This window comes from Janibacter sp. GXQ6167 (assembly GCF_041365945.1).
GTDB lineage: Bacteria > Actinomycetota > Actinomycetes > Actinomycetales > Dermatophilaceae > JBGFSK01.
In genome coordinates this window covers 57,672-115,342 of the sequence record NZ_JBGFSK010000006.1, presented here as the reverse complement: position 1 = coordinate 115,342, position 57,671 = coordinate 57,672, and the positions used below count along the sequence as shown (strand labels likewise).

Genomic DNA, 57,671 nt, shown 5'->3' with positions numbered 1-57,671 from the left:
GGGTGGGAGGGTGCGGGTTAGAGGCGGGTGACCTGGATGCGGGCCTTTTCGCCGTCCGTGAGCTCGGCCTCGCTGACCCCCTCGCCGAGGGCGAGGTCGTCCAGGGTGCTCGACGCGCCGAGTTGGGCGGCGAGCGTCTCTCCCATCACGAGCCCCTGGTGCGCCTGGATGGCCTCGATCACCCGCGCAGACCCGGTCACCGTGAGCGAGATCCGGTCCGAGACCTCCAGGCCGGCTTCGCGGCGGGCCTGCTGGACCGCACGGATGACGTCCCGGGCGAGGCCCTCAGCCGCGAGTTCTTCGGTGACCTCGGTGTCGAGGACGATGAAGCCGCCCACCGACGCCGGCAGCATCGCGGTGGCGCGGTGGCTCCCTTCGTCATCGCTCGCGACCGTCTCGAGGGTGTACTCCCCCTCGAGCAGCGCGAGCCCGCCGGAGATGACCGTGCCGTCCTCAGCGACCGACCAGTCGCCGGTCTTGCTGCCCTTGATCGCGTGCTGGACCTCGCGACCAAGGCGGGGGCCGGCCGCGCGGGCGTTGACGACGAGACGCTGACTCACGCCGAAGTCCTGCGCGGCGGGGTCGTCCAGGTCGAGCAACTCGACGGCCCGGACATTGACCTCGTCGGCGATGATCGGCGCGAAGGGGGCAAGCGCGGCGGCGTTCGGCACGACCACGGTGAGGTCACGCAGCGGGAGCCGGTTACGCAACTTGTTGGCCTTGCGCAGCGAGCTCGCGGTCGAGCACACGGTGCGAGCGGCGTCCATCGCGACGACCAGCTCGTGGTCGGCCGGGAAGTCCTCCGCCGACGGCCAATCGGTGAGGTGCACCGAGCGGCCCCCGGTGAGGCCCCGCCAGATCTCCTCGGTCGTGAGCGGCAGCAGGGGGGCCGCGACGCGGCAGAGCACCTCGAGGACCGTGTAGAGGGTGTCGAAGGCCTCCTGCGCGCGGGCCACCTGGTCCGCGTCATCGCTGCTCGCCCAGAAGCGCTCGCGCGAGCGCCGGATGTACCAGTTGGTGAGGACATCGGTGAAGGAGCGCGTCGTGTCGCACGCCCCGGCGATGTCGTAGGCGTCCATCTGGGCCGTCGTCTGCTCGACGAACTCGCGCGTTTTTGCCAGCAGGTACTGGTCCAGCGGATCGGTGGAGGCTGTCGACCACTTCGCCTCATAACCGCCAAGAGCATTGGCGTAGAGGGAGAAGAAGTACCAGGAGTTCCACAAGGGGATCAGGACCTGGCGGACCCCTTCGCGGATGCCCTGCTCGGTGACGATCAGGTTGCCGCCGCGCAGGATCGGGCTCGACATCAGGAACCAGCGCATCGCGTCGGCGCCGTCGCGGTCGAAGACCTCCGAGACGTCGGGGTAGTTGCGCAGCGACTTGCTCATCTTCTGGCCGTCGTTGCCAAGCACGATCCCGTGCGAGAGGCAGGTCTGGAAGGCCGGCCGGTCGAAGATCGCCCCGGCGAGGATGTGCATCGTGTAGAACCAGCCGCGGGTTTGCCCGATGTACTCGACGATGAAGTCACCCGGGAAGTGGTGCTCGAACCAGTCGGCGTTTTCGAAGGGGTAGTGGACCTGGGCGTAGCTCATCGACCCGGAGTCGAACCACACGTCGAGGACGTCTTCGACGCGGCGCATCGTGGAGCGACCGGTCGGGTCGTCCGGGTTCGGGCGGGTGAGGTCATCGACGAAGGGGCGGTGCAGGTCGGGCGCGCCGCTGGGGTCCGAGGGGTCGCGCGGGATCCGCCCGAAGTCCCGCTCCAACTCCTCGAAGGAGCCGTAGACGTCGATCCGGGGGTAGTTCGGGTCGTCGGAGCGCCACACCGGGACCGGAGAGCCCCAGAAGCGGTTGCGGGTGATCGACCAGTCGCGGGCATTTTCCAGCCACTTGCCGAACTGGCCGTCCTTGATATGCGCCGGCACCCAGGTGATCTCCTGGTTCAGCTCGAGCAGCCGCTCCTTGACGGCCGTCACCTCGACGAACCAGGACGACACCCCCTTGTAGATCAGGGGCTGCTTGCAGCGCCAGCAGTGCGGGTAGGAGTGGTCATAGTTTTCCCGGCGCAGCAGCACGGTGCCGGGCGCGACCGAACCCGCCTCGTCCAGCCCGCGAGTGGCGGCCTTCAAGTCGTCAATGATCGGCGCGTTGGCGTCGAAGACGAGCATGCCCTCGTAGTCGGTGACCGGCGCGGTGAAGCGACCGTCCTTGCCGACCGGCATGACCGCGACGATCCCCTCACGGTCGGTCACCACCTTGTCGTCCTCACCGAAGGCTCCGGCCGTGTGGACCAGCCCGGTGCCGTCGGTGGTCGTGACGAACTCGGCGGGGACCAGCCGGAAGGCCTTGTCGTGCCCGAGGTAGTAAGTGAAGGGGGGCGTGTAGGTCCGGCCGACGAGCTCGGATCCGCGGTAGCGGGCGACGATCTGGGAGTCCAGACCCTCGCCCCCTTCGTCGGTCAACTCCCGGGCGTAGTGCTCGAGGCGCTCGGCGCCGATCAGGTAACGCTCGGGGGTCCCCGTGAAGGACGATTCGACGACGACGTACTCGATGTCCTCGCCGACCATCACCGCGAGGTTCGAGGGCAGCGTCCACGGCGTGGTGGTCCACACGAGAGCGAGCGCGCCAGAGAGCGGGTCGTCATCGGTCGTCGTCTCCAGGCGATAGCCGACCGTCACGGCCGGGTCGCGCCGGATCTTGTAGGTCTCCTCGTCCATCCGCAGCTCGTGGTTGGAGAGGGGGGTCTCGTCCTGCCAGCAGTACGGCAGTACGCGGAAGCCTTCGTAGATCAGGCCCTTGTCGTAGAGCTGCTTAAAGGCCCAGATCACCGACTCCATGAAGTCGGGGTTCATCGTCTTGTAGTCGTGATCGAAGTCGACCCAGCGGGCCTGACGGGTCACGTAGTCGCGCCACTCGCCGGTGTACTTCATGACCGACTCACGGCAGGCGGCGTTGAACTTCTCGATGCCGAGCTCGTGGATCTCGTCGGTGGTCTTCAGGCCCAGCTGGCGCATCGCCTCGAGTTCGGCAGGCAGACCATGGGTGTCCCAGCCGAAGCGGCGCTCGACCCGCTTGCCGCGCATCGTCTGGTAGCGCGGGACGACGTCCTTGACGTACCCGGTCAGCAGGTGGCCGTAGTGCGGGAGGCCGTTGGCGAAGGGGGGGCCGTCGTAGAAGACGAACTCGTTGTCGCCGTCGACGCCCGCGGGACGCTGGTCAATCGAGGCCTGGAAGGTGTTGTCGGCCTCCCAGTAGGCGAGGACTTGCTCCTCGATCTGCGGGAAGGACGGGCTGGCGGGGACGCTCTCAGCGTCGTCGGCGTGGGAAGCCAGGGGGTACGTCACGGGTCAAGTCGTCCTTGTTCGAATCGCGTGCGGCGGGTCAACCGGATCGCTGATCGAGGACGACATCCCTGCCGCGGTACCACCCCGCTTGCCGCGCTCCCCCTTCGCGAGAAGGGGGCGTCACGACCGCTCGTCACGCTGTCGAAGGCTGTCTCGGGCCCACCCGCCCGGTTCTACTAAGGCCCCGCGTCCCCGTCTCTCGAAGGGGGTCGGTGTGCCGGTTCTTCCGGGGGCTCGCCGCTGATAACGGCTCAAACGCCTGACCGCAAGTGTAGGGCCAGTGGCCGCAGATGGAACAATCACCGGCATGGCTACCGAGCTCGACCGACAGCACGCCTGGCTCACCCACGAGGAGTTGGGCGAGGTGCGCGGCCGCGTCCCGATCCTGTACGTCGTCGCGGTCCCGGTCCGCGTGGACGCCAATGGCGCAGTGAACCGCGTCGGCTTGCTGCTGCGGGTCTCGGACACGGGGACCATGGAGCGCGAGCTCGTGGCCGGTCGCGTGCTCTATCACGAGCGGATCCGCGATGCGCTGCTGCGCCACCTCGAAAAGGACCTCGGCGCGGTCGCCCTCCCCCAGGTCCCGGCGAGCCCGACCCCCTTCACCGTGGCGGAGTTCTTCCCGACGCCCGGAGTGACCGCCTTCCACGACCCGCGCCAGCACGCGGTGGCGCTGTGCTTCATCGTGCCGGTCGCGGGCGACACTGCGCCGCAACAGGATTCGCTCGAGTTGGCCTGGCTTACCCCGCACGAGGCGGCCTCGACCGATGTCGCCGCGGAGATGGCCGGTGGGCACGGTGCCTTGCTCCGGCAGGCGCTCGCTCACCTCGGTCACGCGCTCTAGCGGCCTGCGAGGGGTGCACTGCACCGCACCCTTCGCACCCCTTCCCGCCAGGTGGCCTGCGGAAGGTGCACCTCACCGCACCCTTTACACCCCTTCCCGTCGAGTGGCCTGCAGAAGGCGCACCTCACCGCACCCCTGACACCCCACGTGCGAAGGGGGTCAGCCGGTGAACTCGTCCTTCTTGCGCTTCATGTCCGCGAGGTCCTTCGCGTAGGCCTCTTCGTACGTCGGCGCGGTGCCGCCGAGACGCGCGGGGAGGAAGCGCAGGTCTTCGCCGGTCATCGGGGGGTACGCCGCGATCGTCTGGTCGAGCAGGCGCTTCATGATCTCGCGCAGTTCTTCGGTGCGGGCCTGCGCGTCGTCATCCGGCCCGATCACCATCGGCTCACCGATCGTCACGTGGATCGGGATGCCGGAGCGCTTGAGGTTCTTCGGGACGTCCTTGGTCCAGAGGCGCTGGGCGCCCCAGACGATCGTCGGCAACAGCGGGACGCCAGCCTCCTGCGCCATCCGGACCGCGCCGGTCTTGAGCTCCTTGATCTCGAAGGAGCGCGACATCGTCGCCTCGGGGTAGACCCCGACGATCTCCCCGCGCTTCAACGAATCGACCGCCAGGCGGAAGGATTCGGCGCCGGCGTGCCGGTCGACCGGGATGTGCTTCAGCGCGCGCATGATCGGGCCGGTCTTGGAGTTGCTCCAGACCGACTTCTTGGCCATGAAGCGGACCCAGCGGTGCCGTCGGCGGCAGGCCATCGCGGCGAAGAGGAAGTCCGGGTACCCCGTGTGGTTGACGGCGAGCACGGCTCCGCCCCAGCGCGGGACGTGCTCGCGCCCGGTGAACGTAAACTTCAATCCCAATCCGAAGAAGGTGGGGCGGGCCACCGCGACGATCATGCGGTAGACCGGTTCGGGCTCGAAGCGCCGCTGCTTGGTCGACATGGCGGTAAGCCTACGGCCCAGCCGTCCACCGATTCGGTCGGATGCGCTGGCAGGTGGGAAGATCGGCGCCATGACGAACGCCAACACCACTCCCCCTTCGATCCCGGATCGTCCGTCCCTGGATGGGCTCGAGGAGAAGTGGGGCGCGGTATGGCAGGAGCAGGGCACCTACGCCTTCGACCGCGACGGTGACGCGGAGCAGATCTTCTCGATCGACACGCCCCCGCCGACCGCGAGCGGCAGCCTGCACATGGGCCACGTCTTCTCCTACACGCACACCGACTGCATGGCCCGCTACAAGCGGATGACCGGGTTCAACGTCTTCTACCCGATCGGGTGGGATGACAATGGCCTCCCGACCGAGAAGCGCGTCCAGAACTACTACGGCGTGCGCGGCGATTCTCACCTGCAGTACGACCCGGACTTCGTGCCCCCCTTCGAAGGCACGACCAAGACGATCAAGGCCGCCGACCAGGTCCCGGTCAGCCGACAGAACTTCATCGACCTCTGCGACACCCTCACGATCAAGGACGAAGAGGCCTTCGAGTCCCTCTTCCGCCGGCTCGGTTTCAGCCTCGACTGGTCGATCAGTTACCGCACGATCGATGACCACAGCCGGGCGACCGCGCAGCAGGCCTTCCTGCGCAATCTCGCGCGGGGCGAGGCCTACACCGCCGAAGCGCCGGGGCTGTGGGATGTGACCTTCCAGACCGCGGTCGCCCAGGCCGAACTCGAGGCGCGCGACTACCCGGGCGCCTACCACCGCGTGGCCTTCCATCGCGAAGGAGGCGAGCCGGTCTACATCGAGACCACCCGCCCCGAACTGCTCCCGGCCTGCGTGGCGCTGATCGCCCACCCGGACGACGAGCGCTACCAGGACCTCTTCGGCAGCACCGTCACCTCACCCCTCTTCGGCGTCGAAGTGCCGGTCGTCGCGCACGGCCTCGCCGAGCAGGACAAGGGCGCCGGCATCGCGATGTGCTGCACCTTCGGTGACCTGACCGATGTCATCTGGTGGCGTGAGCTGCAACTGCCGACCCGCTCGGTGATCACCCGCAACGGCCGGATCCAGGCCGAGACGCCGGAGTGGATTACGGACGAAGGGGGACGCGCGGTCTTCGCCGAGATGGCCACCAAGACCGTCCACTCGGCGCGCGAGGTGGTCGTGGCGGCGCTGCGCGAATCCGGCGACATGGACGGCGAGCCGGTCAAGACCTCCCGGAAGGCCAACTTCTACGAGCGCGGCGAGCGCCCGCTCGAGATCGTGACGAGCCGCCAGTGGTACATCCGCAATGGCGGGCGCGACGCCGACCTCAACGAGGCGCTGCAGGCGCGCGGCGACCAGATCGCCTTCCACCCCGACTTCATGCGTGCGCGCTACAAGAACTGGGTCGCGGGACTCAATGGCGACTGGCTGATCTCCCGCCAGCGCTTCTTCGGCGTGCCGATCCCCGTCTGGTATCGCCTCGACGCCGAGGGCCAGCCCGAGTACGACGCGCCCATCGTCCCGCGCGAGGACCAGCTGCCGGTCGACCCTGCCGCCGAGGCTCCCGAGGGCTTCGAGGAGTCCGAGCGGGACCAGCCCGGTGGGTTCACCGGCGACCCCGATGTCATGGACACCTGGGCGACCTCGTCGCTCACCCCGCAGATCGCGGGCGACTGGCGCGGCACCGGGGGTGACCCGGACGGCCTCTGGGCCAAGGTCTTCCCGATGGACATGCGCCCCCAGGCGCACGACATCATCCGCACCTGGCTCTTTGCGACCGTCGTGCGCTCCCACTTCGAAGAGGGCTCGGTCCCGTGGAAGAACGCGGCCATCTCGGGCTGGATCCTCGACCCGGACCGCAAGAAGATGAGCAAGTCCAAGGGCAATGTCGTCACCCCCGAAGACGTCGTCGTCACCCACTCGGCCGACGCCGTGCGCTACTGGGCGGCCTCCGGTCGTCTCGGCACCGACGCCGCCTACGACGAGGGCCAGATGAAGGTCGGTCGGCGCCTCGCGATCAAGCTGCTCAACGCGAGCAAGTTCGCCCTCGGCTTCGGCTCGGTCGACGCCGATGACCTGCGCTCCGAGGTGACCCACCCCCTCGACGCGGCGATGCTGGCCCAGTTGGGCCAGGTCATCGAGCGGGCCACGGCCGGTTTCGAGAGCTGGGACTACACGCGCAGCTTGGAGGTCACCGAGACCTTCTTTTGGACCTTCTGCGACGACTACATCGAACTCGTCAAGGACCGCGCCCACGGGGCCGACAATGACGCGGGCACCCGGTCTGCCCGTGCTGCCCTGCGCCTTGCCCTCGACGCGCTGCTCCGGCTGCTCGCCCCCTTCCTCCCCTACGCGACCGAAGAGGTCTGGTCGTGGTGGCAAGAGGGTTCGGTGCACCGCGCGACCTGGCCGGTGCTCGCCGAGGTCAGCGTCGAAGGGGGCGACCCGGCCGTGCTCGACGCCGTCGGCTCCGCGCTCGGACAGGTCCGTAAGGCCAAGTCCGACGCCAAGGTCGGGATGCGCAGCGAAATCACCGCAGCGACCTTGACCGCTCCGGCGGCGACGATCGAGCGGGTCAAGATCGGCGAAGGCGACCTGCGCGCTGCGGGCCGCCTGACCGGCTCCTTCGACTACACCGAAGGCGAAACGATCGCCCTCACCGACGTCGAGTTGATCCCCTTCGTCAAGCCCCCCAAGGCCTAAGGGTCCCGCCCTGGTGGCGTCCTACTTCGCGGCTGCTTCCAGCGTCGCCTGGGGCGCCACCAGATAGCGACCGCCTTCGTCGACGACATAGAAGGTACTGACCGGCAGATCGCCACCGGCAACCGTGACGAAATGCACCGCACCCTCCTGCTGCGACGGCGACTCCGTGACCTCAAGGGAATCCACGCCGGCCGAGCTCACCCCACGTGAGATCTCCCGGGCCAGCTGCAGACCCGCTGCCTCATTGTCCTTGAGCACCCACGGGCAGACATCAGGCTCGTCCTGCGCACTCACCGACGCTTGCAGGAACTGGGTGGTCGCTGCGGTCGCCGAGTCCGCACCGGACGCGCATCCCGTCGACGTGCACGCCGCAGGCATCAAAGGGAGCGCGGCACCACCGACGATGAGCGCTGCGATGGCGTTGCGAGCACGTGCCATATCTACCCCCGGAGGCTCCGGCAGGCCCCGCTCGATGCGGGACCTGATCATCGCCAGACTAGCGCTGGGCGGAGCGCTGCAGGGGCTCCGCCGACGGCTGGCGCCCGAAGGTCGGCAATTGTAGGCGGTGGGTTTCGTCGGCGCGGGCGCGACGGTGCCCCGTCGGCCGGATCACCAGCCATGGGTGCCGCCAGCCGCCAAGGGCCAGTTCGCGCCGGGCGAAGTCGTCGACCCCGAAGTCCGTCACGGTGCCCGCGTGCGGTTCGTACACCTCGAGGGAGCCACGCACCGGGCCGGGCAGGATCAAGGTGACGTGGCGAGGCAGCTGGGCATTGCCGACATAAAGGATCGCGGGCTCCCCTTCGACAACGACCTCGGTGAGCCGCCGGTGGATCCGCGCCAGCGCACCGGCGCCGCGCGGCCGTAGGGCATCGAACTCGTAGCTCGTGCCGGGCAGGGACCCATAGGTCTGCATCTCGGTCCGCAGACCCCACGGCGGCGTGCCGAGGGCGCGCGGCCACGGTGGGTTGACCCCGCCTCCGACGCGTCGGAAGCGATTGGTCCGCGAGCGGACGACCCCTTCGTAGGCGGCGAACCGCTCGGCCTCATCCCGGCCCTGCGCGCCGGGGACCGGTGAGCCTTCGCCGCTGACGATCCAGCGGGCGAAGGGGGGATCGACCAGCATGCGCGCGACCGCCGCGCACGCGGCGCCGCAGGTCCTCGGCGATTGCTGGCGCGGCGCGGGTTGCCCGGCGGTCAGCCGGAAGGGAGCGCTCACGGCCGACGATCAGGCCGAACGCTTGCGCTGCCGCTTCGGAGTCTCATCGTGGCGCACGATGGTGGGCAAGACATTGTTGGCCACGACCTCGCCAGTGATCACGACGCGCTCGATCTCGTCGTCGCTTGGGACATCGAACATCACCGGCATCAGGACCTCTTCGAGGATCGCGCGAAGGCCACGGGCGCCCGTCCCCCGTGAGAGCGCCTGCTCGGCGACGGCCTCGATGGCTTCCTCGGTGAACTCCAACTCGACGCCGTCCAAGTCAAACATCTTCTGGTACTGCTTCACGAGGGCATTGCGCGGCTCGGTCAGGATCTGCACGAGGGCGTCGCGATCGAGCGGCGAGACGGTCGTGATGACTGGCAAGCGCCCGATGAACTCCGGGATCAGCCCGAACTTCATCAGGTCCTCGGGCATGACCTCGACGATCGAGTCGGCGAGATCGGTCGGGCTGTGGAGCTCAGAACCGAAGCCCAGCCCCTTCTTGCCGCGCCGCGACTCGATGAGCTTTTCGAGACCGGCGAAGGCGCCGCCGACGATAAAGAGGACATTGGTCGTGTCGATCTGGATGAACTCTTGGTGCGGGTGCTTGCGGCCACCCTGGGGCGGGACCGAGGCGGTCGTGCCCTCGAGGATCTTCAGCAGCGCCTGCTGCACCCCTTCGCCGGAGACATCACGGGTGATCGAGGGATTCTCGGACTTGCGGGCGACCTTGTCGACCTCGTCGATGTAGATGATCCCCTGCTCGGCCTTCTTGACGTCGTAGTCGGCGGCCTGGATCAGCTTGAGCAGGATGTTTTCGACATCCTCGCCGACATAGCCGGCCTCGGTGAGCGCGGTCGCATCGGCGATCGCGAAGGGGACGTTGAGCATCCGGGCCAGGGTCTGGGCGAGATAGGTCTTGCCGCACCCCGTCGGGCCGATCAGCAGGATGTTGCTCTTGGCGATATCGACGTGGTCCTCATCGCGCTTGGCGGCGATCCCGTCGCTCGCCTGGATGCGCTTGTAGTGGTTGTACACCGCGACCGCGAGGGCCTTCTTGGCCTTCTCCTGGCCGATGATGTAAGTCTGCAGGAAGTCGAAGATCTCGCGCGGCTTCGGCAGGTCGGTCAGCCCGAGGTCGCTGCCCTCGGCGAGCTCCTCTTCGATGATCTCGTTGCACAAATCGATGCACTCATCGCAGATGTACACACCCGGCCCGGCGATCAGCTTCTTGACCTGCTTCTGCGACTTCCCGCAGAAGGAGCACTTCAGCAGGTCGCCGCTCTCGCCGACTCGTGCCACGTCATCTCCCCTTCATCGCCGTTCACCCCACCGTCGACGGTGGGCTCGTGGTCCGACGGTACCCGTCGGCACCGTCAACCTCGATCTATTGAACGACGGCCGACCGCGGCGCGTCGCGCTTGTCCGCTCACAGCGCAATCGGACAGGCGCTTACCGGCGACGGACCACCACGACGAGCACTCCGATGGCCACGAGGGCCAGCGCTGCGCCCCCGCCCAGAGCGGCCGTGCGCCAGGATCGAGCGGTTCCCGGCGCCACCGTCGCGGGGCCGGTCAGCGCGCCGTCGCCCTTGTCGGGCACCGTTCCGGGGCCCAACTGGGCTTGGACGTCGGCGAGGGCGTTCGACGGGTCCGCGCCGTCAATGCGGGAGGACCCGCTGCACACGCCGGTAATGAGGCGACCGTTGAACTGGGAAGCAAAGACGAGGTACCGGGCGCCATCCCCTTCGAAGGTCACACCGCACGCCGTGTCCTGTGCGGCCGAGTCGACCGTCACGACCGGCGCGTGCTCCCCCTTCCACTCCCGATGCACTTGGAAGGTGAAGGTGTTGGTGGTCCAGCCACGCTGCACGCTGATCACGGAGACCTCGGCAATGAGGTCGGCGTCCGGGAATCCCTGCCCCGGATCCACAGGGACACAACTGCACGCGCAGGCCTGGGGCGCCGCAGCCACCCCCGCGAGCAGCGTGATCAGTACCGTCATCAGCGCCAGGAGAATCCGTTTCATGGCGCTTTGACGCACGGATCAGGCCGACCGGTTCCGCAGAGGGGAGCGCTCCCCCTTCCCGCGAATCGATGGACGCCGCCGCCGCCAGTGACGCCCGGATACCTCGAGCCAGCAGGGATGAGACGCGCGCAGCCCCCCTCCGGATCATTCCGAAGGGGGCTGCGCGAAGGGGGTCGATGCCGAAGGGGGATCTCAGTCCTCCAGTGAGGCCTTCCGCGGAGTCAAGACCTGGTCGATCAGGCCGTACTCCTTGGCCTCGGCAGCCGAGAGGATCTTGTCGCGCTCGATGTCGCGGCGCACCTCCTCGACGGACTTGCCGGAGTGCTGGGCCCAGGTCTCCTCGAGCCACTCGCGCATCCGTAGGACCTCGTTGGCCTGGATCTCGATGTCACTGGCCTGCCCGTAGTCGCCACCGGCGAGGGCGGGCTGGTGGATCATGATCCGGCTGTTCGGCAGCGCGAACCGCTTCCCCGGAGCACCGGCCGCGAGGAGCACCGCCGCCGCGGAGGCGGCCTGCCCGATCACGAAGGTCTGGATGTCCGGGCGGATGTACTGCATGGTGTCGTAGATCGCGGTCATCGCCGTGAACGAGCCACCGGGGCTGTTGATGTACATCAGGATGTCGCGCTCGGGCTCTTGGGATTCCAGCACCAACAGCTGGGCGATGATGTCATCCGCGGAGGCGTCGTCCACCTGCACCCCGAGGAAGATGATCCGGTCCTCGAAGAGCTTGGTGTAGGGGTCCATCCGCTTCATCCCGTAGGAGGTGCGCTCCTCGAAGTTCGGCAGGATGTAGCGGCTTGACGGACCCGGTCGCATGGGGGCGTCGCCCGGCATGTGCAGGCGCGCCTGGGGGTCAAAGTGCATGGTTACTCAATCTCCTTGGCTGTATCCGACGCGCGAGGTCAGTCGGTGACCGGGTTGTCGCTGGAGCGGCCGCCGGCCTGCTCGGCGCTGGCGAAGACGTGGTCGACGAAGCCGTATTCCTTGGCCTCTTCGGCGCTGAACCAGCGGTCGCGGTCGGAGTCCTTCTCGATCTGCTCAACGCTCTGGCCGGTGTGCTCGGCGATCAGCTCGGCCATCTGCTTCTTCACGTAGAGCATCTGCTCGGCCTGGATCTTGATGTCCGAGGCGGTACCGCCGATGCCGCCCGACGGCTGGTGCATCATGACCCGCGCGTGGGGGGTCGCGTAGCGCTTGCCGGGGGTGCCAGCGGAGAGGAGGAACTGACCCATCGAGGCGGCGAGGCCCATGGCCACGGTCGCGACGTCGTTGGGGATCCACTTCATCGTGTCGTAGATCGCCATCCCCGCGGAGATCGATCCTCCGGGGCTGTTGATGTAGAGCCAGATGTCCTTATCGGGGTCCTCGGCTGCCAGGAGCAGCATCTGCGCGGCAATCGCGTTGGCGTTGTCGTCACGCACATCGGAGCCGAGGAAGATGATGCGCTCTCGAAGGAGGCGCTGGTAGATGTGGTCGTCGAGGCCCATCCCGGCCTGGGGGCCGGCGCCGACGATCTCGGTGCTGTTGCTCACGCTCACTCGCTCTCGCGGTCGGTGGTTGTGCTCTGCGCGGGGCCCGCCACGGGTCGCGCGAATGCCTTGTCAGTGACCCTAACGCGCAAGGGCGCTCGATCCATCCCGCCCTCGCAACCTGTTCGCCCACAGCGCAACGTCGGTGCCGATCGGGCGGTGGTCGGAAGGGGGATGCGTCTCCCCCTTCTCGCTACTCGGTGTCCTCGTCGGGCTCGTCCTCGGGCGGTTCGGTGACGAGCAGAGCGAGGCCGCGGTGGCCGCCGAGCTCGACGTGGAAACCGTGCAGCCGGTCGACCTCCCCGAAGGCGGAGCCGTCGCCCATGTCCATCAGCGTCGAGCCCGGGACCAAGTACTCGCTGATCACGGTCCCGGCGATCGGCTCGGCGGAGAAGTTCAAGACGGTGAGCTGCTTTTGTCCGGGCCACTGCACGTACTCGTGGACCATGACGAGCATCGCCGGGTGCGAGACCTCGGGGATGTCGATCTGACGGGTCGTCGCGATCCCGAAGTACCCGCGCAGGTGCAGGATCTCCTTTAGCCGGGTGACGAAGGAGCGGGGGTTCTCCAGCTGCTCCGGGAGCGAGCCGTAGAGCACCTGCCCGCGCGGCATCCCGCTGGTCGAGGCCGTCGCCTCCGGGGCGATCCCCATCAGGTCGTACGCGCCGCGGTGGATCCAGCGGGTATCGCCGGTCGTCAGCAGGTGCTCGATCTGCTCGCGGGGCAGGGTCGTCGCGCCGACGAGGTCCCACCCCGAGAGCGCAAAGACCCCGGGCTGCAGGGCGTTGAAGCCCGCGAGCAGCAAATGCGCCTGGGTGACCCGCTCGACATCCTCCTCGGTCATCGACGCGGGGTCGGTGATCCCCAAAGACGCCGCGATGATCGACGCCGTGGTCGAAGCGATCCCGTTGGTCGTAAAGACCGCGTTGTACGGAGCGTTGTCACCGGTCAGCACCTCGGTGAGCTCGGCTCGGATGGTCTCGGCGAGCTCGGCGCCGGTGATCTCCTCTCCGCGGAAGGGGTAGATCTGATCGGCGTGCTCGCTCGCGAAGTGGACGAGCTCGTAGGTCATCTCATCGTGGTTTTGCAGGGCGTGGACCAAGGACACCGCCTCGACCCCGATCTCCATCGCCTCACGCAAGGTGAGCCGCAGGAACTCCGTGTCACCGGTCGCCATCGCGTGGTGGTACGCCGGACGGTTGACGAAGTCGTAAGAGAGGTCGGCGCCGGCCTTGGAGGTGTCGAGGATGTCGTCGATCGAGAGGTTCAGCTCCTGGAAGGTGAAGCCCCCGACCTTGCGCACCATCGAGCCGATCAGCTGGTTCGCGGCCTCGCTGAGCGGGTGGCCCTCGGACCACGCCGGGGAGTCTTCGGCCGACTTCTCGACACCGAGGAAGCCGTTGGCGTCCAGTCGTAGGCCCCCGGAGCCGAGGTCTCCCAGCGAGTGCAGGGCGTCGCCGATCACGAGGCGCATCCCGGCGAAGGTGGGATCGAGCCAGTTGATCGAGGGCTGCCCCTCCTTGAAGTAGTGCAGGTACACCCAGCGGCGGCTGATCCCATCGGGACCGGTCACCGGAGAGGTCGCGCTCCAGTTGGTGTCCTTTACTCCCGGCACCTGGAAGATCACCCGTTGCAGCCGCCCAACGATGTAGCCCGCCTCGGCGAGGGACTGCTCGGCCTCTTCGTCGAGATTGACCGAGTCGCGCCCTTCGGGCACCTCGGGGAGGAGGTGCCAATCCTCCGGCGGGATCGCCACCATGTGGTAGATCCCCGGGTAGTCCTCCAGGCCCATCTCGGCGAGGCGGAAATCCGCCCCCTTCCCCGTGTGACCAGGGACGATGTCGTCGAGGATCGTCCCGTCGTGGGCCGCGGCGACGACGCACATATCGCGGAAGTCGTCCTCGGTGCCGAAGAGCGGATCGATGTGGGTCCCGATCCGATCGAAGTGACCGTCGATGCTCGGCGTCATATCCCAGCCCGAGATCCCGCCGGCGGTCTTGACCGGCCCGGTGTGGATCGCCTGGATCCCGATCCGCTGGAAGGTCCGCCAGAGGTCCTGGTCGGCGAGCGTCGCGAGGAAGGACTCCCCCGGCCGGGTGATCATCGAAATCGGGTAGGCGGTGAACCACACCGACGCCGTCTGCACGGCCGCGCGCGGATCCGGCGTCGCGTACGGGTTTTGCCACATGCTCCCCAACCCAGTGAACTGGCGGGAGATGTCCTTGGCATCCTGCAGCATCGATTGGCTGCGCAGCCACGCCACGTAGATCGGGTTCGTCCCGACCGGTTCGCTCGGGCGCATCACCGAGCGCGCCCCCTTCCCGCGCAGTCGAGCTCGCGGACGAAGGGCGCGGGGCCGGGCGGGGTAGAAGACCTGAGCGAAGTTGGGCTCGGAGGTCTCGTTGTCGAGCGCCTCCGGAGCGTGCGCTTGCTCCTCGTCGGACTGGGCGTCGGGGTCGGCGGGCAGCACGTGCTCCTCAGGGGGGGTCGCCATAACGACCTACCCTATGACCCCGCCGGGCCCGGCGAGCGACCGTCAGACCGGATCGAAGTCGCCCGCGTCGCCGACCGGTGTCCCGAGGTGCTGGCGGGCCCATTTCGGGACCACGAAGAGACCCTCGGCCTCCACCGTGACGCGCCCCTGGTCATCGCGTAGCTCGCCGCGAACCAAGGTCTTAAAGCCCAACTCCTCCTCGACCCAGGCGACGCAACTGAGATCGCCGAGCGGGGTGGGACGCCGGTAGGTGCAATTGAGATACGCGGTCATGCCCGGCCGGCCGATATGCGCGGGTAGCAGGCCAAGCACCTGGTCAAGGACCGTCGCGACGATGCCACCGTGGACATGCATCGGTGGCCCCTCGTAGGGGGCGCCCAGGCTGAAGAAACACTCGGCGCGGCCCCGCTCGGGATAGGTGATGTGCAAAGGGGGCGCGATCGGGTTACGCAGACCGATCGCCGGATTGCCGTGATCGCGCAGGCGTCCATCACTGGAGGTTTCCAGGCCGAGCGGGGTGTCCTGCGCCGTCGCGAGCAGCCGCTCGGTGAGCGCCCGAACCTCGGCGGCCACGGCCCGCAACTCCTCCGGCTCGACGCGCGTGCGCACACACGCGTCGATGAGCGGCCGGATGCTCTCGGCGAGCTCGCCGTAGACCTGCTCCTGCGCGGCCAGGGCCGACGGGTCCTCCACCGGGAAGGGGGAAACGATCAGCCCACCGGTCACGTTGCAGCCATCCTCATCGTTGAATCGTCATGGGGCGTAGCGCGATCGGTCGGCCGACGGGCCCACCGATGCCCGCCATTGTCACCACGCGCGCTCCCCCTTCGCGCCCGGGTGTGACCGTCATCACGGACGTGGAGTCACGTCGGTTAGGGGGTGGGGGCTGGCTCTCGCTCGGGGCGGGGGGTCAACGTCGTGACGGTCGCGAGGGCGATGAGCAGCATCCCGGCAACCAGGAGCAGGGCCCGCAGGATCCCGACGTGGTCACCGAGGAGCCCGAGCACCGGCGGGCCGGCGATGAAGGCCGAGTAGCCAATCGTCGCGACGACCGACATGCGGGCGGCGGCGCGACGCGGATCGTCCGCGGCGGCGCTCATCCCGACGGGGAAGCCGAGGCTCACCCCGAGCCCCCAGAGCACGGTGCCGAGGTACGCCAGCGGTACCGACCCGAAGACCACGAGCACCGAGCCGATCCCCGCGAGGACGAGCATCGGGACCAGGACCCGGGTGCGGCCCCAGCGGTCGAGCCACGCGGTGCCGAGGATTCGACCGGTCGTCATCGCCGTGAGGAAGAGGGCAAACGCCACCACCCCGGCCCACGCCGGCACCTCGTGACCGTCGACGAAGGCCACCGCGATCCAGTCGTTCGCCGTCCCCTCGGTGAAGGCCGCGACCAGGACAAAGAGGCCGATCGCGAGCGTTCGAGGCTCCATCCACGCCGAGCGAGCCGAGGGTGAAGGAGGCCCGTCGCCCGTGCCCTCACTTCCCGCCGCCGCGACCGGCCGGTGCGGCAAGAAGGAGCGACGCGCGCGCTCGGCCACGACCAGCACGATCAGCCCGACGACGCTCAGGTGGAGCAGGATCGGGACCTCCGCCCAGACAAGGACGGCACCGAGGAGCGCCGCGAGCACCGTCCCCCCAGAGAAGAGCGCGTGATAGAGCGGCATCGTCGCGCGGCCGCGGGCACGCTCGACGACCGTGCCTTCGAGATTCATCGCGACATCCCACAAGGAGATGCCGATCGAGGTGATGAAGAGGGCCACCGAGACGAGCCACCGATTCTCGGCGACATCGACCCCAAGGCCGATGCCGATGATTCCGGTCACCGCGAAGGCGGCACCGGTCATCACGGTCGCCGCGGCGCCGATCCGTTCGGCGATGCCGCCGGCGAGTGGAAGGGCGAGCAGCGAACCCACCGCGCCGGTCAGCAAGGTGATCCCGAGCTCGCCCGAGGTCAACCCCAGCTGCGCCTTAATATCCGGCAGGCGAGATGCCCAGGTCGCGAAGGCGATACCGGCGAGAGCGAAGGCGACGAGGACGGCCCGATGGGCCGCCCTCGTGCTGTCGTGCGAAGGAGTCAGGGTCAGTCCTGCGGGCCCTTATCGGCGTCCACGACGACCTCGCCCTCACCGTCGGTCGAGTCGTCAACGACCACGTCGTCCGCGCTCTCGTCGGTGACCTCGGCATCCTCGATCGGGGCCTCGTCGACCCCTTCGTCGTCGGCCTGCGGGACGAGCTCGTCCAGGTTCACGGCCTGGCCGTCGGTGTCGGTGATCGTCGCCTTGTCGAGCGCGGCCGCGAGGCCCTTGCGGCGAGCGACCTCACCGACAATCGCCGGGACCTGCCCCTGCTGGTCGACCATCTGGGCGAACTGGTTCGGGTCCATCCCGTACTGCTGGGCCTGCATGATGAGGTACTCGATGATCTCGGGCTGGCCAACCTCGACCTCTTCGGCCTCGGCGAGCGCGTCAAGGACGAACTGAGCCTTCATCGCCTTGCGGGTCTGCTCGTCGACCTCGGCGCGGTGCACATCGTCGTCGAGCTTGTTTTCCTGCTCGAGGTGCGAGTGAATCTCGGCCTCGACGAGGCTCTCGGGCAGGTCAACCTCGGTCTGGTCGAGGATCGCGTCGAGGACCTTGTCGCGGGCCTGGACGCCCTGCTCGAAGCGCTTGGCCTGCTCGACCTGCTTGGTGACATCGGCGCGCAGTTCCTCGGCGGTGTCGAACTCGCTCGCCAGCTGGGCGAACTCGTCGTCGACCTCGGGCAGCTCGCGGACCTTCACCGACTGGACGGTGATCGTGCAGTCCGCGTCCTGGCCGGCCTTGTCGCCGCCAGCGAGCGGGGCGGTGAAGGTCTTGGTCTCGCCCTGGGTCATGCCGACGAGCGCGTCGTCCATGCCCTCAAGCATGTTGCCCGAGCCGACCTCGTAGGAGATGCCCTCGACGGCGTCGATCTCCTCGCCGTCGATCGCGGCCTTCAAGTCGATCGAGACGAAGTCGCCGGACTCGACGGCGCGGTCCACACCGGTCAGGGTGCCGAAGCGCTCACGCAACTCGGTGAGCCGCTCCTCGACGTCCTCATCGGTGACGGCCACGGTGTCGACCTCGATCGCGAGGCCTTCGTAGTTCGGCAGGGTGATCTCGGGACGGGTCTCGACCTCAACGGTGAAGACGAGCTCCTGGCCGTCTTCGAGGGGGACCTCGGTGACCTCGACGTCGGGCTGGCCGAGCGGGCTCAGGTCCTCGGCCTCGACGGCCTTGGCGAAGAACTCGGGCAGGGCCTCGTTGACGGCCTCCTGGAGCACCGCGCCCTTGCCGACGCGCTGCTCGATGATCCGCGACGGGACCTTGCCGGCGCGGAAGCCGGGCACGCTGATCTGCCCGGCGATCTTCTTCAGGGCATCATCGACATACGGCTGCAGCTCATCACTCGGGACCTCGACAGTCATCTTGACCCGGGTCGGGTTGAGCTTTTCAACAGCACTCTTCACAGCAGGTACTCCACTTTGTCGGTTAGATAACGGTCTTTTGGCCTGCTCAGACCCACGCGACGCCAGTGCGAGGGTGGCGGGCAGCAAGTTCTTCGAAATAAGCGCGCGGACGCCCGGGGGCATCCACGACCGGTGCCCCACTCTAGCCGCCCGTGGCCTCCCGCCACGAAACGCGGGCTTTTCAAGGCGGCCAGTGCTCCCCTTCGGCTTCGTGGTCAACCGCCGACATACGCCGAAGGGGGCATCGCTCGATCGCGATGCCCCCTTCGGCTGTTGGTCGGGGTAGCCGGATTTGAACCGGCGGCCTTCCGCTCCCAAAGCGGACGCGCTACCAACCTGCGCCATACCCCGAACGGCCATGCGGCGATTCGTGCCGCAGCGACAACGGGCATTAGGCTAACCCGTGGTCCAGCACTGGCTGGCACCCGCCTCGCGGGCGTAGCTCAATGGTAGAGCCCCAGTCTTCCAAACTGGCTACGCGGGTTCGATTCCCGTCGCCCGCTCCACGCGAAGGAACCCCCGGCCAATCAGCCGGGGGTTCTCTTCATCTGGTGCGGATATCAGCGCGGGCGGGAGGCGCGGATCTCGGTGATCGAACGGCCCGCGAGCACGCCCTTGTCCTCAAAACCATCGCTCGGTCGCCACGACGGCCGCTCCCCCAGCACGACGTCATAGCCGCCGTGAGCAGCCAGCTGCTCGAGAGCATGCTCGGCGTAGATCGCGTGATCCGTCGCGATGAGCAACGTCCCGCCCGGCCGAAGGCGGTCGGCGATCAGGGTGAGGGTGTGTTGTTGGACGAACCGCCGCTTCGCGTGGCGGTTCTTCGGCCATGGGTCGGGGAAGAAGAGGTGAACCGCCTCGAGACTTCCCGCCGGAACCCACTGCTGCAGGTACTCGAGAGCATCTCCGCGGTGGACTCGCAGGTTGGTCAGGCCCGCCTCGTCGACGCGGGCCAGCATCCGCGCGACGCCCGGGACGTGGACCTCGGCAGCGAGGATGTTGTGTTCGGGGTGCTCGCTCGCGTACGCGATCGCCGCCGCCCCATGGCCGGAGCCAATCTCAAAGACCAGCGGCGCAACCCGGCCGAACGCGGCGTCCTGATCCAGCGGCCCATCCGGCACGCCGTAGCGGGGCATCAGGGTGTCCATCCGCTCCGCGGTGAGTGGCGACACCCGCCAGCGGGGGGTGAAGGTGCGCACCGACGAGACCGGGCGGCCCCCTTCGGTGAGTTCCGGGTCGACGATCGGGCTCCGGTAGCGGTGCGCGTTCGCGCCCTGGTTCGAGATCACGGCGCGCCAGCGTAGTCGCGCGGACCCCCTTCGCCCTATTCGCGCCAGAGCAGGATCGCGGCCCGATCATCCTCGGCGCCGGCGCGACCGTCGCTCACGAGATCGGCGACGAGACCCGAAAAACCAGCAGCCATCCGGGCCTCTGCGCGTCCGAGCATCCAGTCGATCCCGTCCTCGATCCGCATCCGTCGGGACTCGACCACCCCGTCGGTGCAAATCAGGATCGCGTCCCCGCGACCGAGCACGCCGCTGACCCGCTCATAGTGGGCGTGCTCGACAAAACCCAGCGCCGGGCCGCGGGCCCCATCGAGGGCGCTCCACCGCCCCCGCCCAGCGTCGTAGTACATCGCCGGGATGTGCCCGGCCGTCCCCACCTCGAAGGCACCGTCGACCAGATCGACCACGAGATGGACCGCCGTGGCAAAACCCTCGCGCCCGCCATAGCGCGCGAGGTAGGCGTTGGCGGCCGCGAGGACGGCGCCGGGCTCACCGCCACCCATGACCCCGGTCATCGCCCCCGAGAGGACGAGGGCGCGTGTCCCAGCCCGCTGCCCCTTGCCGCTCACATCGGTCAGGAGCAGTTGCAGGATGCGCTCGTCCTCATCGAGCACGGTGACGTTGAAGTCTCCGGAGAAGGCCTGGTCGTGGGCGGTCGCGATGGCCCGCTCGGCGCGCCAGCCCGGCGGAAGGGAGGGAATCTCGCCGAGGTGGGAGAGCTCATCGCGCAGATCGCTCAGCATCCGGTCGCCGCCGAGGCCGTGCACGCCGTGCCGGGAGCGGGAGACCGACACGGGGTACATCATCAGCATCGTCGCGACGACGACGGCGCCCTCGTGGTACGGAGAGTCGGCCCACTCGATCATCACGGCGACGGCGAGCCAAAAGACGGTCACCGTGTAGAGCACCCGCAGCCGCGGCAGGGTCAAAAAGACCGCACCGATCACGACCCAGGGGATGAGCCCGGCGATCGGGACCCACCGCGGCCAGAGCAGGTGCGCGATGGCGGTCGCCGAGACCAGGCCGCAGATCACATCCAGGCGCGCCTCACCGCCCTGCGTCGTCGTCGTGCGCGTCGCGACGTGACGAAGGGGCGGGACGAGGCGCTGCGTGCGCCGGGCCTGTTGGACCATTAATCCATCGGAGGCAGCACGCGGTCGGTCTCCCACGCGAGCACCATGTCGATGCGACGCTGGTGGCGCTCCTCGCCGGTGAACTCGGTCTCGAGGAAGACTCGGACCATCTCCTTGGCCTCTTCGGCCGTATTCATCCGCCCACCGATCGAGATGATCTGGGCATCGTTGTGCTCCCGGGCGAGCCGGGCCAGTTCGGTGTTGTAGCAGAGCGCCGCGCGGATGCCCCGGACCTTGTTAGCGGCCATCTGTTCCCCGTTGCCGGAGCCGCCGAGGACGATCCCGCGACTGCCGACGTCCTCGCGGACCGCGAGCGCGGTCCGCAGCACGAAGACCGGGTAATCATCGACCGGGTCGTAGGCGTGGGGCCCGTGGTCGGTCACTTCGTGGCCCAGTTCGCGCAAGTAGGCGATCAGGTCCTGGTGGAGTTCGAAGGCGGCGTGGTCACCGCCGATGTGGACGCGCATGGGATTGGTCTCCTTGATGACAGGCAAGTTGGTCGGTCGGGGGCCCGGGTGTGGCGCCGGTCCCCCTTCATCGGTCGTTATTTACAAGATCGGATCACGGGTTCGGGACCTCTTCAGCTCGAAGAACCCGTCCGTCCCCGCGACAAGGAGGCAACCATCCCAGAGTCGGCCAGCGGCCTCCCCCTTCGGAGCGGGTGAGACGACCGGGCCGAAGAAGGCGACCTCCCCGACGGCAATCACCGGGGTTCCCACATCATCGCCGACGAGCGCCAGGGCCCGGTCGTGGCTCTCGCGGACCGTCGCATCATAGGAGGAGTCCGACGCCGCGTCCGCGAGCTCCGGCGGCAGGTCCAGGGCGGCAAGGGCCGCGGGGATCGCGACGGCGGGATCCTGCTCGCCGCGACGATGGATCTGCTCCCCAAGCGCGTCGTACAGGGGCTTGGTGATCTCGTCGCCGCGAAGGGCGCGGGCGGCGGCGATGACGCGCACGGGCGCCCACGCGCGCTCCAATAGCTCGGCGTATTCCTCGTCCAGCTCACGCCCTTCGTTCAGCATGGCGAGGCTCATCTGCGACCACGTCACCGTGACATCGCGGACCTTTTCGACCTCCATCAGCCACCGGGAGGTCATCCAGGCCCACGGGCAGACGGGGTCGAACCACATCTCGACGGTGGCGTGCTCGGCGTGTCGCGGATCGGTCATGGGGTTCATCCTGACAGAGCCGTGCCGCTGCTGCTTGCTCGCCGACGCCGGGCCGGATCCGAGGCGCAACGCTCAGGGTTCGTTAGGGATCGCGTGCCAGGATGGGAGGTGAACCTACGGGCGGCCCCCTTGCGCCGTGCCCCGTCAACACCGAACAAACCGCATCACAGCCACACCAGGAGGACGTGTGCCCGGCACCAACCTGACCCGCGACGAAGCGGCCGCGCGCGCTGCGCTCATTGAGGTCTCGCACTACGACATCACCCTCGACCTCACCACGTCGGAGACGACCTTCGCGACGACGAATTCGCTCACCTTCACGTGCACCGAACCCGGCGCGGAGACCTTCCTTGACTTCATCGGCACCGTCGAGCGGATCACCCTCAACGGCGTCGACCTCGACCCCGCCGAGCACTTCGCGGACTCGCGAGTGCGCCTGCCGGGCCTTGACGCGACCAACGAACTGACGGTCGTTGGCACGGGCACCTACATGCACACCGGAGAGGGCCTGCACCGCTTCGTCGATCCGGTCGATGACGAGGTCTACCTCTACTCCCAATTCGAGGTGCCCGACAGCCGCCGGATGTATCCGGTTTTCGAGCAGCCCGACCTCAAGGCCGAGTTCACCTTCCACGTGACCGCGCCCGCGCACTGGGAGGTCGTCTCGAACGCGCCGACGCCGGAGCCGACGCCAGCCGGTGACGGGATCGCCACCTGGGACTTCCCCCGCACCGAGCGGATCTCGAGCTACATCACCGCGCTCGTCGCCGGCCCGTACGCCGTGATGCGCGACAGCCTCACCTCGCGCCGGGGCGAGGTCCCCCTCGGGATCTTCTGCCGTCGCTCCCTCGTCGACCACCTCGACGCGGACAACCTCTTCGCCCTCACCAAGGCGGGCTTCGCCTTCTTCGAGGACGAGTTCGACCAGCCGTACCCCTTCACCAAGTACGACCAGATCTTCACGCCCGAATACAACATGGGCGCGATGGAAAACGCCGGCTGCGTCACCTTCAACGAGATGTACGTCTTCCGCTCGAAGGTGCCGGACAGCCTGATCGAGCGTCGCGCCCTCACCGTCTTGCACGAGCTCGCCCACATGTGGTTCGGCAACCTCGTCACGATGCGCTGGTGGAACGACCTCTGGCTCAACGAGTCCTTTGCCGAGTGGGCCTCGACGACCTGCCAGTCCGAGGCCACGGAGTGGGTCAACGCATGGACCACCTTCTCGACCCACGAGAAGGCCTGGGCCTACCGCCAGGACCAACTCTCCTCCACGCACCCGATCGTCGCGCCGATCCGCGATCTGGAGGACGTCGAGGTGAACTTCGACGGGATCACGTATGCGAAGGGGGCATCGGTCCTCAAGCAACTCGTCGCCTACGTCGGCCGCGAGCCCTTCCGCGACGGTCTGCGCACCTACTTCGCCAAGCACGCGTGGAGCAACACGACCCTCGATGACCTCCTCGACGAGCTCGAGGCCACCTCGGGGCGCGACCTGCGCGCCTGGTCGGCCCTGTGGCTCGAAACCGCTGGCGTCAACACGCTGCGCCCGGTCCTCACCGTCGACGAGCGCGGCCTAATCGCCAACGCCGACATCGAGCAGACCTTCGCGCCGGGCTACGAGACGCTGCGTCCGCACCGCCTCGCGGTGGGTCTCTACGACCTCGTCGACGGCGTCCTTCATCGCACCGAGCGGATCGAGCTCGATGTCGACGGCGAGCTCACCCCCGTGCCGCAGCTGATCGGTCGCCCGCAGCCGGACCTGCTGCTCGTCAACGACGATGACCTCGCCTACGCGAAGATCCGCCTCGACGAGCGCTCGCTCGCGACGCTGCGGGCCAACCCGCGCGCCTTTACCGATTCGCTCCCGCAGTCGCTCGCGCTCGCGAGTGCCTGGGACATGACCCGTGACGCCGAGATGGGCGCGAGCGACTACGCCGCGATCGCCCTGTCCGCCCTCCCGGGCCTGACCGACTCCAACCTGATCAAGAGCCTGCTCGCGCAGATCGGGACCGCCGTGCTCACCTACAGCGCCCCGGATCGCCGCGAAGCACTGCGTCGGCGGGTCTTGGAGACGCTGCGCGATCTCGCCGGCGCCGCCGAGCCCGGCAGCGACGCCCAGCTCCAGCTCGTCACCGCCTGCGCGGGCCTGATCGCGAAGGGTGATGATGTCGCCTGGGTCGAGGGGCTCCTCGACGGGAGCGCGCCGCTCGACGGGCTCGATGTCGACACCGACATGCGCTGGACGCTGATCACCGCTCTGCTGGCCTCCGGCGTGGCGGACCGCTCGCTAGTTGATGCTGAACTCGAGCGCGATGGCACGTCGACCGGCCGCGAGCGGGCCGCTCGCGCCGTCGCGACGGCCCCGACCACGGAAGCGAAGGAGGCCGCGTGGGCCGCTGGCGTGGAGGCACCCGATACCTCCAACGCGGTCGTCGATGCCTACGCGCTCGGCTGGGGCCGCGCGCACGACACCGACCTGCTTACCCCCTTCGTCTCGCGCTACCACGAGGCGCTGGAACGCATTTGGAGTGAGCGCACGCACGCGATCGGTGAGGGCATCGTGATCGGCTTCTACCCGATCGCGCTCGCTTCGCCGGCTCTCGCCGAGGCGACTCAGGCGTGGCTGGACGGGCACCCCGAGGCGCCCGCTGGCCTGCGCCGCCTCGTCGCTGAAAACCGGGATGCGGTCCTGCGCGCGGTGGCCGCCCAGGAGCGCGACGCCCAGTGATCTCCTCTGCCTTGGACAACGCTGAGGACGCGATCAACACCGCTACCTCGACGACCGAGAAGGTCGTGAGCTGGCTCCTCGGCGCACCGCTGCTCATCCTGCTGACGATCGTCCTCGCGGTCGTCGTGCGGGCGTTGCTCCACCGGATGATCGACCAGTTCGTGGCGCGATCGGTCAAGTCCAGCGAGAAGTTGCGCAAGGAAGAAGTCGGGCGCGGCGAGCGGGTCATCGCCGCCGCGACCGGCGCGGCCAAGGAACGTCACCGGCAACGGACCGAGACCCTGGGCTCGCTTCTCCGCTCGATCAGCACCCTCGTGATCAGCGGGATCGCGATCGTGACGGTCATGGGCATCGTCGGCATCCCGCTCGCGCCGCTGCTGGCCTCCGCCGGCGTCGGTGGCGTCGCCCTCGGTTTCGGCGCGCAGTCGCTCGTGAAGGACTTCCTCTCCGGCATCTTCATGATCCTCGAGGACCAGTACGGCGTCGGCGACATCGTCGACACCGGCGAGGCGATCGGCACCGTCGAAGAGGTGACCCTGCGCGTGACCCGGTTGCGGGATGTGACCGGCACCGTTTGGTATGTCCGCAACGGCGAGATCATCCGGATCGCGAACCGCTCCCAGGGCTGGGCCACGGCCTCGGTCGACATCCCCTTCTCTTACCGCGAGGACGTCGACAAGGTGCTCGGCATCATCCGCACCGCGGTCCACGAGATGGACGAGGACGATGCCTGGCACGACAAGCTGATGGAGGAGCCGCGCGTGATGGGCGTCGAGTCGATCACCGGTGGCACGGTCACGGTCAAGATCCTGGCGCGGTGCGCCCCCGATGAGCACTGGGGCGTGCAGCGCGAGATCCGCCGTCGGGTCAAGGATGCCTTCGACCGCGAAGGGGTTGCCGGTCCCCCGATCCCCCCGATCGCGGCGACCACCGACCGCCCGTAAAGGAGCGCGTGGCACACTGCGGGACGTGAGCGTCCAGCCCGGTGACACCTTTTACGACCAGGTCGGTGGCCACGACACGTTCGTCGCCCTCGTCCGCGCCTTCTACGAAGGGGTGGCGGCTGACCCCGAGTTGCGGGCGCTCTACCCCGAAGAGGATCTCGGACCGGCCGAGGATCGCCTGCGGATGTTCCTCGAGCAGTACTTCGGAGGGCCACACACCTATAGCGAACAGCGTGGTCACCCGCGCCTGCGGATGCGCCACCAGCCCTTCCCGGTGACCCTCGACATGCGAGACCGTTGGCTGCGGCATATGACGGCCGCGATGGACCGGGTCGACCTGCCGGAGGCGCACGCCGAGGTCATGCGTGAGTACTTCATGCGGGCCGCGCACATGCTCGTCAACACCGATGACCGAGGTGCACCGTGACCGGTGGGGATACCCCCTTCGGGCTGACCCGCCTCCACGATCCCGACCAGGCGGCGGCGCATACCTGGTGGCGGGACGCCGTGATCTATCAGGTGTACCCGCGCAGTTGGGCCGACAGCGATGGCGACGGCATCGGTGATCTGCCGGGGATCACCGCGCGCCTGACGCACCTGGGCGACCTCGGTGTCGATGCGCTCTGGCTCTCCCCCTTCTATCGCTCTCCCCAGCACGACGCCGGGTACGACGTCGCCGACTACCGCGATATCGACCCGCTCTTCGGATCGCTCGCCGACGCCGACGAGCTCATCGCGCGGGCCCACAAGCTGGGCTTGAAGGTGATCGTCGACCTCGTCCCGAATCACACCTCCAGCGAGCACCCCTGGTTTGTCGAAGCCCTCGCGGGTGCGCCGGGCGGGCCCGAGCGAGCGCGGTACATCTTCCGCGATGGACGCGGCGACGGGAGCGAGCCGCCGAACGATTGGCGCTCGGTCTTCGGCGGCGAGGCATGGACCCGAGTGATCGAGGCCGACGGGCGTCCCGGGCAGTGGTACCTGCACCTCTTCGACGTGACCCAGCCGGACCTCGCGTGGGACAACGAGGAGGTGCGGGCCGAGTTCGTCTCGATCCTGCGGTATTGGCTCGATCGCGGCGTCGATGGTTTCCGCGTCGATGTCGCCCATGGGCTCGTCAAGGCGCCGGGGCTCCCGGACTGGCCCCATCGGCCGGGAGGACTGCTCGAGGTGACTTCGGAGTCCCCCTTCTGGGATCAGGATGGTGTGCACGAGATTTACCGCGAGTGGCGCACGGTCGTCGAGGAGTACGACTCCCCCGAGCGCATCCTCGTCGCCGAGGCGTGGGTGCGGCCCGCCGAGCGCGCGGCCCGGTATGTGCGCAGCGATGAGTTCCACCAGGCGTTCAACTTCGACTTCCTCGAAACGCCCTGGCGCGCAGCGGATTTGAGAGAGGTCATCGCCGAATCGCTGCGCGCCGGGGACAGCGTCGGGGCCCCAGCGACCTGGGTGCTGTCGAACCACGACGTGCTGCGGCACGCCAGCCGCCTCGGGCTCCCCCAGGACGGCGAACGACCCAACGGCATCACCGCCGACGACCCGCAGCCCGATGCCGAGCTCGGCCTGCGACGGGCGCGCGCGGCGACCTTGCTCATGCTGGCTCTGCCCGGCGGCGCCTACCTTTACCAGGGCGAGGAGCTTGGTCTCCCCGAGCACACCGCGCTCGACGCGCATTACCGGGAGGACCCGACCTTCTTCCGTACCTCCGGGACCGAAGTCGGCCGAGACGGCTGCCGGGTCCCGATGCCGTGGGCGGGTGATGCGCCGGGCTTCGGCTTCGGCCCCACTGGAGCAACCTGGCTCCCGCAACCGGCGGTGTACGGCGACCTCGCCGTCGACCAGCAGCGCGGCGTCGCTGGCTCAACCCTGGAGCTGTATCGCGAGGTGCTTCGCCTTCGGCGGTCGCTCGCGCTCGTACGCGGCGCGCTCGATGAGGTGAGCGGACTGGGTGACGACGTCGTCGCCTATGTCGTGACCTCGGGTGAGCAGCGCACCCTGGTGCTCGCCAATCTCGGCGGCGAGGCGGTCCCCCTTCCGCCCGAGGCCACCGTGTTGGTCTCCTCCGCACCCCTCGACGGGGAGACGGTGCCCACCGACGTCACGGTCTGGGCGCGGCTGCCATGAGGGCGCGGCCGGCCCGAGACTTCCCGTATTTCGATGCGCCCCCGCTGGCGCTCGCTCACCGCGGTGGTGCCGGGTATGAGCCAAATGTCGGGCACGAAAACACCGTGGCCGCCTTCGCCGAGGCCGTTGCGCTCGGCTATCGCTATCTCGAGACCGATGTCCACGCGACCTCTGACGGAGCGCTCGTCGCCTTCCACGACACCGTGCTCGACCGAGTGACCGACGCTGAAGGGGTGATCGCCGCCCTTCCCTGGAGCGAGGTCTCGAGCGCCCGGATCGGAGCGGGCCACGCGATTCCACTGATGGATGAGCTCTTCGAGACCTTCCCCGATGCCCGCTTCAATATCGACGTCAAGGCCGCCTCCGCGATCGAGCCCCTCGTCGAGGCGATCCGCCGCCATCGCGCGATCGACCGCGTGTGTATCGGGTCCTTCTCGGACTCACGCCTGCGGGCCGTGCGCCGCGCGCTCGGCCCAGATCTCGCGACCTCCGCCGGCCCGCTCGAGGTGGCCTCGATGCGGCTCAGCCCGCCCGTCCTCGACCGCCTGGTGCGCTCCCGCGCGCAGGCCCTGCAGATCCCGGTGAGCCACTCCGTCGGCGGCCGCACCGTGCGGGTCGTGACGCGCGGGCTGCTGCGCCTCGCCCACCGCCTCGGCAAACAGGTCCACGTGTGGACCATCGACGATGCCGAGGAGATGAACCGCCTGCTCGACCTCGGCGTCGACGGCATCGTCACCGACCGGATCGACACCCTGCGCGACGTCCTCGCCGCCCGCGGCACCCCGCTCTAGCCCCTCCCCCTTCGACCCCAGCCGCCGCGTCGATGTATTGCGCCGTCACCTGTGACCGCCGAATACATCGACCCAGCAGAAGGGGGAGGGCGATTTAGGCGGTGAGGGCGTCGATCACCTGTCGCACGGCGGTCGGGCGGCCGGCGACCGACCAGGTGGCGCCCGCGGTCTCGACCTGCACGGCCTCGCCACCGGCAGCGAGCACGAGCGCCGAGCCAGGCAACCAGTCCCAGTCGGGGACGCTCTGCTGAGCCCAGGCACCGAACCTCCCGGCGCTGACGGCCGCGAGATCGCACGAGCCGGACCCGAGCATCCGGATCGTCGCCGCGCCCCGCGCCGCCGCGAGCCACGGTTCGCGCAGAGCGGCATCCGCGAATCGGGTGGGGTGGATATAGGTCGCGAGCGCTACCTCGGCGAGCGGGAGATCCTCGAGTGGATCGAGCGTCACGCCATTGCATTGAGTGGGCAGATCCCGGCCCCCAAGCCAGGCTTCACCGACTGCCGGTTGATGGACCGACCCCAGGATCACCCCTTCGTCATCGCGCAAGGCGATCGCACTGCACCAATAGGCGGTGCCCGAGAGGAAGTTGTAGGTCCCGTCGACGGGGTCGATCACCCAGGTCCGGCCGGTCCGCGAGGCGGCGTTGGCACCCTCTTCCCCGACGATCCCGTCGCCTGGCCGGAGCAGCGTGAGCGCAGAAACGACGAACTCCTCGGCGGCGTGGTCGGCCTCGGTCACGACATCCGAGAGGTTCGACTTGCTCCTCGACGTCAGGCCCTCGGCGCGTAGATGCAACGCCAGGTGCGAGGCGCGCCGGGTGAGTTCGGCCGCGAGGGCCGCGTCATCGAGGTCGCTGGGGATCGTCGAGACATCGGTCCACTGGTCCACAACACCGCAGCGTAGTGGCGTCCCGAATGCCGACCGAAGGGGTCCTGCCCGCGGCCGCGTCGGGTCGTGCGGGTGGAGGTCCTCGCGTAACCTGCCTAGGTGCCATCCCCGACCACGACGAGCGTCCCGCAGACCCAAGGAATCTTCGGACCCGCATACCGGGTGATCACCATCGCGCTCATCGCTCTGGTCACCATCGTCGCCTTCGAGATGATGTCGATCAGCACCGCGATGCCGCTCGCCGCCGCCGAGCTCGACATGCTCCGCTCCTATGGCCTGGCGTTCTCGGTGATGTACACGACCCAGTTGCTCGGCAATGTGCTCGCGGGGGTCTGGACCGACCGCTCAGGGCCGATGCCATCGGTGTTCGCCGGTCAGATCCTCTTCGCCGCGGGGTGCGCCACCTGTGCCCTCGCGAACAGCAGCGAACTCTTCCTCGTCGGGCGCGCCCTCACCGGCTTGGGCGCGGGACTGCTCGTCGTGGCGCTCTACGTGGTGGTCGGGCGCTTCTACCCAGAGGTGCTGCGGCCCAAGGTCTTCGCTGCGGTGTCGGCGGCTTGGGTCCTCCCCGCGCTGATCGGTCCGGTCATCGCTGGGTGGTTGTCGCAGACCGTGTCTTGGCGTTGGGTCTTCGCGATTGTGGTACCGCCGGTCGTCCTCACCGGGTTCGTGATCTATGCGCGCCGATCGGTCGTGAGCGGCGCAGACTCCGAGGTCGGCGAGTCCTCTCGCGACCACGACGAGCACGTCCGGGCTGCGTGGTTCGGCCTCGGGCTCGCGGTCGCGGCCGGCATCTTGCAATGGGGTGCTCGCGAACTCGATCCCGAAATCAACCCACGGACGATCGCTGCGATCACCGGGCTGGTGGCGGTGCTCCTCACGGCTCCCTTCCTCATCCCGAAGGGGACCTTCCGCATGGCCCGCGGTCTGCCCTCGGTGATCCTCGCCCGAATGCTGCTCCCGGGCGCCTATTTCGGTTCGCTCACCTACGTCCCGCTCATGCTCGAACAGGTCCGCGGCACCGGTGTCACCACCGCGGGGCTCGTCCTCGCAGTGGGCGCGCTCGGCTGGGCGCTCGGAGCGTGGGCGCAGGGGCAAGATGCCGCCGCTCGTCGCCGCGATCGACTGGTGACCTTCGGCGGTGCGGCGATGGCAGCCGCCCTCGCTGGGATGGCGACCTTCGCCACCTTCGGCTGGCCGATCTGGACCCTGCTCCCACCGATGGTCGTCGGAGGCATCGCGATGGGCGCGGCCTTCTCCTCGGTCTCGGTTCTCGCCCTCGATCGCACTCCCGTCGAAGATCACGGGTCTACCGCGACAGCCCTCACGATCGGCGACATGCTCGGCAGCATCCTCGGCGTCGCAGGCGTCACCGCTGGCTATGCACTCCTTACCGGCGGCGGGGAGCACGTCTCGGGCTCCACCTTCGGCTGGCTCTGGGGCGGGCTCGCCGTGGTCGCGGCGGTGGTCATCCCCACCGGTCTTCGGATTGGGGCTCCCGCGCGTTAGCGGCGGGCGAGGACGTGGCCGAAGGGGGTCGACAGGCGTGTCCAGGGACCCTGGCGACGCACCTGCACCGGGGCGTCACCGACTAAGAATCCCAACGCGTGCAGCCCGAGCGCGCCACCGGCGGGAATGGCCGGATCGGTCGGTGTCGGGCGGGACCAGACGCGGCGACGCAGCTCGGCGACGATGGCCGCTCCGGAGCCTTCGGGTGCCCCCTTCGCGACCTCTTCGATCCCCTCACGGGCGGCCTCGGCAGCAGCGGTTGGCTCGATCTGGCCGACGTCCTCCCAGTCGGCGCGCGGCGGCGTCACCACCGCCCAGGGCTCGACGAGCGTGGACGGCGGGACCGGTAGGTCGCCGTTTGGGTCATGCGCAATCCGGTCGGTGATCGCGCCGATCGGGACCGTGAGATCGAGCTGCGCGGGCTCGGTAAGGCCCATGGTCCGCAGGCCGAGCACCAGACCCGATTGCGTCAGACCATCACCGGGCAGAACTCGAACCCAAGCCGCGAGCACCGTACCGACGGCCTGCAGGCGCATCCCCCCTTCGGGATCGAGGCGCTTGGCCCGCTGGGCGTACTGACCGAGGTCAGCTGCTGCCTCGGCGTCACCGAGACGGAGCGTGCTCATCGGTTCGCCCGGCGGAAGGCGACCGGTCCCCCGAGGTGGGCCTCCAGGGCCGCGCGTTCGGTGGCTGGCAGCCGGCGGGGTCGTTCGGTGGCGAGGTCGAAGGCCGCGAGGGTCGTCTGCGCGCGAGCGTAAAGTGCGTCGCCGACCCGCTCGGGATCGCGGATCTCGTACCCAATCCCGAAGCTCGCACGGCCGATCGAGGTCACCCACATGTCGATCTGCAGGGGCTCGCGACGATAGACCGCCGGGCGGACGTACTCGATCTCCTGGCGGGCCACGATCACGCCGCTATCCAGCATGGACTCGCCGCCCTCGGCTCCGAACCAGGCGTCGAAGGCGCTGATCCGCGCGTCCTCGAGGAGTCGGAGGTACTGGACGTTGTTGACATGTCCGTACGCATCCATATCGCTCCAGCGCAGAGCGACCTCGGTCGAGTACACGGCATTGGCGGCAGAACTCATCTGACCATTATCGGGGGACCCGCACGCCCCCTTCGTCACCAGGTCCGACCCGCACCGAGCAGGCGGCTTGTCCACACCCGCGGGAGGGACCGCTTCGTCGTCCCCAGATGGCTGCGCCGAGGAAGCGCCGTCGGTACCGACGCCTACCGTGGTCTCCATGACGTCTCCCTCGGCCACCGGCGCGATCCCCCCTTCGTCCGCCGACCCCGGCACCCTGCGCTCTGCCGCGACCGACACCCTCCGGCGGCTCGTCGGGCGCGATGAGGTGGATTTCCGCGATGGGCAGTACGAGGCGATCGAGGCGCTGGTGGCCGGACGGCAACGCGTCCTGGTCGTGCAGCGCACGGGTTGGGGTAAGTCCGCGGTCTACTTCGTCGCCGCGGCGCTGCAGCGAGCGGCGGGTTCCGGCCCGGCGCTAATCGTCTCGCCACTGCTCGCCCTGATGCGCGACCAGATCGCCGCGGCCGAACGCGCCGGGGTGCGCGCCGTTTCGATGAACTCAGCCAACGCCCAGATGTGGGACGAGGTCCGAGACGCCCTCGGCCGTGACGAGGTCGACGTCCTCCTCGTAAGCCCCGAGCGGCTCAACAACCCCCGCTTTCGCGACGAGCAGCTCCCCGATCTCATCGCGCGCTGCGGTTTGGTCGTGGTCGATGAGGCTCACTGCGTGAGCGACTGGGGGCACGACTTCCGGCCCGACTATCGCCGGATCAAGGATCTCTTGCGCGATCTCGGGCCCGGCACGCCTGTGCTCGCGACCACTGCGACCGCCAACGAGCGCGTGGTCGCCGATGTCGCCGAACAACTGGCGGTCGGCGGCAGTGAGGTCCTGACGGTGCGCGGACCGCTCGCCCGCGACAGCCTCCGGCTGGGCGTCCTCCCCCGGGCCGGAGCTGAGCAGCATCTCGCGTGGCTGGCCGACCACCTCGCTGACCTCCCCGGGAGCGGGATCATCTACACCCTCACCGTTTCAGCGGCCGAGGACGTCGCGGCGGCGCTGCGCGACGCCGGCCACGAGGTCGCCTCCTATACCGGCCGTACCGACGCCGACGACCGCGCCCGGCTCGAAGAGGAGTTGCGCCGCAACGAGGTCAAGGCGCTGGTCGCAACCAGCGCGCTCGGCATGGGCTTCGACAAGCCCGACCTCGGTTTCGTGGTCCATCTTGGCGCCCCTTCTTCGCCGGTCGCCTACTACCAGCAGGTCGGCCGTGCGGGGCGAGCCACCGAGCGGGCCGATGTGCTGCTCCTTCCGGGGGTGGACGATCAGGCGATCTGGACCTACTTCGCGTCGGCGTCGATGCCCCGGGAGGATCAGGCCGAAGGGGTGCTGCGTGCCCTCTCCGAGGCCGGTCGGCCGCTGTCGACGGCGGCCCTGGAGACCGCCGTCGACGTCCGCCGGACCCGCCTGGAGCTGCTGCTGAAGGTGCTCGATGTCGACGGCGCCGTGGAGCGAGTCAGTGGCGGGTGGGTGTCGACGGGCCGTCCGTGGGTCTACGACGCCGAGCGCTACGAGCGGGTCGCTCGCGCGCGGCGCGATGAGCAGCAGCACATGCTGGATTACATGGCGACCACCGGGTGCCGGATGGCCTTCCTCCAGGAGGCTCTCGACGACCCCACCGCTGCCGACTGCGGGCGGTGCGACCGGTGCGCCGGTCCGTGGATCGGGGCCGAGGTGGACGCCGGCCGGGTCGATGCCGCGCGGGCGCAACTCGCGCGCGTCGGGGTGGAGATCGAGCCGAGGGTCACCTGGCCGACCGGCATGGACCGTCTCGGCGTCGAGGTCCGCGGGCGGATCGCCGAAACCGAGCGGGTCGCAGGGGGACGCGCTCTGGCCCGGGTCACTGACCTGGGGTGGGGACAGCGCGTCCGCGACCTGCTCGCCGCCGATGACGCCCCGGTGACGGAGCCACTGATGCGAGCCGTGGTCGAGGTTCTTGCCGGGTGGGGGTGGTCGCAGCGTCCGGTGGGGGTCGTCGCGATGCCGTCACGGCGCCGCCCGCACCTACTCGGATCGCTGGCCGCGCAGATCAGCACCATCGGACGACTCCCCTTGCTCGGGACCATGGATCCCGCTCACGGGGGCCCGACTGGTGAGCCCGGTGGCAACTCCGCTTTCCGCCTGGCCGGTGTCTGGGATCGCCTGGTCGTCGGGCCCGACCTCTCGGCTGCCCTCGCCGCCAACCCCGGTCCGGTGCTGCTCGTCGATGATGTCGTCCATTCGCGGTGGACCCTCACCGTGGCCGGGCGCGCCCTTCGCCAGGCCGGTGCTGCCGATGTCCTCCCCCTCGCTCTGGCGATCGACGGCTAGGCCAGCGGGACATCGGAGGACCCGTCGGATCGCTTAGGGTTGAGCGCTGTGAGCGAATCAACGGATTCCACCCCTGACCTCCCGACGAGCGCCGACCCGGACCTGGCGCAACATCTCCAGGCGTCGATGGAAGAACTTCTCGACATCTTGACCTTGCGCGAAGTCGGAACGGCGACGATCAAGGTCGAGGGCCTCGATGAGGACGACTCGGAAGCGATCGGGACCTCGCTGGCGCAGATCTTTGTGGGGCAAAGCCAGCAGCAGCCGCATGGCCGCACCTTCGGCGGCCAGGTCCTTGCTCAGGGCCTGATGGCCGCCGGCGGAACCGTCCAAGACACCATGCCGCACCGCGTCCCCCACTCCCTGCACGCGTACTTCATGCGCCCCGGCGACGCGTCGCAGCCGATCCGCTTCTCCGTCGAACGGATGCGCGACGGCCACTCCTTTTCGACCCGCCGGGTCCACGCGATGCAAAAGGGCCAGCCGATCCTCGCGATGACCGCCTCCTTCCAGGATCCGGCCGGGGGTCTCGACCACCAGGACCCGATGCCCGACGTGCCGCGCCCCGAGGAACTGACCTCCCTGGCAGACGCCTTCGCCGGCATCGACCACCCCACCGTCGACCACATCCGGCGCCGCGCGATCGAGCACCGTCACGTCGAGGGTCACCTCATGGACCGCACCGGACCCCAGCAATCGCACCAGAGCGTGTGGATGCGGCCGGTCGGCAAGGTGCCCAACGATCCGCTGCTGAAGGCGGCGATCCTCGCCTACGCCTCGGACTTCACGTTGCTCGAATCGAGCCTGCGCCAGCACGGGATCAATTGGAGCGACCGCCGACTCCGCCCGGCGAGCCTGGACCACGCGATGTGGTTCCACCGCGAGGCCGAGCCCGACCAGTGGCTGCTCTACGTCCAGGAGTCGCCGTCGGCGCAGGGCGGCCGCGGCCTCGGGATCGGGCGGATCTTCACCGAAGATGGCGTGCTCATCGCCACCGTCGCTCAAGAGGGCATGCTGCGCATCAAGGAGTGAGCCTTAAAAAATCGGGGCGCGGAAATCGACGCCTGGCGCGGTAAAAACCGCGCCAGGTGACCGTGTCCGCGTCGGCAGGGTCGCCGCTCGTCGGTCCCCCCGCCGCTTCGCCCCTTAGTGTTTGGCCGCGCCGGTCGACGGGGTGGCCTTCGAGCGCGGGTGCCGGAGTACGACCACGCTGCGGGACTCGACCTGCAGCTGCGCGCCGGGCTCGTGGTGGATCTCCTCGATCTCACCTGCCGCGGTGTCGATCTCAACGATCCAGTTGTCCCCGTAGGACTCGGTCGGCAAGGTGAACTCTCCCGCGGCATCGCTGGCGTTAAAGAGCAGCAGGAAGTCGTCGTCGACGACCTTGCGGCCACGCTCGTCCGGCTCGGGAATCGCCTTGCCGTAGAGGAAGACCATGATCTGCTTGGCCATCCCGTCGCCCCAGTGCGCCTCATCCATGTGGCGGGCGTCGGGCTGGAACCACTCAATGTCGCCGATCGGAGACTCGCCGCCGTGGTCGGCGCGACCGGCGAAGAAGCGGCGCCGCTTGAAGACCGGGTGCTCCTTGCGCAGCGCGACGAGGGCTCGGGTGAACTCGAGCAGTTCACGCTGGTCCTCGTCGAGGTCCCAGTCGATCCAGGACAGCTCGTTGTCCTGGCAGTAGACGTTGTTGTTGCCCTGCTGAGTCCGCGAGAGTTCGTCCCCGTGCGCCAGCATGGGCACCCCTTGCGAGAGCATCAGGGTCGTCAGCAGATTGCGCTGCTGACGCAGCCGAAGGGCGTTGATCTGCGGGTCGTCGGTCGGGCCCTCGACGCCACAGTTCCACGAACGGTTGTGGCTTTCGCCGTCGCGGTTGTCCTCCAGGTTCGCCTCGTTGTGTTTCTCGTTGTACGAGACGAGATCACGCAGGGTGAAGCCGTCGTGGGCAATGACGAAGTTGATGGAGGCGAAGGGGCGCCGGCCGGAGTGCTCATAGAGGTCGGAACTACCGGTGATCCGCGAGGCGAACTCCCCCAGGGTCGAACGCTCCCCGCGCCAGTAGTCACGCACGGTGTCGCGGTACTTGCCATTCCATTCAGTCCACAGGGGCGGGAAGTTCCCGACCTGGTACCCACCGTCGCCGACATCCCACGGCTCGGCGATCAGCTTCACCTGGCTGATGACCGGGTCCTGCTGGATCAGGTCGAAGAAGGCGGAGAGCTTGTCGACCTCATGGAACTGCCGGGCGAGAGTCGCCGCGAGGTCGAACCGGAAGCCGTCGACGTGCATCTCGGTGACCCAGTACCGAAGGGAGTCCATGATCAGCTGCAGCACATGCGGGTTGCGCATGAGCAGCGAGTTCCCGGTGCCCGTGGTGTCGTAGTAATGCGAGAGATCGTCGGGGTTCAGCCGGTAGTACGACGCGTTATCGAGCCCGCGGAAAGCAATCGTCGGGCCGAGGTGGTTGCCCTCGGCGGTGTGGTTGTAGACGACGTCGAGGATGACCTCGATGTTAGCGGCGTGCAGGGCCTTGACCATCGTCTTGAACTCGGTCACCTGCTGCCCACGGGCTCCCGAGGCATAGGCGTTATGCGGAGCGAGGAAGCCGATCGTGTTGTAACCCCAGTAGTTCGTCAGGCCCTTCTCCTGCAAGAAGGTGTCTTGGACGAACTGGTGGACGGGCAACAGCTCGATCGCGGTGATGCCGAGTTTGGTCAGGTGATCGATGATTGCGGGGTGCGCGAGCGCCGCGTAGGTCCCGCGGATCTCGTCGGGGACGTCCGGGTGGGTCATCGTGAGGCCCCGCACGTGGGCTTCGTAGATCACCGACTCGTGGTACTCGTGCCGGGGTGGGCGGTCGTGGCCCCAGTCGAAGAAGGGGTTAATCACGACCGAGACCATCGTGTGCCCGAGATTGTCGGCCTCCGAGAGCACGTCGGGGTTGTCCGGGTCGTAGGAGAAGAGGGAGGGGTCGGCGTTGATCTGCCCGTCGATCGCCTTCGCGTAAGGATCGAGCAGCAACTTGCTGGGATCGCAGCGGTGCCCTTGGGCCGGATCGAAGGGGCCGTGCACTCGGTAGCCGTAGCGCTGGCCGGGCTGCAGACCCGGGATGTAGCAATGCCAGACGAAGGCATCGACCTCGGTCAGCTCGATCCGCTGCTCGGCTCCCTCGTCATCGATCAGGCAGAGTTCGATCCCTTCGGCGACCTCGGAAAAGAGGGCGAAGTTCACGCCGGAACCGTCGTAGGTGGCGCCAAGCGGATACGCATGGCCGGGCCAAAGCTCCACGGCTGCTCCTTATGAATACGGGTGGATCGGGGAGGATTCACCCTACCCGCCGAACGTGCCTGCCCCGAGGCTCTCCCACCACGCGCAGGACGCCCCCACCCGCAGGGGTGGAGGCGTCCCGATCGCGCTGAGGCGTTGATCACCCCGGCTTGGGCGCGCCCCGACGGGCGTAGCGCCACCACGTCACGCCGATACACATCACGGCCCAGGCGATCCCGATGGCGTAGAAGGGCACCGCGCCGAGGGTCGTGAGGCCGACACCGAAGAGGAAGGGACCGAAGGCGGCAATCGCGGCGGTCCACCCGATGACGCCACCGGCCTGGCGGCGCTCGAAGATCATCGGCATCTGCTTGAAGGTCGAGGCGTTGCCGATCCCCGAGAAGAGGAAGATCGCGAGCATCCCCCACAAGAACTTCGTGAAGCCCGAGTCCAGCGCGGCCGCCGACGAGGTGTCGGGGACGAGCGCGGTCATCGTGAAGGCGATCGAGATGACGAGGCCGATGCCCGAGATCAGGGTCCAGATCGCCCCGCCCATCCGGTCGGTCAAGGGGGCGAAGGCGAACCGCGCCACGGCCCCGATGAGCGGCCCGAGGAAGACAAACTTCACCGGGTCGGGCACCGAGTAGCCATCGATCAGGATCTGCGCCGAGGCCCCGGCGCCTTGGACGATCTCGCTATTGCCCGCTCCGTAGAGGTTGTTCATCAGCAGACCGAACTGAGCCGCGAGTCCGGAGAAGGTCCCGAAGGTCATGATGTAGAGCAGGGTCATCCACCAGGTGTCCTGGTTTTTGAAGATGTCGAACTGCTGTCGGATGTTGGCCGTGACCGGGACCGACTTGAGCATCGTCCAGGCGAGCAGGGCCCCGATGATCATCAGGGGGATCCAGACGAACGCCGCGTTTTGGAACCACACCTCGGTCGCTGGCTTGCCGGGGACGGTCATCATCTGGCTACCGCCGAAGATCGCCAGCCCACCGATGGCGATCAGGTAGGGAGTCGCGAGTTGCACGATCGACACCCCGAGGTTCCCCAGGCCCGCCTGCAGACCGAGCGCCGTCCCCTGCTTCGCCCGCGGGAAGAAGTAGGAGGTCGACGGCATGAACCCGGAAAACGCGCCGCCACCGATGCCGGCGAGGAAGGCGAGCGTCATGAGTTCCCAGTACGGCGCGGTGGGGTTTTGCACCCGCACGCCCCAGCCGAGCGTGGAGGCGATGAGGAGCAAGGTGGTGAGCGAGACCATCTTGCGGGTGCCCATGATGGGCGGCAGGACCATCCACACCAGCCGGAAGAGGCCAGCGGCGAGGCCGGGCATCGCCGCCATCCAGTACAGCTGGTTCTTCGTGAACTCGTACCCGAGGGCGTTGAGCTTCGGGATGATCGCGCTCGGCAGGAACCAGGCGATGAAGGCCAGGGTCAGACAGAAGGTGGTGATCCATAGGGTCCGCCAGGCGAGGCCGGAGTCCCACCGCGATGAATCTTCCGGATCCCAGGAGGTGAGCCACTCACCACCGCGGCGAGTGGTCTCGGCAGATGAACTCATGTGCGTGCTCTCTTCTTTCGACAGGGTGGAGGTGAAGGGGGTCAGCGCGCCACGGGCGCTTCGATGCGGTCGGCGAGTTCGGGGGTTTCACGGTGGAGCATCTTCACGATCGTGAGGTGCATCCAGATCGCGCAGACCGCGGTGAGGAGGAAGATCACGAAGAAGGTGCTCGAGGGGAAGCCGCTCCACTCCTTGGTGTAGGCAAACAGCGGCGGCAGGAAGAAGCCGCCAAGGCCACCGAGCATGCCGACGAGCCCGCCGACCGACCCGACGTTGTCTGGGAAGTACTCGGGGATGTGCTTGTAGACGGCGGCCTTCCCGAGGCCCATCGCGCAGCCGAGGAGGAAGACGAGCACGGTGAAGGGGACGATGCCGATCGCGTAGGGCAGGTGCTCGGTCGTGCTGCCGTCGGCGTGGTCAATCACGAGGTGTCCGTTCGGCATCATCAAGATCCCGGAGACCACCAACATCACGGCGAAGGTGCCGTACATGACCCTGCGCGCGCCGAACCGGTCCGAGAGGGTGCCGCCGACGGGTCGCAGCAACGACGCCGGGAAGATGTAGAGCGCCGTGAGGTACGCCGCGGTCTGCAAGGACACACTGAAGTTGTCCATGTAGTAGGTGGGCAGCCAGGCCGCGAGCGCCACGTACGCCCCGAAGAAGGCCACGTAGTAGAGGCTGAAGCGCCAGACGCGCAGCTGGCGAAGGGGGGCGAGCTGGTCGCGCAGTGGCTTGCCTTCACCAGCCATCCGATCGTGGTGAGGGGTGCCGAACCAGGTGACGGCCGCCATCACGACGAGCAACAGGGCATAAACGACCGGGACGAGGCGCCAGCCCCCTTCAAAGATCCCGAAATACACCGCCCCTGCGGTCCCGGCGATGATGGGAGGGCCGATGAACTTGGTGACCGATGCTCCGACATTGCCGGCACCGAAGACGCCGAGCGCGAAGCCTTGGTGCTCTCGAGGGGTCCACGCTGAGTTCCAGGCGATGCCGGAGGTGAAGGAGTTGCCCGCGAACCCCACGAAGAAGGCGAGGACCAGCAGCATCACGTAGCTGTTGGCGTGGGCGACGAGGTAGGCGGGGATCGCCGTCGCGAGCAGCAGGAAGGTCATCACCTTCCGGCCACCGATCCGGTCGGTGACGATCCCAACGGGCAGGCGCCACATCGACCCGTTGAGGACCGCCAAGGCGATGATCCAGCTCAGTTGGACCTCGGTGAGACCGAACTCCTTACTGATCGGCTTGCCGAGGATGCCGAACATCAACCAGACCGCGAACATCAAGGTGAAGCCCGCGGTCGAGACCGCAAGGACTCGGCGAGCTCCGTCGTGGCGTTCGGTGGCGTCAACGGCCGTCGACATGATCGATCTCCCTCGTGGTCTTCAGTCCTTTTAATTCCTCTAAGAAGGCACGGTACACCCATCCAGGGGATGCCCAAGACACGGCGGAGGTGTCGGCCGGATGATCTCGAGGGTCACCGGTGAAAAGGTCTCTGAACAGGTGAATTACGACATGATCGGCGCGCGAATTTCGCGACGGGCGCGCAGTGGCACGGACCGCAAAGCCGTGGCAGACTGACTCTCGTCCTAATCATCCAAACCCCCTGTCGACCGAAGAGGTGACGACGATCACAGTAACGCCGATGTCCACTGCGGGGGAGCCCACGCCCGGCCGGGGCACCGAACTCCTGCGCTCGGCCGTACGTCGCGACATCGTCGATACCCTCGCGAACCTGCCCGAGGCCACCGATGGAAGCGCCGAGGCCACTCGGGAGATCGGGCTCAGCGCGGCCGACATCGGTGCCAGCGTTGGCCTTCACCTCACCACCGCGCGGTTTCACCTCGACCAACTCGTCTCCGCGGGCGTCCTCGAATCGCATTTCCTGCGCACACCCGGAGCGGGCCGCCCTCGCAAGCTCTATCGGGTCGCCCCCGGCTCCTTGGCTCCGCCCGACGACCCGCCCGCTTTCAAGGCGCTGGCCGAGGTGCTCGCCGACAGCCTGGCTGCGAGCGCCGACGGGGCCGCGCTCACCCCGGAGGAGGCCGGCCGCCGTTGGGCGCACTCCCATCACGAGGAGCTCGTCGGCACCAGCAGCGATCAGGCCAGCACGCCTGGGGGGTGGATGGCCAAGATCGGCGTCATGGTCGATGTCCTCCATGAGTGGGGGTACACCCCGGAGCTTTCGATGAGCGACGGCGGGCGGACCGCCGAGATCGAGTTGCGCCGCTGCCCCTTCATCGAGATGGCCCGAGACCATCCCCAGGTGGTCTGCGCCGTCCACCGCGGCCTCATGCGCGGCGTGCTCGAAGCCTCTGGTGAAGAGGATGTCGAGCTCAGCTTGGAACCTTTCGTTAACGACACGACCTGTATGGCCCATGTGACCACCCGGGCGACCTTCGCCCCACGAGGAGGCAAGTCATGACCGAGACCACCGCCCGAGACAACACGCCCGGGATGGATGGGCGCCTGTCGAGCGCCCTGGTCGGAACCCGCCGGTTCTTTACGAAGGCCGGCGTCTCGGACGACGGGCGCACCCTGCATGTCGAAGGGGGCCGCTCCGGCGACAGCTTCTATCGGGACCGGTGGAGCCACGACAAGGTCGTGCGCTCGACCCACGGGGTCAACTGCACCGGCTCGTGTTCGTGGAAGGTCTACGTCAAGGACGGGATCATCACCTGGGAGGCGCAGCAGACCGACTACCCGAGCGCCGGGCCCGACCGCCCCGAGTACGAGCCCCGAGGCTGCCCTCGAGGCGCCGCCTTCTCGTGGTACACCTACTCCCCCACGCGGGTGCGCTATCCCTATGTCCGCGGCGTCCTGCTCCAGATGTTCCGGGAGGCCAAGCAACAGTACGGCGACCCGGTCGTCGCCTGGGCCTCGATCGTGCAGGATCCGGAGAAGACCGCAACCTACAAGTCGGCTCGTGGCAAGGGCGGGCTCGTGCGCTCGACCTGGGACGAGGTCGTCGAGATGGTCGCCGCCGCATATGTGTACACCGTCAAGCGCTGGGGCCCGGACCGGATCGCGGGCTTCTCCCCCATCCCGGCGATGTCCCCGGTGTCCTACGCCTCTGGTGCCCGCTTCAACGAACTCATCGGCGCCCCGATGCTCTCCTTCTATGACTGGTACGCCGACCTGCCCAATGCCAGCCCGCAGATGTTCGGCGACCAGACCGATGTCCCGGAGTCTGGGGACTGGTGGGATGCCGGTTACCTCATCATGTGGGGATCGAATGTTCCGCTCACCCGCACCCCGGACGCCCACTGGATGACCGAGGCCCGGTACCGCGGTCAGAAGGTCATCGCGGTCGCCCCCGACTACGCCGAAAACGTCAAGTTCGCCGACGAATGGGTCGCCGCCGACCCGGGCACCGACGGCGCGCTGGCGATGGCCATGGGGCACGTCGTGCTGAAGGAGTTCTTCGCCGACAACCAGGTGGACTTCTTCACCGACTACAACCGCCAGTACACCGACCTGCCCTACCTGATCACGCTCGAGCCCAGCGAAGAAGGGGGCTACGCCACCGGCAAGTTCTTGACCGCCGGGGACTTCGACGGCCCCGAGCACGACAGCGAAAACGCGGTCTGGAAGCCCGCGGTGATCGATGACGTCACCGACGACGTGGTGATCCCAAACGGCTCGATCGGCCACCGCTTCGGTGACGAAGGGGTGGGCCGCTGGAATCTCGAGCTCGGTGACACCACCCCCGCGCTCACCCTCTACGGGCGCAGCACAGAATCAGTCGAGGTGCGCCTCCCCCGCTTCGACAACGTCGATGGCAGCGCCAGCCACGAACTGCGTGGCGTGCCGGTGCGCCGGGTCGGCGACCACCTCGTGACGACCGTCTTGGACCTGATGTTCGCGCACTACGGGGTGGCCCGTGCGGGCCTGCCGGGTGCGTGGCCGACCTGCTACGACGACCCCTCGGTGCCGGCGACCCCCGCGTGGGCGGCCGAGATCTGCGGCGCCCCGAGCGAACAGATCGTCCGGATCGCCCGCGAATGGGCACGGAATGCCATCGATACCGGTGGCCGAGGCATGATCCTCATGGGCGCCGGGACCAACCACTGGTACCACTCCGACCAGATCTACCGCGCCATGCTCGTCCTCACGACCATCACCGGGTGTCAGGGCCGCAATGGCGGTGGCTGGGCGCACTACGTCGGTCAGGAGAAGGTCCGACCGATCATGGGATTCCAGCACATGGCCTTCGCGCTCGACTGGATTCGTCCGCCGCGGCACATGAACCAGACCGCCTATTGGTACGTCAACACCTCCCAATACCGCTACGACACCTTCGATGCGGACGCGATCAACGGTGCGACGGGCGCCTTCGCGGGCCGCAGCACCATGGATCTGCTCGCCCAGTCGGTGCGGCTCGGGTGGACCCCGTCCTACCCCCAATTCGACCGCAGCTCGCTCGATCTCGCCGATGAGGCCGAGGCGGCGGGGCAGCCGGTCGGCGAGTACATCGCCGGTCAACTGAAGAGCGGAGCCCTCCACTTCGCCGTCGAAGACCCGGAGGCCGAGGACAACCACCCGCGCATCCTCTCGCTGTGGCGGGCCAACCTCTTCGGGTCCTCGGCCAAGGGCAACGAGTACTTCCTCAAGCACCTCCTCGGCACCGACCACGCGGTGACGGCGAGCGAAGCCGCACCCGAGCACCGTCCCGAGCACATCACCTGGCCGGAGCGCGCCGCCGAGGGCAAGCTCGATCTGCTCCTCACCCTCGACTTCCGGATGACGAGTTCGACCCTCTTCTCCGATGTCGTGCTGCCGGCAGCCACCTGGTACGAAAAGCACGACATCAACACCACGGACATGCACCCCTTCGTGCACTCCTTCAACCCCGCGATCGCGCCGCCCTGGCAATCCAAGAGCGACTGGGAGACCTGGAAGGAGATCGCCAAGAAGTTCTCCGAGCTCGCCGCGACCCACCTTGGCACTCGCAAGGATGTCGTCGCTAAGCCGCTCTGGCATGACACGCCCGAGGCCATGGCGACGGTCCACGGCCGGGTCCTTGATTGGGCGAAGGGCGAATGCGAGCCGGTCCCCGGCAAGACCCTGCCCGTGCTCGCCGAGGTCGAGCGGGACTACACCGCGGTCTACGACAAGATGATCTCGATCGGCCCGCTCATGGAAAAGGTCGGGATGCTCACCAAGGGCGTCGCGTACGACGTCAAGCGGGAGATGGACATCCTGCGCGGACGTAACGGCACGGTCCGCGGCGGCGTCGCCGACGGCCAACCCTTAATGGAAACCGATATCCATGTCGCCGAAGCGATCATGCACCTGTCGGCGACCTGCAATGGCCACCTCGCGACCCAGGGGTTTAAGACCCTGGAGAAGCGGACGGGGACCGAACTCCACGACCTTGCTGCCGAGCACGAGGGCAAGCAGATCACCTTCGCCGACACCCAGGCGGCGCCGGTGCCGGTCATCACCTCGCCGGAGTGGTCGGGTTCGGAGTCGGGCGGGCGCCGGTATGCCCCCTTCACGATCAATATCGAGCGGCACAAGCCCTTCCACACCTTGACGGGTCGGCAGCAGTTCTACGTCGACCACGACTGGATGCTCGCGATGGGTGAGGCGCTGCCGACTTACCGTCCGCCGCTCAATATGGCGAACCTCTTCGGCGAACGTCCGCTCGGAGAGCAAACCGATGAGCTCGGCGCGACCGCGGTATCGGTGCGCTACCTCACCCCGCACAACAAGTGGTCGATCCACAGCGAGTACCAGGACAACCTCTTCATGCTCTCGCTCTCGCGCGGGGGCCAGACGATCTGGATGTCGGATCGCGATGCCGCGAAGATCGGCGTCGCCGACAACGACTGGATCGAGGCGGTCAACCGCAACGGGGTCGTCGCGTGCCGCGCGGTCGTGAGCCATCGGATGCCCGAGGGCACCGTCTATATGCACCACGCCCAGGACCGGCTGATCGACGTGCCGCTCACCGAGCGCGACCAGCGCCGCGGCGGGATCCACAACAGCCTCACCCGGATCTTGTTAAAGCCCAGCCACATCATCGGCGGGTACGCCCAGCTGTCGTACTTCTTCAATTACATCGGCCCGACCGGGAACAACCGGGACGAAGTGACGATGATCCGCAAGCGCACCACGCCCGTGCAGTACTGACCGCCCCGCCAAGACTTAGGAGCAAGCGATATGCGCGTCATGGCACAGATGGCCATGGTCATGAACCTCGACAAGTGCATCGGGTGTCACACCTGCTCGGTGACCTGTAAGCAGGCCTGGACCAATCGGACCGGTACCGAGTACGTGTGGTTTAACAACGTCGAGACCCGCCCGGGCCTGGGGTATCCACGCGGCTACGAAAACCAGGACGAGTGGAAGGGCGGCTGGACCCTCACCCGCTCTGGCCGGCTGACGCTGAAGGGCGGTGGCCGCTTCCACAAGCTGCTCAACATCTTCTCCAACCCCAAGATGCCGAGCATCCAGGACTATTACGAGCCCTGGACTTACGACTACGAGACGCTGCTCAACGCCCCGGCGCAGAAGAACTTCCCGGTCGCGCGCCCCTTCTCACTGATCTCCGGTAAGCAGATGAACGTCTCCTGGTCGGCGAACTGGGATGACGACCTAGGCGGTAGCCAGGAGCATGCCGTGAAGGACCCCATGCTCAAGGGCCTGCAGGACAAGGTGAAGATGGAGTTCGAGCAGACCTTCATGTTCTACCTCCCCCGGATCTGTGAGCACTGCCTGAACCCCAGTTGCGCGGCCTCGTGTCCCTCCGGCGCGATCTACAAGCGCAGCGAGGACGGGATCGTCCTCGTCGACCAGGACCGGTGCCGCGGTTGGCGCATGTGCATCTCGGGCTGCCCGTACAAGAAGGTCTACTTCAACCACAAGACCGGCAAGGCCGAGAAGTGCACCTTCTGCTATCCGCGCGTCGAGGTGGGCATCCCGACGGTGTGTTCCGAAACCTGCGTCGGTCGGCTGCGCTACATCGGGATCATGCTCTACGACGCCGACCGGGTCCTCGAAGCGGCCAGCACGACCGACGAACACGGGCTCTACGAAGCCCAGCGTGACGTCTTCCTCGACCCCTTCGACCCCGAGGTGCAGCGCGCGGCCGAGCAGGCCGGGATCCCCGCGGACTGGATGGACGCGGCCCGCCGCTCCCCCGTGCGCCGGCTCATCATGGATTACAAGGTGGCCCTGCCGCTCCACCCGGAGTACCGCACCATGCCGATGGTCTGGTACATCCCACCGCTCTCACCGGTCGTCGATGTCGTCGCCGAAACCGGCAGCGATGCCGAAGACCAGCGCACCCTCTTCGCCGCGATCGACGCGATGCGCATCCCGGTCGAATACCTCGCCAACCTCTTCACCGCTGGCGAGGTCGCCCCGGTCGACGCCGTGCTGAAGAAGCTCGCCGCGATGCGCTCGTATATGCGCGATCTGAACCTCGGCGGGGACGGGAACCCGAAGATCGCCGAGGCCGTCGGGATGAGCGAAGAGGATCTCTACGAGATGTTCCGGCTGCTCGCGATCGCGAAGTACCAGGACCGCTACGTGATCCCCACCGCGCACGCCGAGCAGGCCCACGCGCTGGAGGAGCTCGCCACCGAGTGTGCCGTGTCCGCCTTCGACGAGCAGCCCGGGCTCTTCGGCGAAGGATCGGGCGGCCTGACCCCGGTCGCGGTCGAAAACTTCGAGATGTTGAAGGAGCGTCAGACCTCCGACGAACTCATCGGCGGCGGGTCGAAGGCGGGACGGGTCAACCTGCTGAGTTGGGATGGTCGTGGTGTCCCCGACGGGCTCTTCCCGAGCGATGGCCAGACCTCGTCCACCCAGGGTGAGCGCCGATGATCCCGTGGCGACGGCACCGCCGCAGGACCCCCGCGCTGAGCGAGCGCGAGCTCGCCGACACCTGGCAGCTCGTCTCGGTGTTGCTCGACTATCCGGACGAGGCGCTGCTCGCTCGCCTGCCTGACCTGCGCGCTGTCGCAGCGCAGTTGCCGGGTGAGGTAGCGCAGCCACTCACCGCCTTCCTCGACCACCTGGCTGGCAGCGATCTGACGGACCTGCAGTCGGAGTACGTCGACACCTTCGACGTCACCCGGCGCTGCGCGCTGCACCTCACCTATTTCCTCCACGGGGACACCCGTAAGCGCGGCGTCGCGCTGGTGCAGTTCAAGCAGACGTATCGTCACGCCGGGGTCGTCCTCGGCGATGAAGACAGCGAGTTGCCCGACCACTTAAGCGTCGTGCTGGAGTTCGGCGCGAGCGTCGATCGCGACGCCGCGTGGAAACTGCTGAACGACCATCGTGTCGGAATCGAATTACTGCGCGCCGCCCTCGACGATCGGTCCTCGCCGTGGCGCCACGTGATCGCCGCCCTGCGCGCGACCCTGCCTCCCCTGGAAGGTGATGATCACGAGGCCCTCGCCCGACTCATCGCCGAAGGACCACCCCAAGAAGAGGTCGGGATCGACCAGGCGCCCTACGCCATGGATCCGGCCCTGTACGAGCCGGGCGGCGCGAGCAGTGGCGTCACCGACCTTGGTCAGACCATCCCCGTAGGAGCATCCCGATGAGTGTCTTTTTGTGGGTCATCGTCCCGTATCTCAGCCTGGCGATCTTCGTCGTGGGGCACTTCTGGCGGTACCGGTACGACAAGTTCGGCTGGACCACCCGCAGCTCTCAGCTATACGAAGACCGGCTCCTGCGGATCGGCAGCCCGCTCTTCCACTTCGGCATGCTCGGCGTCGTCATGGGGCACGTCATCGGCCTCGTGATCCCAAAGCTGTGGACCGACGCGCTCGGGATCAGCCCGGAGGTCTACCACTTCATCGCGCTCGCCGGCGGAATCCCCGCAGGGATCGCCGCGCTCGCGGGGCTGGCGATCTTGGTCTATCGCCGGCGCACCACCGGCCCGGTGTTTAGCGCGACGACGGTCAACGACAAGGTCATGTACTTCTTCTTGGCCCTGGTGATGATCCTCGGCATCTGGAACACCATCGCGGGGTCTCTGCTCAACCTGGGCGGGCACTACGACTACCGAGAAGGGGTATCGGTCTGGTGGCGCAGCATTTTCACCTTCATGCCCCAGCCCGACCTGATGGCGCAGGCGCCGATCGGCTTCCAGCTGCACGCCCTCACCGCGATGATCCTCTTCGCGATGTGGCCCTTCACCCGGCTCGTGCACGTCTTTAGCGCCCCGATCGGGTATCTCACCCGGCCGTACATCGTCTACCGCTCTGCCGATCAGCGTTCCGGCTACGGCACCGGCACTCACGCTCCGCGGCGCGGTTGGGACCGGCCCGAGCTGCAGCGCAAGCGCTAGTGACCACGACTGCCGATCCGCAGCGCACGCCCGGTACCTTTGCAGGGGTGACCCACGCCGTGCCTGCCATCCCGCCCCTCGTCGACATCGGGCCTTCGCTCGACGCCGCCCAACGCACGCGGTACGCACGCCACCTCCTGATGCCGATGATCGGCGAAGAGGGGCAGCGTCGCCTGCTCAACGCTCGAGTCGCCGTGGTCGGCGCCGGGGGTCTCGGTTCGCCGGCGTTGCTCTACCTCTCCGCCGCGGGTGTCGGTCGGGTCACGGTCATCGACGACGACTCCGTCGACCTGACGAACCTGCAGCGTCAGGTGATCCACGACGCGAGCGATGTCGGCCTCGCCAAGGTCGACAGCGCCGTCGCCCGGGTCCGCGAACTCAACCCGGACTGCCGGATCACCGGGATGCGCGCGCGGCTCACCGCCGAGACCGCGCGGGATCTGCTCGCCGGTCACGACCTAGTGCTCGACGGCAGCGACAACTTCCCGACGCGCTATGTGGTCAACGATGTGTGCGCCGAATTGGGCCTGCCCTTCATCTGGGCCGCGGTCTATCGGACCCAGGCGCAAGTGGCGCTCTTTTGGAAGGAACCCACGGTCCCCGGGGTCACCGGTGTCGACCTACGCGACCTCTTCCCCATCCCGCCGGATCCGACCGATGCTCCTGCCTGCGGCGATGCTGGCGTGCTCGGCCCGCTCGTCGGGCAGGTCGGCTCGCTGATGGCGACCGAGGCGCTGAAGCTGCTCACCGGGACCGGCGAGAGCCTGCTCGGACGGGTGCTCTACCTCGACTCGCTGACCTTCACCACCGCGCTTATCCCCCTTCGTCCCCGCAGCGCAGAACCCCCGGCGCGCACGCGCAGCCGGAGCGTCCCGCTACCGATGATCGGTCCGCGCGAGTTGGCGGCCTGGTTGGGACTACCCGGCACCAATGGCGCGGTTCCCCCGGAGCGACCGACGCCCTTCGTCCTTGACGTGCGCGAGCCGCAGGAGGTCGCGATGGGCCGGGTGCCCGGCGCTCACCCACGGCCGCTGGGAGATCTGCAAGATGACCCCACGTCGCACGAGGACCTCCCCCGCGATCGCGACATCGTCATCTACTGCAAGGCCGGACCCCGCGCGGTGGCCGCCGCGACCGCACTGCGCGATCGCGGCCTCACGAACCTCTATCTCCTCGATGGCGGGATCCTCGGGTGGATCGACCAGATCGACCCCACCATCCCGCGCTACTGACGACCAAGGCGTGATCGATGACCACCCATGAGGTGCCCGCGCCCCGCGCGCTGCTGACCTACGACGAGTACCGCGATGAAGTGCTCGCCTTGGTCTCGCCGACGCCACGCACCGAGAGGGTCCACCTCCGCGATGCTCTCGGACGGGTCCTCGCCGAGGACATCGCGTCGCCGATCGACGTGCCGCCCTTCGCTAACTCGGCGATGGATGGCTATGCGGTGCGCTGGGACGACCTCGCCGAAGGGGGCGAGACGCGCCTGATCGTGCGCGGCGATGTCCCCGCTGGCAGTCGCTGGGACCCGCCGGTGGCGCCCGGCGAGTGCGTCCGCGTGATGACGGGGGCTCCCGTCCCGAGCCTGACCGACTCCGTCGTCCCGGTCGAACTCACCGATGGCGGCCTCACCGAGGTGATCATCCGCGAACGCCCCGATCGGGGCCGCGGAGCCCACGTCCGCGGCGCGGGCGAGGATGTCTCCCGCGGGGCTCAAGTCGCCGCAGTGGGTGACCGGGTGGAGCCCGGCATCGTGTCGGCGCTCGCCGGGATCGGGATCGGTGAGGTCGAGGTCCGCGCCCGACCAGTGGTCGCCCTCGCCACCACCGGCGACGAGCTCGCTGCTCCGGGCACCGCTCTCGAGCGCGGCCAGATCTACGAATCCAATGGCCCGACCCTCGCCGCCCAACTGGCCACCCTCGGCGCCGAGGTCCTCAGGCGGGAACCGATCCGCGACGAGGTCGACGCCTTCGTTGCGGCGCTTGACGAGCTGGCGGCGCGTGCCGACCTCATCATCGTGACCGGCGGAGTGAGCGTCGGCGCGTACGACGTGGCACGTATCGCCTTGCAGGAGCATGCCGCAGCGACCTTCCGGCATGTGCGGATCCAGCCAGGCAAACCCCAGGGGTGGGCGCGGTGGCGGGGCCAGACCCCGGTCCTGGCCCTCCCCGGGAACCCCGTGAGCGCCGCGATCTCCTTCACCCTCTTCGGTCGCCCCATGGTCGAACGGCTCCTCGGCAGCCACCGCACCGACACCCTCACCACGGCGATCGCGGACGGGACGTGGCGCTCGCCATCGGGTCGACGCCAGTTTGTGCCGGTCTCCTTGCGCACGGACGTGGACGGTCGCCTGCTCGCCGCACCGACCCACCGGCGGGGCTCGGCCTCACACATGGTCACCTCGCTCGCCGGAGCCGACGCGCTGGCCGAGATCCCCGAGGAGACCACCGAGGTCGCTGCTCGCGACCTGATCCAGATTCGGAGCCTGACGTGACCGAGCACCCGCTGACCCATCTCGACGCCACCGGCGAGGCCCGGATGGTCGACGTGACCGGCAAGAGCCCGACCACGCGCGCCGCAACGGCCGCGGGACTGGTCCGCTGCTCCCCCGATGTCGTCGCGCTCCTTCGAGACGGGACGGTGCCGAAGGGGGATGTCCTCGCGGTCGCTCGCATCGCCGGGATCCAAGCCGCGAAAAAGACCCCCGACCTGCTCCCCCTAGCCCACGTCATCGGCGTCCACGGCGTGGTCGTCGACCTCGAGATCGTCGATCAGGGCGTGACCATCTCGGCGACCGTGCGCACGGCCGATCGGACCGGCGTGGAGATGGAGGCACTGACCTGCGTCGCGGTCGCTGGCCTCGCCGTCATCGACATGATCAAGGGGGTCGACCGCACGGCTCACTTGAGCGATGTGCGGCTGCTCGCCAAGGAGGGCGGGCGCTCCGGGACCTGGCGACGCGATGAGTAAGGCATCGGCCCCGGTGCCCTACGACGCAGTGATCGTCGCTGGCGGATCCGGCGAGCGCCTCGGCGGGGTGAGCAAACCCGATCTCGTCGTGCGCCAGGCGCGGCTCCTCGACCACGTCCTCGACGCAGTCGCGACCGCGCGCTCACGGGTCGTTGTCGGCGCCGTTGAGGTCCCCGACGGCGTCATCCGCACCAGTGAGGAACCGCCTCGGTCCGGGCCAGCCGCTGGCGTCGTCGCAGGCCTGACGGCACTCGGCGAGCCCGCCCCCTTCGTCGCCCTTCTCGCCTCCGACCTCGCGCATCCTGTCCCGGCCGTCGAGCGCCTGCTGGACGCGATGGATCCGGCCCAACCCGTCGATGGGTGGTGCCTCACCGACGGTGACGATCACCTCCAATGGCTCCTCGGCATTTACCGCGCGGCCTCGCTGCGAGAGGCGACGACGCGCCTCGGCGACCCAGTGAACCGGTCCATGGGCGCACTGCTTGGGAGCCTCGACCTCCACGCCGTCCCTGCCGACGATGAGCTCGTCGCCGATATCGACACCCCGGCGGATCTGCGCCGCCATCAACAAGGAGAACCGACATGAGCGACCTGGTTCAGGCCGAAGAGGTCTGGCACGACTGGATCGTTGACGCCTGCGGGCAGGTCGACATCGACCCCGCGAGCGTCGACGTGGGCGGCATTCACGACCTCACTCGGGTGATCGCGCACGAGTTCGAGCGGCCGATGGCACCGGTCGGCGCCTTCATCTTGGGCATGGCGATCGGTCGGCACCCTGACGCCGATCGAGCAGCCCTCCACGACGCGATCGAGCGCACGATTACCGAGCGGGTGAGCGAGCATGGCTGAGGTCCGGTACTTCGCGGCGGCTGGGGAGGCCGCCGGGGTGAGCGATGAGCACGTGAGCGCCGACACCCTCGGCGCCCTGCTCACCCTCGTGACGCAGCGCCATGGGCCGCGCCTCGGCTCTGTCTTGAACCGCTGCTCGGTGCTCGTCGACGGGTCCTTCTCGGCCGACCCGAAGACCCCCCTTCGGGCGGATTCCCGGGTCGATGTGTTGCCTCCCTTCGCGGGGGGCTAACCGCCGATCGCGCTCATCGGCCGCGGCGGCTGGAGGAATCCGGGGCGGTTGATCCCGTGACCAGCGAGTTTGCCCGCGACGCAGGTCCGCACGATCCGCTCGACCTCTTCGTCGGTCCCGTCGCTTCGCAAGATCTCGCGCAGATCGGATTCGCCCCGGGCGAAGAGGCAGGAGCGCAACTGGCCGTCCGCGGTGAGCCGGAGGCGATCGCAGGCGCCGCAGAAGGGCATCGTCACCGACGCGATGACCCCGACGACCGCCGCGCCGCCATCGACGAGGAAGCGCTCCGCGGGCGCGGCACCCCGTCCGGGAACCTCGGTCAGGGTGAACTCTTCGCGCAGGGCCGCCAGGATTTCGGCCCCGGTGATCATCTGGGAGCGCTGCCAGGTGTGCCCGCCGTCGAGGGGCATCTGCTCGATGAAGCGCAACTCATAGCCGTGCTCGAGCGCCCAGCGCAGCAGGTCGGCGGCCTCATCGTCATTGATGCCGCGCTGGAGGACGGAGTTGATCTTGACCGGCGCGAGGCCAGCGGAAGCCGCCGCCTCGATCCCGGCGATCACGTCATCGAAGCGATCCCGCCGGGTGATCTCGGCGAACCGCTCGCGCGAGAGGGTGTCCAAGCTGACGTTGACCCGGGCCAGCCCGGCTTCGTGAAGGGGGACCGCGAGCCGCTGAAGCCCGAGCCCGTTCGTCGTCATCGAGACCTCGAGTGGTCCATCCGGGCCGCTGATCGAGGCAACCCGAGCGACGACGTCGACGACATCGGGGCGGATGAGCGGTTCGCCACCGGTCAGTCGCACCTCGGTGATCCCGAGACCCGCAGCGATCTCCACGACCCGGACCAGCTCATCGGTGGTGAGCAGGTCCGGCTTCGCGAGCCACGGCACGCCCTCGGCGGGCATGCAATAGGTGCAGCGCAGATTGCAGTGATCGGTGAGCGAGACGCGCAGGTCACGGTGCACCCGGCCGTAGCGGTCCACGAGCGGCCCATCGGTCGGGACCGGGGCCGCACCGCTATCTCGTGGCGCGGGGTCGGGTAGGTCGATCAGCACGAGATTCCGGACCAGACGTGGGTGCCGTCGGCCTGGAACTGCCGCTTCCAGACTGGGAGGTCGTGTTTGACCGCCTCGACCACAGCCCGGCAGACCTCGAAGGCGGGAGCCCGGTGGGCGCTTGCGACCGCGGCGACGAGGGCGAGATCACCGACGACGAGCGTGCCGATCCGGTGCCCGATCGCGACATCGCAGGTCCCGTCGGGATCATGCTCGGCGAGGACGCGGGCCACGATCTGCTGGATCATCTGGGGCGCATCGGGATGGCAGGTGTATTCGATCCCGACGACCTCCCCCTCGGCTTCGGGGTCGTGGTCGCGGACCTGCCCGACGAAGGTCGTCACGGCGCCGTGACGTGGGGACTGCACGGCAGCAATCATCGCGGCCAGATCGAGCGGCTCGTTGCTGACCTCGGCGAGGACGCGGGCCATCAGTGGTCACCGCCTGCGAGTTGATCGAGGATGTGCGGGACGAGCGGGATGAGCACGGCGAGGCCCTCGCGGACCCCCTTCGGACTGCCCGGCAGGTTCGCCACGAGCGCACCGGCGAAGGCGGGCGCGATCGCGCCCTCCCCGGGATGGGCGTCGATGACACCGACGATGCCCCGGGTGAGGACGGCGTGCGGGGTGACCTCGGCGCCCTTCGCCCGCAGGAGTTCCGCCAGACCGGGGACCTCGCGGCTGATCACGTTGACGGTGCCCTCGGGAGTGCGATCGCGCGGTCCGACGCCGGTGCCACCGGTGGTGATGATCAGGCGGGCGCCGTCGGAGATGGCCGCGCGGATGGCCTCGGATACCGGGCCCGCGCCGTCGGGGATGATGTCGCCGCTCACGTCGTAACCGGCGGCGGTGAGGAGGTTTTCCGCCTCCGGTCCCGAGGCATCGGGTCGTGCCCCGCGCGCGGACCGGTCGGAGACCGTGATGACCCGAGCGAGGGTGCGGGTGGCGGTGGACTCTGGCACCACCACACGATACCTGTCGCGCTGCGCTCGACCCCAACGCCGCGGCCCCCACTGCACGAAGCAGGTGGGGGCCGCGGATGACGGGCGACGAGAGGTTAGAGCTGGCCGCCCAAGGTCACGCCGCCGTCGACGACGAGGGTCTGACCGGTGATCCAGCCCGCCTGCTCCGAGAGCAAGAAGGAGACCGCGCCGGCAATATCCTCCGGAGCGCCGAGGCGCTTCATCGGGTAGGCCGCAGCGACCTGCTCCTCACGCCCGGAGTAGAGCGCCTCGGCGAAGTTGGTCTTGACGACCGCGGGGGCGACGGCGTTGACCCGCACGTTCGGGCCCAGCTGGTAGCCGAGCTCGACGGTGAGGTGCATGACCGCCGCCTTGCTGACCGCGTACCACCCGATGAGGCCGGTCGCGCCGATCCCGGCGATCGAGGCGACGTTGACCACCGAGGTCAGGCCGCCCCCTTCGCCATCGGTCGGGCTCGCCGCGGTGCCCTTAGTGATCCACGAGGCCGTCGCGAAGACATTGGTCTCGAAGATCTTGCGCACCACATCGAGGTCGGCATCGAGCATCGGCCCGTAGACCGGGTTGATCCCGGTGTTGTTGACCAGCAGGTGCAGGCCACCGAAGGTCTCGCGGGCGGCCGCGATCACCTCGTCCTGGTGAGCCGCGTCGCTCGCGTTGCCCGGCACGCCGAGGGCCACGTCGGGGCCCCCGAGCTGCGCGACGGCCTCGGCGAGCGGCTCGGGCTTGCGACCGGTGATGACCACCTTCGCGCCCTCGCCGACCAGGTGCTGGGCGATCCCGAGGCCGATGCCCCGGGACGCACCGGTGATGATGGCGACTTTGCCGTCATGCAGACCCATGTGGGTGATCCCCTTCGTGGTGGTGGAAGAGCGGAGGTCGTCGGTTAGAGACCGAGGTCCCGGCCGATGAGTTCCTTCATGATCTCGTTGGTGCCGGCCCAGATCTTGTGTACGCGGGCGTCCTTCCAGGCGCGGGCGACGCGGTACTCGTTCATGAAGCCGTAGCCACCGTGGAGCTGGACGCACTCGTCGAGGACATCGCTTTGGACCTCGGCGGCCCACCACTTCGCCTTGGCGGCGTCGACGGCGGTGAGCTTGCCCTCGGCGTGCGCGGCGACGCAGTCGTCGACATAGGCCTCGGTGACCTCGACCTTGGTGACGAGCTCGGCGAGCTTGAACTTGTTGTGCTGGAAGGTGCCGATCGGCTGACCGAAGGCCTTGCGGTCCTTGGTGTACTGGATCGTCTCTTCGAGGATCTGGCGGGCGTTGGCGATGTTGGCGATCGCGTTGCCGAGGCGCTCCTGCGGCAGCTTTTGCATCATCGCGATGAAGCCCATGCCCTCCGGGCCGAGGAGGCGGTCACCAGGGACGCGGACGTTGTCGAAGAACAGCTCGGAGGTGTCGGACTCGGGCTGACCGACCTTGTCCAGCGGCTGGCCCTTGGTGAAGCCCTCGTCCTCCTTCTCCAGGACGAACAGAGAGATGCCCTTGGCGCCCTTCGACGGGTCGGTGCGGGCCGCGACGACCGCGAGGTCGCACTGGTGGCCGTTGGTGATGAAGGTCTTCGAGCCGTTGATGATCCAGTCGCCGGAGCCGTCGTCGGCCTTGACCGCGGTGGTCTTCAGCGAGGCGAGGTCCGAACCGCCGGAGGGCTCGGTCATCCCGATCGCCATGATCTTCTCGCCCGCTGCGACGCCGGGGAGCCAGCGCTGCTTCTGCTCGTCGGTGCCGAGGGCGACGACGTAGGGGGCGGTGATGTCGGAGTGGATCCCGAAGCAGGACGCGGTCGCCGCGTTGAACTTCGCAAGCTCCTCGGCGAGGACGGCGTTGAAGCGGTAGTCATCGATCCCGGCGCCCCCGAACTCCTCGGGCACGGTGAGGCCGAAGAAGCCCTGCTGGCCGGCCTCGAGCCACACCTCCCGCGGGATGGAGTGCTCGGCGATCATCGACTCGGTGCGCGGGACCAGGGTCCGCTCGACGAACTCCTTGACGGAGGAGCGGAAGGACTCGTGATCGGCGTCATAGAGGTTACGAGGCATTGATCTTCTTTCCCTTCGCGAAGGGCGTCGGCGCCGTTCGCTTTTTCTACGAGTAAGGAATCGGGGCTTGGCCGGCTGCGTGTGCGGGCACACAAAGATGACTAAGCGCTTGCTTAGTCTTGTCGACCCAGGGCATGCTGTCAACGTGACCAGCACCTCTTCCCCGGCCCCAGTCGTGACCCCGAGCTCAAACTCGGCCACCGTCTTGCGCCTCTTCGAGGCCGCGGCAGACGCCTTCTCTGCCAAAGGGTTTCACGCCACGACGACCCGGGACATCGCCTCGCGCGCCGGGCTCTCCCCCGCCGGGGTCTACGTCCACTTCGCGAGCAAAGAGGACCTGCTCTTCCAGTTGAGCCGCGAGGGTCACGAGGTCTCACGCGATTCGCTGATCGAGGCGGTCGCGGCATCGTCCTCGCAAACCGAGGCCCTGCGCGCCATGATCGGCGCCTTCGCCCGCTGGCACGCCGAGCAGCACCAGGTCGCGCGGATCGTGCAGTACGAGTTCCGCCACCTAAGCGACGAGCACCAGCAGGAAGTCCTCGCGCTGCGCCGCGAAATCGACCGGATCGTCGAACAGGTGATCACCGCGGGCGTCGCCTCCGGCGAGTTCACCGCCGTCGACCCCAAGGCCACCGCTCTCGCCGCCATGTCCATGGCCGTCGACGTGGCCCGCTGGTACCACCCCGGAGTGCGCCAGACCCCCGAAGAGATCGAGCGGACCTACGCCGACCTCGCGCTGCGCCTCGTCGGCGTCAACCCCACCGACACCTAAACCCCCTCCCCCTCCCCGTCCCGACTTTGCTTAAGCACGTCCTCGTTGCCGACCCTCCAGGGTGAGCAACGAGGACGTGCTTAAGCAAAGTCAGTCGAAG

General features: G+C 68.2%; 49 protein-coding genes and 2 tRNA genes. 23 read left to right on the top strand and 28 right to left on the bottom strand.

Translation table 11 applies throughout. The annotated features are described in order from the left end of the window. Positions 1–17: 17 nt before the first annotated feature. Complete coding sequence (ileS, locus tag AB8K43_RS10655; RefSeq protein ID WP_370894153.1) at positions 18–3,344, bottom strand: isoleucine--tRNA ligase; 3,327 nt, start codon at positions 3,342–3,344, stop codon at positions 18–20. Between the two features lie 307 nt (positions 3,345–3,651). Here ileS and AB8K43_RS10650 point away from each other — a divergent pair, with 307 nt between their 5' ends. Then, complete coding sequence (locus tag AB8K43_RS10650) at positions 3,652–4,188, top strand: NUDIX hydrolase family protein (protein WP_370894151.1); 537 nt, start codon at positions 3,652–3,654, stop codon at positions 4,186–4,188. 159 nt (positions 4,189–4,347) lie between these two features. On the opposite strand, the gene AB8K43_RS10645 is transcribed toward AB8K43_RS10650, so the two are convergent. Continuing rightward, a complete protein-coding gene (locus AB8K43_RS10645; RefSeq protein ID WP_370894150.1) occupies positions 4,348–5,127 on the bottom strand; it encodes a lysophospholipid acyltransferase family protein in 780 nt (259 codons plus the stop codon). A 70-nt stretch (positions 5,128–5,197) separates the two neighbouring features. Here AB8K43_RS10645 and valS point away from each other — a divergent pair, with 70 nt between their 5' ends. After that, the gene (gene valS / locus AB8K43_RS10640; RefSeq protein WP_370894148.1) at positions 5,198–7,816 is read left to right on the top strand and encodes a valine--tRNA ligase; all 2,619 of its coding nucleotides are present in this window, start codon (positions 5,198–5,200) and stop codon (positions 7,814–7,816) included. 21 nt (positions 7,817–7,837) lie between these two features. On the opposite strand, the gene AB8K43_RS10635 is transcribed toward valS, so the two are convergent. The 11 genes from AB8K43_RS10635 to AB8K43_RS10585 all read right to left on the bottom strand — a co-directional run bounded on the left by AB8K43_RS10635 (position 7,838) and on the right by AB8K43_RS10585 (position 18,915). Next, entirely contained in the window at positions 7,838–8,254 is a 417-nt protein-coding gene (locus tag AB8K43_RS10635) for a hypothetical protein (protein WP_370894146.1), read from the bottom strand. Between the two features lie 58 nt (positions 8,255–8,312). Further along, the gene (locus AB8K43_RS10630) at positions 8,313–9,032 is read right to left on the bottom strand and encodes a hypothetical protein (protein WP_370894144.1); all 720 of its coding nucleotides are present in this window, start codon (positions 9,030–9,032) and stop codon (positions 8,313–8,315) included. 9 nt (positions 9,033–9,041) lie between these two features. Further along, the gene (clpX, locus tag AB8K43_RS10625; RefSeq protein WP_370894142.1) at positions 9,042–10,319 is read right to left on the bottom strand and encodes an ATP-dependent Clp protease ATP-binding subunit ClpX; all 1,278 of its coding nucleotides are present in this window, start codon (positions 10,317–10,319) and stop codon (positions 9,042–9,044) included. A 150-nt stretch (positions 10,320–10,469) separates the two neighbouring features. Continuing rightward, positions 10,470–11,021, bottom strand: coding sequence for a hypothetical protein (locus tag AB8K43_RS10620; protein ID WP_370894141.1), 552 nt, complete (start codon positions 11,019–11,021; stop codon positions 10,470–10,472). Between the two features lie 216 nt (positions 11,022–11,237). Further along, positions 11,238–11,912, bottom strand: a complete 675-nt coding sequence (locus AB8K43_RS10615; RefSeq protein WP_370894139.1) for an ATP-dependent Clp protease proteolytic subunit — start codon at positions 11,910–11,912, stop codon at positions 11,238–11,240. Between the two features lie 38 nt (positions 11,913–11,950). Beyond that, positions 11,951–12,535, bottom strand: coding sequence for an ATP-dependent Clp protease proteolytic subunit (locus tag AB8K43_RS10610; protein WP_370894270.1), 585 nt, complete (start codon positions 12,533–12,535; stop codon positions 11,951–11,953). A gap of 235 nt (positions 12,536–12,770) precedes the next feature. After that, complete coding sequence (gene treS / locus AB8K43_RS10605) at positions 12,771–15,071, bottom strand: maltose alpha-D-glucosyltransferase (protein ID WP_370894137.1); 2,301 nt, start codon at positions 15,069–15,071, stop codon at positions 12,771–12,773. Between the two features lie 42 nt (positions 15,072–15,113). Further along, positions 15,114–15,797, bottom strand: coding sequence for a PaaI family thioesterase (locus AB8K43_RS10600; protein ID WP_370894135.1), 684 nt, complete (start codon positions 15,795–15,797; stop codon positions 15,114–15,116). A 146-nt stretch (positions 15,798–15,943) separates the two neighbouring features. Then, complete coding sequence (locus AB8K43_RS10595) at positions 15,944–17,155, bottom strand: sugar MFS transporter (protein ID WP_370894269.1); 1,212 nt, start codon at positions 17,153–17,155, stop codon at positions 15,944–15,946. Positions 17,156–17,157: 2 nt separating this feature from the next. After that, positions 17,158–18,564 (bottom strand): trigger factor, encoded by a 1,407-nt coding sequence (tig, locus tag AB8K43_RS10590; protein WP_370894133.1) that lies wholly within the window; start codon positions 18,562–18,564, stop codon positions 17,158–17,160. 274 nt (positions 18,565–18,838) lie between these two features. Further along, positions 18,839–18,915, bottom strand: a tRNA-Pro gene (locus AB8K43_RS10585). Between the two features lie 81 nt (positions 18,916–18,996). On the opposite strand from AB8K43_RS10585, the gene AB8K43_RS10580 reads away from it, so the two are divergent. Beyond that, positions 18,997–19,070: transfer RNA gene (locus AB8K43_RS10580), tRNA-Gly, on the top strand. A 54-nt stretch (positions 19,071–19,124) separates the two neighbouring features. On the opposite strand, the gene trmB is transcribed toward AB8K43_RS10580, so the two are convergent. The 4 genes from trmB to AB8K43_RS10560 form a co-directional block, all read right to left on the bottom strand. Next, positions 19,125–19,853, bottom strand: a complete 729-nt coding sequence (gene trmB, locus AB8K43_RS10575) for a tRNA (guanosine(46)-N7)-methyltransferase TrmB (protein ID WP_370894131.1) — start codon at positions 19,851–19,853, stop codon at positions 19,125–19,127. Between the two features lie 35 nt (positions 19,854–19,888). Then, positions 19,889–20,983, bottom strand: a complete 1,095-nt coding sequence (locus tag AB8K43_RS10570) for a PP2C family protein-serine/threonine phosphatase (protein WP_370894129.1) — start codon at positions 20,981–20,983, stop codon at positions 19,889–19,891. Next, a complete protein-coding gene (locus tag AB8K43_RS10565; protein ID WP_370894127.1) occupies positions 20,983–21,450 on the bottom strand; it encodes a ribose-5-phosphate isomerase in 468 nt (155 codons plus the stop codon). Before AB8K43_RS10565 ends, AB8K43_RS10570 begins: the two co-directional genes overlap by 1 nt. An 81-nt stretch (positions 21,451–21,531) precedes the next feature. Continuing rightward, complete coding sequence (locus AB8K43_RS10560) at positions 21,532–22,152, bottom strand: DsbA family protein (RefSeq protein ID WP_370894125.1); 621 nt, start codon at positions 22,150–22,152, stop codon at positions 21,532–21,534. 187 nt (positions 22,153–22,339) lie between these two features. On the opposite strand from AB8K43_RS10560, the gene pepN reads away from it, so the two are divergent. The 5 genes from pepN to AB8K43_RS10535 are packed head-to-tail and all read left to right on the top strand — an operon-like array spanning position 22,340 to position 28,739. Beyond that, complete coding sequence (gene pepN / locus AB8K43_RS10555; RefSeq protein ID WP_370894123.1) at positions 22,340–24,883, top strand: aminopeptidase N; 2,544 nt, start codon at positions 22,340–22,342, stop codon at positions 24,881–24,883. Next, the gene (locus tag AB8K43_RS10550; protein WP_370894121.1) at positions 24,880–25,827 is read left to right on the top strand and encodes a mechanosensitive ion channel family protein; all 948 of its coding nucleotides are present in this window, start codon (positions 24,880–24,882) and stop codon (positions 25,825–25,827) included. Before pepN ends, AB8K43_RS10550 begins: the two co-directional genes overlap by 4 nt. Before the next feature lie 25 nt (positions 25,828–25,852). Then, the gene (locus AB8K43_RS10545) at positions 25,853–26,254 is read left to right on the top strand and encodes a globin (RefSeq protein WP_370894120.1); all 402 of its coding nucleotides are present in this window, start codon (positions 25,853–25,855) and stop codon (positions 26,252–26,254) included. Beyond that, positions 26,251–27,948 carry an alpha-amylase family glycosyl hydrolase gene (locus AB8K43_RS10540; protein WP_370894119.1) on the top strand — a complete coding sequence of 566 codons (1,698 nt, stop codon included), beginning with the start codon at positions 26,251–26,253 and terminating at the stop codon, positions 27,946–27,948. The genes AB8K43_RS10545 and AB8K43_RS10540 overlap by 4 nt, the downstream gene beginning before the upstream one ends. Continuing rightward, complete coding sequence (locus AB8K43_RS10535; RefSeq protein ID WP_370894117.1) at positions 27,945–28,739, top strand: glycerophosphodiester phosphodiesterase; 795 nt, start codon at positions 27,945–27,947, stop codon at positions 28,737–28,739. The genes AB8K43_RS10540 and AB8K43_RS10535 overlap by 4 nt, the downstream gene beginning before the upstream one ends. 94 nt (positions 28,740–28,833) lie before the next feature. Here AB8K43_RS10535 and AB8K43_RS10530 read toward each other — a convergent pair whose 3' ends face one another. Next, positions 28,834–29,628, bottom strand: coding sequence for an inositol monophosphatase (locus AB8K43_RS10530; RefSeq protein ID WP_370894115.1), 795 nt, complete (start codon positions 29,626–29,628; stop codon positions 28,834–28,836). A gap of 99 nt (positions 29,629–29,727) precedes the next feature. Between AB8K43_RS10530 and AB8K43_RS10525 the strand changes: the two genes are divergently transcribed. Beyond that, positions 29,728–31,137 (top strand): MFS transporter, encoded by a 1,410-nt coding sequence (locus tag AB8K43_RS10525; RefSeq protein ID WP_370894114.1) that lies wholly within the window; start codon positions 29,728–29,730, stop codon positions 31,135–31,137. Here the strand turns inward: AB8K43_RS10525 and AB8K43_RS10520 are convergent. Together AB8K43_RS10520 and AB8K43_RS10515 are read right to left on the bottom strand one after the other, a co-directional pair. After that, a complete protein-coding gene (locus AB8K43_RS10520) occupies positions 31,134–31,763 on the bottom strand; it encodes a hypothetical protein (protein ID WP_370894112.1) in 630 nt (209 codons plus the stop codon). The genes AB8K43_RS10525 and AB8K43_RS10520 overlap by 4 nt on opposite strands. After that, positions 31,760–32,224, bottom strand: coding sequence for an acyl-CoA thioesterase (locus tag AB8K43_RS10515; RefSeq protein ID WP_370894110.1), 465 nt, complete (start codon positions 32,222–32,224; stop codon positions 31,760–31,762). Before AB8K43_RS10515 ends, AB8K43_RS10520 begins: the two co-directional genes overlap by 4 nt. A 157-nt stretch (positions 32,225–32,381) precedes the next feature. Here AB8K43_RS10515 and AB8K43_RS10510 point away from each other — a divergent pair, with 157 nt between their 5' ends. Beyond that, positions 32,382–34,532 (top strand): ATP-dependent DNA helicase RecQ, encoded by a 2,151-nt coding sequence (locus AB8K43_RS10510; RefSeq protein WP_370894109.1) that lies wholly within the window; start codon positions 32,382–32,384, stop codon positions 34,530–34,532. 48 nt (positions 34,533–34,580) lie between these two features. After that, positions 34,581–35,564, top strand: a complete 984-nt coding sequence (locus tag AB8K43_RS10505) for an acyl-CoA thioesterase (protein ID WP_370894107.1) — start codon at positions 34,581–34,583, stop codon at positions 35,562–35,564. A gap of 114 nt (positions 35,565–35,678) precedes the next feature. Here AB8K43_RS10505 and glgX read toward each other — a convergent pair whose 3' ends face one another. The 3 genes from glgX to AB8K43_RS10490 form a co-directional block, all read right to left on the bottom strand. Beyond that, positions 35,679–37,820, bottom strand: coding sequence for a glycogen debranching protein GlgX (gene glgX / locus AB8K43_RS10500; protein ID WP_370894105.1), 2,142 nt, complete (start codon positions 37,818–37,820; stop codon positions 35,679–35,681). A gap of 139 nt (positions 37,821–37,959) precedes the next feature. Next, positions 37,960–39,360 carry an MFS transporter gene (locus AB8K43_RS10495; RefSeq protein WP_370894103.1) on the bottom strand — a complete coding sequence of 467 codons (1,401 nt, stop codon included), beginning with the start codon at positions 39,358–39,360 and terminating at the stop codon, positions 37,960–37,962. A gap of 41 nt (positions 39,361–39,401) precedes the next feature. After that, positions 39,402–40,724 carry a nitrate/nitrite transporter gene (locus AB8K43_RS10490; RefSeq protein WP_370894101.1) on the bottom strand — a complete coding sequence of 441 codons (1,323 nt, stop codon included), beginning with the start codon at positions 40,722–40,724 and terminating at the stop codon, positions 39,402–39,404. 281 nt (positions 40,725–41,005) lie between these two features. Between AB8K43_RS10490 and AB8K43_RS10485 the strand changes: the two genes are divergently transcribed. Genes AB8K43_RS10485 through AB8K43_RS10435 form a run of 11 tightly spaced genes read left to right on the top strand, consistent with a single transcriptional unit; the run spans position 41,006 to position 52,727 of the window. Then, complete coding sequence (locus AB8K43_RS10485) at positions 41,006–41,785, top strand: helix-turn-helix transcriptional regulator (protein ID WP_370894099.1); 780 nt, start codon at positions 41,006–41,008, stop codon at positions 41,783–41,785. Then, positions 41,782–45,498 carry a nitrate reductase subunit alpha gene (locus tag AB8K43_RS10480; protein ID WP_370894097.1) on the top strand — a complete coding sequence of 1,239 codons (3,717 nt, stop codon included), beginning with the start codon at positions 41,782–41,784 and terminating at the stop codon, positions 45,496–45,498. The genes AB8K43_RS10485 and AB8K43_RS10480 overlap by 4 nt, the downstream gene beginning before the upstream one ends. 30 nt (positions 45,499–45,528) lie before the next feature. Next, positions 45,529–47,196, top strand: coding sequence for a nitrate reductase subunit beta (gene narH / locus AB8K43_RS10475; RefSeq protein ID WP_370894095.1), 1,668 nt, complete (start codon positions 45,529–45,531; stop codon positions 47,194–47,196). Continuing rightward, positions 47,193–47,924: a nitrate reductase molybdenum cofactor assembly chaperone gene (gene narJ, locus AB8K43_RS10470; RefSeq protein ID WP_370894093.1), complete on the top strand. Its 732-nt coding sequence runs from the start codon at positions 47,193–47,195 to the stop codon at positions 47,922–47,924. Before narH ends, narJ begins: the two co-directional genes overlap by 4 nt. Continuing rightward, positions 47,921–48,673: a respiratory nitrate reductase subunit gamma gene (gene narI / locus AB8K43_RS10465; protein ID WP_370894091.1), complete on the top strand. Its 753-nt coding sequence runs from the start codon at positions 47,921–47,923 to the stop codon at positions 48,671–48,673. The genes narJ and narI overlap by 4 nt, the downstream gene beginning before the upstream one ends. A gap of 47 nt (positions 48,674–48,720) precedes the next feature. Beyond that, positions 48,721–49,905, top strand: coding sequence for a ThiF family adenylyltransferase (locus tag AB8K43_RS10460; protein WP_370894089.1), 1,185 nt, complete (start codon positions 48,721–48,723; stop codon positions 49,903–49,905). Positions 49,906–49,922: 17 nt separating this feature from the next. Beyond that, on the top strand, positions 49,923–51,170 hold the full coding sequence (gene glp, locus AB8K43_RS10455; RefSeq protein WP_370894087.1) for a gephyrin-like molybdotransferase Glp: 1,248 nt from the start codon (positions 49,923–49,925) through the stop codon (positions 51,168–51,170). Beyond that, the gene (gene moaC, locus AB8K43_RS10450; protein WP_370894085.1) at positions 51,167–51,646 is read left to right on the top strand and encodes a cyclic pyranopterin monophosphate synthase MoaC; all 480 of its coding nucleotides are present in this window, start codon (positions 51,167–51,169) and stop codon (positions 51,644–51,646) included. Before glp ends, moaC begins: the two co-directional genes overlap by 4 nt. Continuing rightward, positions 51,639–52,232 (top strand): molybdenum cofactor guanylyltransferase, encoded by a 594-nt coding sequence (locus tag AB8K43_RS10445; protein WP_370894084.1) that lies wholly within the window; start codon positions 51,639–51,641, stop codon positions 52,230–52,232. The genes moaC and AB8K43_RS10445 overlap by 8 nt, the downstream gene beginning before the upstream one ends. Next, entirely contained in the window at positions 52,229–52,495 is a 267-nt protein-coding gene (locus tag AB8K43_RS10440) for a DUF6457 domain-containing protein (protein WP_370894082.1), read from the top strand. The genes AB8K43_RS10445 and AB8K43_RS10440 overlap by 4 nt, the downstream gene beginning before the upstream one ends. After that, a complete protein-coding gene (locus tag AB8K43_RS10435) occupies positions 52,488–52,727 on the top strand; it encodes a MoaD/ThiS family protein (protein WP_370894081.1) in 240 nt (79 codons plus the stop codon). Before AB8K43_RS10440 ends, AB8K43_RS10435 begins: the two co-directional genes overlap by 8 nt. On the opposite strand, the gene moaA is transcribed toward AB8K43_RS10435, so the two are convergent. From moaA to AB8K43_RS10410, 5 genes are all read right to left on the bottom strand, one after another. Further along, on the bottom strand, positions 52,724–53,773 hold the full coding sequence (moaA, locus tag AB8K43_RS10430) for a GTP 3',8-cyclase MoaA (protein ID WP_370894268.1): 1,050 nt from the start codon (positions 53,771–53,773) through the stop codon (positions 52,724–52,726). The two genes, AB8K43_RS10435 and moaA, sit on opposite strands and share 4 nt — an antisense overlap. After that, on the bottom strand, positions 53,773–54,210 hold the full coding sequence (locus AB8K43_RS10425) for a molybdenum cofactor biosynthesis protein MoaE (RefSeq protein ID WP_370894079.1): 438 nt from the start codon (positions 54,208–54,210) through the stop codon (positions 53,773–53,775). Before AB8K43_RS10425 ends, moaA begins: the two co-directional genes overlap by 1 nt. Further along, positions 54,210–54,740 carry a molybdenum cofactor biosynthesis protein B gene (locus AB8K43_RS10420; RefSeq protein WP_370894077.1) on the bottom strand — a complete coding sequence of 177 codons (531 nt, stop codon included), beginning with the start codon at positions 54,738–54,740 and terminating at the stop codon, positions 54,210–54,212. The genes AB8K43_RS10425 and AB8K43_RS10420 overlap by 1 nt, the downstream gene beginning before the upstream one ends. Positions 54,741–54,835: 95 nt before the next feature. Further along, entirely contained in the window at positions 54,836–55,600 is a 765-nt protein-coding gene (locus tag AB8K43_RS10415) for an SDR family oxidoreductase (RefSeq protein WP_370894075.1), read from the bottom strand. Positions 55,601–55,644: 44 nt separating this feature from the next. Then, complete coding sequence (locus AB8K43_RS10410; protein ID WP_370894073.1) at positions 55,645–56,799, bottom strand: acyl-CoA dehydrogenase family protein; 1,155 nt, start codon at positions 56,797–56,799, stop codon at positions 55,645–55,647. Positions 56,800–56,944: 145 nt separating this feature from the next. Between AB8K43_RS10410 and AB8K43_RS10405 the strand changes: the two genes are divergently transcribed. Continuing rightward, the gene (locus AB8K43_RS10405) at positions 56,945–57,571 is read left to right on the top strand and encodes a TetR/AcrR family transcriptional regulator (protein WP_370894071.1); all 627 of its coding nucleotides are present in this window, start codon (positions 56,945–56,947) and stop codon (positions 57,569–57,571) included. Positions 57,572–57,671 lie beyond the last annotated feature (100 nt).

Coding starts and splice junctions, on each gene's coding strand:
- AB8K43_RS10650 (WP_370894151.1), top strand. CDS start 3,652: ATGGCTACCGAGCTCGACCGACAGCACGCCTGGCTCACCCACGAGGAG.
- AB8K43_RS10645 (WP_370894150.1), bottom strand. CDS start 5,127: ATGTCGACCAAGCAGCGGCGCTTCGAGCCCGAACCGGTCTACCGCATG.
- valS (WP_370894148.1), top strand. CDS start 5,198: ATGACGAACGCCAACACCACTCCCCCTTCGATCCCGGATCGTCCGTCC.
- AB8K43_RS10635 (WP_370894146.1), bottom strand. CDS start 8,254: ATGGCACGTGCTCGCAACGCCATCGCAGCGCTCATCGTCGGTGGTGCC.
- AB8K43_RS10620 (WP_370894141.1), bottom strand. CDS start 11,021: ATGACGGTACTGATCACGCTGCTCGCGGGGGTGGCTGCGGCGCCCCAG.
- AB8K43_RS10615 (WP_370894139.1), bottom strand. CDS start 11,912: ATGCACTTTGACCCCCAGGCGCGCCTGCACATGCCGGGCGACGCCCCC.
- AB8K43_RS10610 (WP_370894270.1), bottom strand. CDS start 12,535: ATGGGCCTCGACGACCACATCTACCAGCGCCTCCTTCGAGAGCGCATC.
- treS (WP_370894137.1), bottom strand. CDS start 15,071: ATGGCGACCCCCCCTGAGGAGCACGTGCTGCCCGCCGACCCCGACGCC.
- AB8K43_RS10570 (WP_370894129.1), bottom strand. CDS start 20,983: ATGGTCCAACAGGCCCGGCGCACGCAGCGCCTCGTCCCGCCCCTTCGT.
- AB8K43_RS10565 (WP_370894127.1), bottom strand. CDS start 21,450: ATGCGCGTCCACATCGGCGGTGACCACGCCGCCTTCGAACTCCACCAG.
- AB8K43_RS10560 (WP_370894125.1), bottom strand. CDS start 22,152: ATGACCGATCCGCGACACGCCGAGCACGCCACCGTCGAGATGTGGTTC.
- AB8K43_RS10535 (WP_370894117.1), top strand. CDS start 27,945: ATGAGGGCGCGGCCGGCCCGAGACTTCCCGTATTTCGATGCGCCCCCG.
- AB8K43_RS10520 (WP_370894112.1), bottom strand. CDS start 31,763: ATGAGCACGCTCCGTCTCGGTGACGCCGAGGCAGCAGCTGACCTCGGT.
- AB8K43_RS10515 (WP_370894110.1), bottom strand. CDS start 32,224: ATGAGTTCTGCCGCCAATGCCGTGTACTCGACCGAGGTCGCTCTGCGC.
- AB8K43_RS10510 (WP_370894109.1), top strand. CDS start 32,382: ATGACGTCTCCCTCGGCCACCGGCGCGATCCCCCCTTCGTCCGCCGAC.
- AB8K43_RS10495 (WP_370894103.1), bottom strand. CDS start 39,360: ATGAGTTCATCTGCCGAGACCACTCGCCGCGGTGGTGAGTGGCTCACC.
- AB8K43_RS10490 (WP_370894101.1), bottom strand. CDS start 40,724: ATGTCGACGGCCGTTGACGCCACCGAACGCCACGACGGAGCTCGCCGA.
- AB8K43_RS10485 (WP_370894099.1), top strand. CDS start 41,006: ATGTCCACTGCGGGGGAGCCCACGCCCGGCCGGGGCACCGAACTCCTG.
- AB8K43_RS10480 (WP_370894097.1), top strand. CDS start 41,782: ATGACCGAGACCACCGCCCGAGACAACACGCCCGGGATGGATGGGCGC.
- narH (WP_370894095.1), top strand. CDS start 45,529: ATGCGCGTCATGGCACAGATGGCCATGGTCATGAACCTCGACAAGTGC.
- narJ (WP_370894093.1), top strand. CDS start 47,193: ATGATCCCGTGGCGACGGCACCGCCGCAGGACCCCCGCGCTGAGCGAG.
- narI (WP_370894091.1), top strand. CDS start 47,921: ATGAGTGTCTTTTTGTGGGTCATCGTCCCGTATCTCAGCCTGGCGATC.
- glp (WP_370894087.1), top strand. CDS start 49,923: ATGACCACCCATGAGGTGCCCGCGCCCCGCGCGCTGCTGACCTACGAC.
- AB8K43_RS10445 (WP_370894084.1), top strand. CDS start 51,639: ATGAGTAAGGCATCGGCCCCGGTGCCCTACGACGCAGTGATCGTCGCT.
- AB8K43_RS10440 (WP_370894082.1), top strand. CDS start 52,229: ATGAGCGACCTGGTTCAGGCCGAAGAGGTCTGGCACGACTGGATCGTT.
- AB8K43_RS10435 (WP_370894081.1), top strand. CDS start 52,488: ATGGCTGAGGTCCGGTACTTCGCGGCGGCTGGGGAGGCCGCCGGGGTG.
- AB8K43_RS10425 (WP_370894079.1), bottom strand. CDS start 54,210: ATGGCCCGCGTCCTCGCCGAGGTCAGCAACGAGCCGCTCGATCTGGCC.
- AB8K43_RS10415 (WP_370894075.1), bottom strand. CDS start 55,600: ATGGGTCTGCATGACGGCAAAGTCGCCATCATCACCGGTGCGTCCCGG.
- AB8K43_RS10410 (WP_370894073.1), bottom strand. CDS start 56,799: ATGCCTCGTAACCTCTATGACGCCGATCACGAGTCCTTCCGCTCCTCC.